Source organism: Parvibium lacunae (assembly GCF_003335215.1).
GTDB classification, from domain to species: domain Bacteria; phylum Pseudomonadota; class Gammaproteobacteria; order Burkholderiales; family Burkholderiaceae_D; genus Parvibium; species Parvibium lacunae.
In genome coordinates this window covers 461,373-519,043 of record NZ_QPGB01000001.1, presented here as the reverse complement: position 1 = coordinate 519,043, position 57,671 = coordinate 461,373, and the positions used below count along the sequence as shown (strand labels likewise).

General features: G+C 50.5%; 50 protein-coding genes (2 of these 50 cut by a window edge). 15 read left to right on the top strand and 35 right to left on the bottom strand.

Going from position 1 to position 57,671, the window contains the following annotated elements; genetic code table 11:
* Both DU000_RS02395 and DU000_RS02390 read right to left on the bottom strand, forming a co-directional pair.
* Positions 1–728: the 5' portion of a tyrosine-type recombinase/integrase gene (locus tag DU000_RS02395; protein WP_114401738.1), read on the bottom strand. Its footprint begins 517 nt before the window's first position; the window shows 728 of its 1,245 coding nt (coding positions 1–728); its start codon is at positions 726–728; its stop codon lies off the left edge, out of view.
* Between the two features lie 177 nt (positions 729–905).
* Positions 906–1,682 (bottom strand): enoyl-CoA hydratase, encoded by a 777-nt coding sequence (locus tag DU000_RS02390; protein WP_114401737.1) that lies wholly within the window; start codon positions 1,680–1,682, stop codon positions 906–908.
* Between the two features lie 139 nt (positions 1,683–1,821).
* On the opposite strand from DU000_RS02390, the gene DU000_RS02385 reads away from it, so the two are divergent.
* Positions 1,822–2,649, top strand: a complete 828-nt coding sequence (locus tag DU000_RS02385; RefSeq protein WP_114401736.1) for a GNAT family N-acetyltransferase — start codon at positions 1,822–1,824, stop codon at positions 2,647–2,649.
* 13 nt (positions 2,650–2,662) lie between these two features.
* On the opposite strand, the gene ppx is transcribed toward DU000_RS02385, so the two are convergent.
* Positions 2,663–4,177, bottom strand: a complete 1,515-nt coding sequence (gene ppx, locus DU000_RS02380) for an exopolyphosphatase (protein ID WP_114401735.1) — start codon at positions 4,175–4,177, stop codon at positions 2,663–2,665.
* Between the two features lie 143 nt (positions 4,178–4,320).
* On the opposite strand from ppx, the gene ppk1 reads away from it, so the two are divergent.
* Positions 4,321–6,420: a polyphosphate kinase 1 gene (gene ppk1 / locus DU000_RS02375; RefSeq protein WP_114401734.1), complete on the top strand. Its 2,100-nt coding sequence runs from the start codon at positions 4,321–4,323 to the stop codon at positions 6,418–6,420.
* Between the two features lie 3 nt (positions 6,421–6,423).
* On the opposite strand, the gene DU000_RS02370 is transcribed toward ppk1, so the two are convergent.
* The 3 genes from DU000_RS02370 to ppsA form a co-directional block, all read right to left on the bottom strand.
* Positions 6,424–8,676, bottom strand: a complete 2,253-nt coding sequence (locus DU000_RS02370) for a RelA/SpoT family protein (RefSeq protein ID WP_114401733.1) — start codon at positions 8,674–8,676, stop codon at positions 6,424–6,426.
* A gap of 71 nt (positions 8,677–8,747) precedes the next feature.
* A complete protein-coding gene (locus tag DU000_RS02365; protein WP_114401732.1) occupies positions 8,748–9,002 on the bottom strand; it encodes a hypothetical protein in 255 nt (84 codons plus the stop codon).
* Between the two features lie 146 nt (positions 9,003–9,148).
* Positions 9,149–11,542 (bottom strand): phosphoenolpyruvate synthase, encoded by a 2,394-nt coding sequence (gene ppsA, locus DU000_RS02360; protein WP_114401731.1) that lies wholly within the window; start codon positions 11,540–11,542, stop codon positions 9,149–9,151.
* Between the two features lie 282 nt (positions 11,543–11,824).
* Between ppsA and ppsR the strand changes: the two genes are divergently transcribed.
* The gene (gene ppsR / locus DU000_RS02355; protein WP_114401730.1) at positions 11,825–12,670 is read left to right on the top strand and encodes a posphoenolpyruvate synthetase regulatory kinase/phosphorylase PpsR; all 846 of its coding nucleotides are present in this window, start codon (positions 11,825–11,827) and stop codon (positions 12,668–12,670) included.
* On the opposite strand, the gene DU000_RS02350 is transcribed toward ppsR, so the two are convergent.
* The 16 genes from DU000_RS02350 to rpsB all read right to left on the bottom strand — a co-directional run bounded on the left by DU000_RS02350 (position 12,660) and on the right by rpsB (position 28,184).
* Positions 12,660–13,409: a TrmH family RNA methyltransferase gene (locus DU000_RS02350; protein WP_114401729.1), complete on the bottom strand. Its 750-nt coding sequence runs from the start codon at positions 13,407–13,409 to the stop codon at positions 12,660–12,662. The two genes, ppsR and DU000_RS02350, sit on opposite strands and share 11 nt — an antisense overlap.
* 56 nt (positions 13,410–13,465) lie before the next feature.
* On the bottom strand, positions 13,466–14,146 hold the full coding sequence (gene rnhB / locus DU000_RS02345) for a ribonuclease HII (RefSeq protein ID WP_114401728.1): 681 nt from the start codon (positions 14,144–14,146) through the stop codon (positions 13,466–13,468).
* Between the two features lie 12 nt (positions 14,147–14,158).
* Complete coding sequence (gene lpxB / locus DU000_RS02340) at positions 14,159–15,331, bottom strand: lipid-A-disaccharide synthase (protein WP_114402077.1); 1,173 nt, start codon at positions 15,329–15,331, stop codon at positions 14,159–14,161.
* A 53-nt stretch (positions 15,332–15,384) separates the two neighbouring features.
* Positions 15,385–16,179: an acyl-ACP--UDP-N-acetylglucosamine O-acyltransferase gene (gene lpxA / locus DU000_RS02335; RefSeq protein ID WP_114401727.1), complete on the bottom strand. Its 795-nt coding sequence runs from the start codon at positions 16,177–16,179 to the stop codon at positions 15,385–15,387.
* Positions 16,180–16,632, bottom strand: coding sequence for a 3-hydroxyacyl-ACP dehydratase FabZ (gene fabZ / locus DU000_RS02330; RefSeq protein ID WP_205074000.1), 453 nt, complete (start codon positions 16,630–16,632; stop codon positions 16,180–16,182). It abuts the gene before it with no gap.
* A 20-nt stretch (positions 16,633–16,652) separates the two neighbouring features.
* Complete coding sequence (gene lpxD / locus DU000_RS02325) at positions 16,653–17,747, bottom strand: UDP-3-O-(3-hydroxymyristoyl)glucosamine N-acyltransferase (RefSeq protein ID WP_240001763.1); 1,095 nt, start codon at positions 17,745–17,747, stop codon at positions 16,653–16,655.
* A gap of 5 nt (positions 17,748–17,752) precedes the next feature.
* On the bottom strand, positions 17,753–18,262 hold the full coding sequence (locus DU000_RS02320; RefSeq protein WP_192878414.1) for an OmpH/Skp family outer membrane protein: 510 nt from the start codon (positions 18,260–18,262) through the stop codon (positions 17,753–17,755).
* Positions 18,263–18,320: 58 nt separating this feature from the next.
* Positions 18,321–20,621, bottom strand: coding sequence for an outer membrane protein assembly factor BamA (gene bamA, locus DU000_RS02315; RefSeq protein ID WP_114402074.1), 2,301 nt, complete (start codon positions 20,619–20,621; stop codon positions 18,321–18,323).
* 4 nt (positions 20,622–20,625) lie between these two features.
* Positions 20,626–21,990, bottom strand: a complete 1,365-nt coding sequence (gene rseP / locus DU000_RS02310; protein WP_114401725.1) for an RIP metalloprotease RseP — start codon at positions 21,988–21,990, stop codon at positions 20,626–20,628.
* 30 nt (positions 21,991–22,020) lie between these two features.
* Positions 22,021–23,184 carry a 1-deoxy-D-xylulose-5-phosphate reductoisomerase gene (ispC, locus tag DU000_RS02305; RefSeq protein WP_114402073.1) on the bottom strand — a complete coding sequence of 388 codons (1,164 nt, stop codon included), beginning with the start codon at positions 23,182–23,184 and terminating at the stop codon, positions 22,021–22,023.
* A 29-nt stretch (positions 23,185–23,213) separates the two neighbouring features.
* Positions 23,214–24,056, bottom strand: a complete 843-nt coding sequence (locus DU000_RS02300; RefSeq protein WP_158529605.1) for a phosphatidate cytidylyltransferase — start codon at positions 24,054–24,056, stop codon at positions 23,214–23,216.
* Positions 24,057–24,118: 62 nt separating this feature from the next.
* Positions 24,119–24,808 (bottom strand): polyprenyl diphosphate synthase, encoded by a 690-nt coding sequence (uppS, locus tag DU000_RS02295; protein WP_240001762.1) that lies wholly within the window; start codon positions 24,806–24,808, stop codon positions 24,119–24,121.
* 139 nt (positions 24,809–24,947) lie between these two features.
* Positions 24,948–25,508 carry a ribosome recycling factor gene (frr, locus tag DU000_RS02290; protein ID WP_114401722.1) on the bottom strand — a complete coding sequence of 187 codons (561 nt, stop codon included), beginning with the start codon at positions 25,506–25,508 and terminating at the stop codon, positions 24,948–24,950.
* A gap of 14 nt (positions 25,509–25,522) precedes the next feature.
* Positions 25,523–26,245, bottom strand: coding sequence for a UMP kinase (pyrH, locus tag DU000_RS02285; RefSeq protein WP_240001761.1), 723 nt, complete (start codon positions 26,243–26,245; stop codon positions 25,523–25,525).
* Between the two features lie 217 nt (positions 26,246–26,462).
* Positions 26,463–27,344 carry a translation elongation factor Ts gene (tsf, locus tag DU000_RS02280; RefSeq protein WP_114401721.1) on the bottom strand — a complete coding sequence of 294 codons (882 nt, stop codon included), beginning with the start codon at positions 27,342–27,344 and terminating at the stop codon, positions 26,463–26,465.
* Positions 27,345–27,440: 96 nt separating this feature from the next.
* On the bottom strand, positions 27,441–28,184 hold the full coding sequence (gene rpsB, locus DU000_RS02275; RefSeq protein ID WP_114401720.1) for a 30S ribosomal protein S2: 744 nt from the start codon (positions 28,182–28,184) through the stop codon (positions 27,441–27,443).
* A gap of 247 nt (positions 28,185–28,431) precedes the next feature.
* Here rpsB and map point away from each other — a divergent pair, with 247 nt between their 5' ends.
* Positions 28,432–29,247 (top strand): type I methionyl aminopeptidase, encoded by an 816-nt coding sequence (gene map, locus DU000_RS02270; RefSeq protein WP_114401719.1) that lies wholly within the window; start codon positions 28,432–28,434, stop codon positions 29,245–29,247.
* Positions 29,248–29,251: 4 nt separating this feature from the next.
* Entirely contained in the window at positions 29,252–31,831 is a 2,580-nt protein-coding gene (locus DU000_RS02265; protein ID WP_114401718.1) for a [protein-PII] uridylyltransferase, read from the top strand.
* Positions 31,832–31,858: 27 nt separating this feature from the next.
* On the opposite strand, the gene DU000_RS02260 is transcribed toward DU000_RS02265, so the two are convergent.
* The 5 genes from DU000_RS02260 to smc are packed head-to-tail and all read right to left on the bottom strand — an operon-like array spanning position 31,859 to position 40,742.
* On the bottom strand, positions 31,859–32,611 hold the full coding sequence (locus tag DU000_RS02260) for an S-methyl-5'-thioinosine phosphorylase (protein ID WP_114401717.1): 753 nt from the start codon (positions 32,609–32,611) through the stop codon (positions 31,859–31,861).
* Between the two features lie 14 nt (positions 32,612–32,625).
* Positions 32,626–33,516, bottom strand: coding sequence for a UTP--glucose-1-phosphate uridylyltransferase GalU (galU, locus tag DU000_RS02255; RefSeq protein ID WP_114401716.1), 891 nt, complete (start codon positions 33,514–33,516; stop codon positions 32,626–32,628).
* A 21-nt stretch (positions 33,517–33,537) separates the two neighbouring features.
* Positions 33,538–35,688 (bottom strand): NAD-dependent DNA ligase LigA, encoded by a 2,151-nt coding sequence (gene ligA / locus DU000_RS02250; RefSeq protein ID WP_114401715.1) that lies wholly within the window; start codon positions 35,686–35,688, stop codon positions 33,538–33,540.
* Positions 35,689–35,703: 15 nt separating this feature from the next.
* Positions 35,704–37,167, bottom strand: coding sequence for a cell division protein ZipA C-terminal FtsZ-binding domain-containing protein (locus DU000_RS02245; RefSeq protein ID WP_114401714.1), 1,464 nt, complete (start codon positions 37,165–37,167; stop codon positions 35,704–35,706).
* An 11-nt stretch (positions 37,168–37,178) separates the two neighbouring features.
* The gene (smc, locus tag DU000_RS02240) at positions 37,179–40,742 is read right to left on the bottom strand and encodes a chromosome segregation protein SMC (RefSeq protein ID WP_114401713.1); all 3,564 of its coding nucleotides are present in this window, start codon (positions 40,740–40,742) and stop codon (positions 37,179–37,181) included.
* An 83-nt stretch (positions 40,743–40,825) separates the two neighbouring features.
* On the opposite strand from smc, the gene queF reads away from it, so the two are divergent.
* Positions 40,826–41,281, top strand: a complete 456-nt coding sequence (gene queF / locus DU000_RS02235) for a preQ(1) synthase (protein ID WP_114401712.1) — start codon at positions 40,826–40,828, stop codon at positions 41,279–41,281.
* Positions 41,282–41,365: 84 nt separating this feature from the next.
* On the opposite strand, the gene DU000_RS02230 is transcribed toward queF, so the two are convergent.
* Together DU000_RS02230 and DU000_RS02225 are read right to left on the bottom strand one after the other, a co-directional pair.
* Entirely contained in the window at positions 41,366–42,370 is a 1,005-nt protein-coding gene (locus DU000_RS02230; RefSeq protein ID WP_114401711.1) for a pseudouridine synthase, read from the bottom strand.
* 62 nt (positions 42,371–42,432) lie between these two features.
* Positions 42,433–43,332 carry a DMT family transporter gene (locus DU000_RS02225; protein ID WP_114401710.1) on the bottom strand — a complete coding sequence of 300 codons (900 nt, stop codon included), beginning with the start codon at positions 43,330–43,332 and terminating at the stop codon, positions 42,433–42,435.
* A gap of 173 nt (positions 43,333–43,505) precedes the next feature.
* Between DU000_RS02225 and dapC the strand changes: the two genes are divergently transcribed.
* From dapC to DU000_RS02180, 9 genes are all read left to right on the top strand, one after another.
* Complete coding sequence (dapC, locus tag DU000_RS02220; protein ID WP_114402071.1) at positions 43,506–44,717, top strand: succinyldiaminopimelate transaminase; 1,212 nt, start codon at positions 43,506–43,508, stop codon at positions 44,715–44,717.
* Between the two features lie 85 nt (positions 44,718–44,802).
* A complete protein-coding gene (gene dapD, locus DU000_RS02215) occupies positions 44,803–45,630 on the top strand; it encodes a 2,3,4,5-tetrahydropyridine-2,6-dicarboxylate N-succinyltransferase (RefSeq protein ID WP_114401709.1) in 828 nt (275 codons plus the stop codon).
* A 58-nt stretch (positions 45,631–45,688) separates the two neighbouring features.
* Positions 45,689–46,906 carry a PilT/PilU family type 4a pilus ATPase gene (locus tag DU000_RS02210; RefSeq protein ID WP_114401708.1) on the top strand — a complete coding sequence of 406 codons (1,218 nt, stop codon included), beginning with the start codon at positions 45,689–45,691 and terminating at the stop codon, positions 46,904–46,906.
* Between the two features lie 11 nt (positions 46,907–46,917).
* The gene (locus DU000_RS02205) at positions 46,918–47,271 is read left to right on the top strand and encodes an arsenate reductase (protein WP_114401707.1); all 354 of its coding nucleotides are present in this window, start codon (positions 46,918–46,920) and stop codon (positions 47,269–47,271) included.
* A gap of 103 nt (positions 47,272–47,374) precedes the next feature.
* Entirely contained in the window at positions 47,375–48,523 is a 1,149-nt protein-coding gene (gene dapE / locus DU000_RS02200) for a succinyl-diaminopimelate desuccinylase (RefSeq protein ID WP_114401706.1), read from the top strand.
* A complete protein-coding gene (gene prmB / locus DU000_RS02195) occupies positions 48,520–49,440 on the top strand; it encodes a 50S ribosomal protein L3 N(5)-glutamine methyltransferase (protein ID WP_114401705.1) in 921 nt (306 codons plus the stop codon). Before dapE ends, prmB begins: the two co-directional genes overlap by 4 nt.
* A gap of 54 nt (positions 49,441–49,494) precedes the next feature.
* A complete protein-coding gene (locus DU000_RS02190) occupies positions 49,495–51,450 on the top strand; it encodes an ABC-F family ATP-binding cassette domain-containing protein (RefSeq protein WP_114401704.1) in 1,956 nt (651 codons plus the stop codon).
* A gap of 51 nt (positions 51,451–51,501) precedes the next feature.
* Positions 51,502–52,848 carry a carbohydrate porin gene (locus tag DU000_RS02185; RefSeq protein WP_114401703.1) on the top strand — a complete coding sequence of 449 codons (1,347 nt, stop codon included), beginning with the start codon at positions 51,502–51,504 and terminating at the stop codon, positions 52,846–52,848.
* Positions 52,835–53,296, top strand: a complete 462-nt coding sequence (locus tag DU000_RS02180) for a DUF3293 domain-containing protein (protein WP_114401702.1) — start codon at positions 52,835–52,837, stop codon at positions 53,294–53,296. The genes DU000_RS02185 and DU000_RS02180 overlap by 14 nt, the downstream gene beginning before the upstream one ends.
* On the opposite strand, the gene nagZ is transcribed toward DU000_RS02180, so the two are convergent.
* The 6 genes from nagZ to rnc all read right to left on the bottom strand — a co-directional run.
* Positions 53,293–54,351 (bottom strand): beta-N-acetylhexosaminidase, encoded by a 1,059-nt coding sequence (gene nagZ, locus DU000_RS02175; protein ID WP_240001760.1) that lies wholly within the window; start codon positions 54,349–54,351, stop codon positions 53,293–53,295. The two genes, DU000_RS02180 and nagZ, sit on opposite strands and share 4 nt — an antisense overlap.
* Before the next feature lie 17 nt (positions 54,352–54,368).
* Positions 54,369–54,749: a holo-ACP synthase gene (acpS, locus tag DU000_RS02170; protein ID WP_114401701.1), complete on the bottom strand. Its 381-nt coding sequence runs from the start codon at positions 54,747–54,749 to the stop codon at positions 54,369–54,371.
* 18 nt (positions 54,750–54,767) lie between these two features.
* Positions 54,768–55,532: a pyridoxine 5'-phosphate synthase gene (gene pdxJ / locus DU000_RS02165; protein ID WP_114402069.1), complete on the bottom strand. Its 765-nt coding sequence runs from the start codon at positions 55,530–55,532 to the stop codon at positions 54,768–54,770.
* Between the two features lie 156 nt (positions 55,533–55,688).
* Entirely contained in the window at positions 55,689–56,567 is an 879-nt protein-coding gene (gene recO, locus DU000_RS02160) for a DNA repair protein RecO (protein ID WP_114401700.1), read from the bottom strand.
* Positions 56,568–56,605: 38 nt separating this feature from the next.
* The gene (gene era, locus DU000_RS02155; protein WP_114401699.1) at positions 56,606–57,541 is read right to left on the bottom strand and encodes a GTPase Era; all 936 of its coding nucleotides are present in this window, start codon (positions 57,539–57,541) and stop codon (positions 56,606–56,608) included.
* A 29-nt stretch (positions 57,542–57,570) separates the two neighbouring features.
* Positions 57,571–57,671, bottom strand: the end of a protein-coding gene (gene rnc, locus DU000_RS02150) for a ribonuclease III (protein WP_114401698.1). Its footprint extends 667 nt past the window's final position; 101 of the gene's 768 nt are visible here — the last part of the coding sequence; the start codon falls outside the window, past its right edge — the gene reads right to left on this strand; the stop codon is at positions 57,571–57,573.

Below are 57,671 nucleotides of genomic sequence, written 5' to 3'. Positions count from 1 at the left end.
ACCGATACCCCTACTTTGTGCCGTAGATCGGCCATGAATTTGCCTATTTCTGTATAGGCCATGGCTGGGTGGTGCTTTATTTTTGCCACTTTGCTAGGGTGAGGGAGTAGCTTATCTAAACGCCCCTGCCATTTTGCGGGGTTCTCTCCGGCTATGTATCTGGCAGCAATAGTCCAATCTATCACTTGCTCAATGCGACCACGCAAACGTGAAGCGGTTTCGGTTTTAGTGCCCCAAATGGGTTCTAAAATCTTAAGAATATGCGGTGATTCAATATCCTTTACCTGCATTTTGCCGATTATGGGATAGGCATAAGTTTTGAGTGTGGCTGACCATTGCGCGGTATGTTTGGCGTTTTTCCATCCTAGGGATTTTGTATCAATAAAGAGCGTCGCCGCTTTTTCAAAAGTTATCTCTTTGTTTCTGGCTGCGATGAGTGCGCTCTTGTTGGCATTTCTTGCGGCAATCGGGTCTATGCCTTTTTCTAGGTCTGCGCGGACTTGCCTTGCTTTATCACGGGCTTGGGCCAAGGTCACATCAGGAAAGCCCCCCAGCCCCATATCACGGCGCTTATTGCCGACGATGACGCGCAATACCCATGAGCGAGCGCCTGAGGGAGAGACTTTTAGGTACAGGCCAGCAACACCCCCTACAGAGTACCGCCCTGCTTTTGTGTATTTCTCTTTATTGAGGCCAAGCGCCCCGACTTCATTAGCTTTTTTGGGCATAGCATCCTTGTCCCTCATAGATTCCCACATAATAAATGAGATTTTATGAGATGACAAGAAAGCCAATGAAAATAAAAATCCTTTTATTTACAATGACTTGAAATATATATTGATTACTTATGAGACAGCCTGAAAGGCTAGAATAGCGGACACCGCTTCCGCCAAATCCCCTATTCGTCATTCATGCTTGAATTGTGCGGGGCGTTTCTCGAGAAACGCTGACATTCCCTCTTTTTGGTCGTGCGTCGCAAAACAAGCCTGAAATAGTCGGCGCTCGTACAACAAGCCCTCTTGCAGTGGCAACTCATAGGCGCGTTGAATAGACTCTTTAATCATCATCAATGTTTGCAAAGGGTAAGCAGCCATCTGCTGCGCTATTTTTAGCGTTTCTGGTAACAATTCAGCTGCCGGAAATAAGCGTGCAACCAATCCTGCTTGCTCGGCTTCTTGTGCCGTTAGCATGCGTCCTGTAAAACATAAATCCATGGCCTTCGCTTTACCAACCGCCCTCGGGAGACGCTGCGTTCCCCCTGCACCGGGCAATACGCCTAACTTAACTTCAGGCTGCCCGAATTTTGCATTATCGGCCGCGTAGATTACGTCACACATCATGGCTAATTCGCAGCCGCCTCCGAGTGCAAACCCTGCAACAGCAGCAAGCACAGGTTTTCTAATTCGCTTTAAGGTTTCCCAGTTGCGAGTAATAAAATCTGTTTGGTAGGCCTGCATAAAGCTTAAATCACGCATTGCAGCAATATCTGCCCCCGCCGCAAAAGCTTTGTCGCTTCCCGTTAATACGATCACACGAATCTCGGCTTGCTGCTCAAAAGCGGTGAGTGCGTGGCCTAATTCATCCATCAATGTATCATTGAGCGCATTAAGGACAGCCGGTCGATTCAACCGAATCAGCCCAACGGCACCCTGCTCTTCCGTTAATAAAGTGGTATAGGTCATAGCTAGTCCTTTCTGTTTATGACATTACTTTGACGACAAATCGAACTTTGTTGTCATCGTTGTGTCATATTTCTGTCAATAAGCAGTAATCTGTCCTCGTTAAGGTTGCGATCAGTCACTCAATCGTCAAGGAGAAAGTATGTCGGCATTAGTGAACTCTGCCTCTACTTTAATTGAAAATTTGCAGGAAACCGTCAAATCAGGCTTGCCTATTGCTCAAGGCAATCCAATCGGCGCCGCAGAATTTGATGCGAGTCGCTTTGCAGTTGGTTTTACCAATAATCTGGACGAAATTCGTGAAGCGCAACGCCTACGCTATCAGGTATTTACCGAAGATATGGGCGCCCAGTTGAAAACCAGACTGCCTGGCATTGATGAAGATATATTTGATGCCTGGTGTGACCACCTGATTGTTCGTGATCGAGAAACTGATGAAGTGGTTGGCACATATCGTGTTTTAACACCCGAGCGTGCAAAGCAGCTAGGTTGTTATTATGCAGAGAGTGAGTTTTTTATCAATCGGCTGGATCGACTGCGCCCCAATATGGTCGAGCTGGGGCGCTCCTGCGTTCATGCTGACTACCGCCAAGGTGGCGTGATTATGCTGCTATGGTCCGCATTGGCCCAATACATGCAACACCGGGGCTATCACTACCTAATCGGTTGCGTGAGTGTCAGCATGCGCGATGGGGGCCACCAAGCAGCGAGCCTTTATCGTCAGCTCGCCAACAAGTACATGGCTGCAGCCGAATACCATGTTTTCCCAAAACACCCCGTGCCATTGGCAAAACTTGATTGTGGGATTGAGATTGATCCTCCCCCCTTGGTAAAAGGCTACTTACGGATTGGCGCTCAAATCTGTGGAGACCCCGCTTGGGATCCTGACTTTAATACCGCAGACTTTTTGATGTTATTCAACATGGCGCAAATGAATCGGCGCTATGCCAAACACTTTGGTCTTGCCTAAGGACTGATCGCAGTCAAATACCTTTAATTTGCAGCTGAACCCCCAGTTTTAGCCACTCGCTGGCTTCTTGAGCCAAACTGAAATCCGTCAGCGGGTGGCGCTGGAGATACTGTTTATCGATACGCAGTAGATATCCTGGGCCGGCTTTGGCTGCCCTTTCTTCAAGACTAACCTCTGGTAAGCTATCGAGGCTACGTCGGCGGCAAAATAAAAATCCCAATCTCAATAATAAAACCAGGTGCCAATCTGCCCGGCTGATTTCACCGCGTGTTAATTTCGCCAGTTTACCGACATGCCCCAACACCAACGTTGCCAAATGTTGCTGTTCGCGCTTCGCAAAACCGGGCATGTCGGCATTCGCTAAGACATAGGCAGAATGCTTGTGGTAGCTGGCGTGAGCAATACTCAATCCGACTTCGTGTAAAAGCGCAGCCCAATGCAGTAAATGGCGTTGATAGAGGGTAAGCATCGGCAAGCCCGCTGCCAAACGATCGACCATACCCGCAACAGCGAGTGCATGACGCTCATCCACGGCGTAGCGCCTCATGAATTGTTTGACGGTCAACTCACGCATATCGTGAGGTTGGTCACGTCCCAGCAAATCGTAAAGAACACCTAAGCGTAACGCGCCCTCTGCATAGTCCATATTCTGCAGATCCAACTCAGCAAAAATGCCTAACATGATCGCTAAGCCACCGGGCATCACCGGCATTCGGTCAGCCTTTAAGCCCTCCAAACGGACCAACTGCAACTGTCCCGCCCGTACTAGGTGATCACGCAATTTTTCCAGACCACGGCGGGTAATCCCAGTCGTATTGGGTGGATTAAACTGATTGAGTTCCAAGATCTCAGCCAATGCTTTGGCCGTTCCTGAAGAGCCAATCACCTCCTGCCAACCTGCGGCCATGTAGTTATCAGCCAGCGTTTCAACCTCTTTTCTTGCTGCTAGCTCGGCCTGCTTAAATGCTTCTTTCGTTAATGCCCCCTCCGGGAAAAAACGCATGGTGTAACTCACACAGCCCATTAGCAAGCTTTCCGTCAACCGGGGCTCGTAATTACTCCCAATGATAAATTCAGTGGACCCGCCACCAATATCAATCACCAGTCGCTGGGCCTGCGCGATGGGAAGCAGTGGCAAACTATGGGCAACCCCCAAATAGATTAATCGTGCCTCTTCGCGCCCAGCGATCACCTCAATAGGAAAACCCAATGCCGCTTCAGCCGTTGGCAAAAAGTCAGCCATATTTTTTGCGACACGAAAGGTATTCGTAGCAACCGCTCGAACTTGCTCGGGCTGAAAAGCACGTAACCGTTCCCCAAAGCGCTGTAATGCGTGGACGGCCCGCAATTGCGCAGCAGGATTCAGTTTTTTGTCTGCGTCTAGACCAGAAGCCAGTCGCACGGGTTCTTTCAAACTATCGACGGGATAAATTTGGATACCATTTGCCGTCTCTTCCAAGCGGCCAATAAACAGGCGAAAACTATTTGATCCTAGATCAACGGCAGCAAGCAAGTTACGATTAGGCATAGTGTTAAGGTTAGTATCAATTCCAATATTTTCTCATGCAAGCTTGCATTTTGAGAGAATTGTCCGTTATTCCAAAATAAGAATTCCGTATACTGTCATTTGCTTGTCACAATCGAAACACATAATCATCGCTTGCTTATGTTATGAATGCATTACACGTGCCTGACCATCCCCTGCTCAATCGTGAACTCGGTATTCTTGAGTTTAATCGTCGTGTCCTAGCGCAAGCCCATGACCGGACCTTACCGTTACTTGAGCGGCTACGCTACTTGTGTATTGTGAGTAGCAACCTGGATGAGTTTTTCGAAATTCGGGTTTCAGGCATCCTTGAGCAAATGCGGCAAGCCCCCCATATGCGTGGCACTGATGGCTTATTACCGCGAGAAGCCTACCAAGAAATCTCGCAGGTAGCCCATGAATTAGTGACTGAACAGTATCAGTTATTCAATCAAGTCTTAATGCCTGCCCTAGAACGGGAAGGTGTCTTTTTTCATTTAGTGCAAACCTGGGAAGAGCGCCATGCCCAATGGGCTAAAGATTACTTTCAGCGTGAAGTTTTACCCGTTCTCACGCCAATTGGTCTTGATCCGGCTCACCCTTTTCCCCGCGTACTTAATAAAAGCCTGAACTTTGCGGTAGAAATGACTGGGCGGGACGCGTTTGGGCGTGATTCAGGGATTGCGATTGTTCAAGCGCCACGCGCTTTACCGCGGCTCATTAAGGTGCCACCAGAAATATCAGGATATCCACACGGTTTCATGATGCTCACCTCAATCATGCAAGGTTTTGTAGGAGAGCTCTTCCCCGGCATGGAGGTACAGGGTTGCTACCAATTTCGGCTAACGCGTAACAGTGATTTATATGTTGACGAAGAAGAAATCACGAATTTGCGAGATGCCTTAAAGGGTGAACTCTCTCAGCGGCATTATGGAGATTCCGTGCGCTTAGAAATTCATGAAAGTACGCCGGAACCAATGGCGCGATTACTACAGCATGAATTTGGGTTGCAGCGTGAGGATTGCTACCGGGTGAATGGTCCAGTTAATCTCGTGCGCTTGATGCAGGTGGTGGATTGGGTTGATCGACCCGATTTGAAGTTTCCAAGTTTTACGCCTGGCTTACCAAGCAACTGGAACGTGCGTGACAGTGCTGATGTGTTTCACCTTATTGCTAAACAAGATATCTTGCTCCACCAGCCCTATCAATCCTTTGATCCTGTACTGCAATTCTTAAAAGCCGCTGCCACTGATCCAGACGTTGTCGCCATCAAGCAAACAATTTATCGTACAGGAAATCAATCTGAATTAATGGAAGCCCTGCTTGCTGCGGCGCGAGGTGGGAAAGAAGTGACTGTTGTCGTTGAGCTCATGGCGCGGTTTGATGAAGAAACGAATATCAATTGGGCAGCTCGATTAGAAGAAGTGGGTGCGCATGTTGTCTATGGGATTGTCGGCCATAAAACTCATGCGAAGCTGTTAATGGTGGTGCGCCGTGAAAAAGAAAATAGTCGCGATAAAAATAGCAAATACCATTTACGTCGTTATGCCCATCTGGGCACAGGAAACTACCACCCGCGCACCGCTAGGCTCTACACCGATTTCGGCTTATTCACGGCTAATGATGAATTAACGGCGGATGTTCATGAGGTATTTCAACAGTTAACCGGCTTAGGGCAAGCGAATCGCTTGCACCAGTTATGGCAATCGCCCTTCACCCTTCATCGTAAGATTTTGCAAGCCATCAAACAAGAGAGTCAGTATGCGAAGGCGGGCAAGAAGGCGCTGATTATGGCCAAGATGAATGCCCTCCTTGAACCGGAAGTGATTCAGGCGCTATACGAAGCGAGCCAAGCAGGGGTCAAGATAGAGCTGATTGTACGTGGTGTGTGTGCTTTACGACCTGGGGTACCGGGACTCTCAGAGAACATCAGTGTGCGGTCGATTGTCGGACGATTTTTAGAGCACCACCGAATTTTTTATTTTCATCACGACAATGAACAATTAGTGTATCTATCCAGTGCAGATTGGATGGATCGAAATTTCTTTCGTCGAGTTGAAGTTGCCTTTCCAATCCTGGATAAAAAACTGAAACAACGCGTGATTGAAGAAGGCCTACGTGCGCATCTCAAAGACACGGCACTGGCATGGATTATGAATCATGATGGCAGCTACAGTCGTCGCAAAGCGCGTGGGAATGCCCGCTACAGTGGCCAGGAAAGCTTACTGAGTCAACTAAGTTTGTAGCTGCTACTTTCTGCGCACTTCAAAGACTCCCACAACCTCTCGAATTAAACTCATTGCGCGCTGAAGACGAGCGGTGTCGAGCACTTCAGTCGTAAAAAGCATTCTTGCGACCTGCTTTTGACTTTGGGTATTAACGCCGATTACATTGAGTTTTTCACGTGCAAACACTTCCGAAATATCTCTCAACAAGCCTTGGCGGTCACTGGCTAGGACTAAAACATCAACTGGATAGACCAACTCTTTGTTATGCCCCCAAGTGGTTTCAATAACTCGCTCTGGATTACGGGTGCATAAACGTAAAAAGGTTTCACAATCACGGCGATGAATTGAAATCCCCCGACCACGCGTCACAAAACCGGCTATCTCGTCAGGGGGGGCGGGACGGCAACATTTAGCCAATTGCGTGAGGACTGCATCGACCCCCACAACCAGGATTGCCCCTTGCGCACCCCCATTGACTCTGGGGGTTGGGCGTCGTGTCGGCATCTCCTCTGAGGGTTCTGGCGCTGCCGTATCACCTAAAACAGCAAGCTCAATAGCGCGGGCTTTAACCTCCTCACGCGCCAGGGCAACACAGACATCTTCAACCTGCTGATAGCCCAGGCGCTGCGCCAAGTCTTCCAGCTTGAAACTTGTCTTGCCTAGGCGGGCTAGCTCTTTTTCTAGCAACTGACGACCACGTTGAATATTTTCTTCTAGCTCAATGGCGTTAAACCACTGGCGCACTTTTTGTCGTGCTCGCGGGCTAACCGTAAATCCCAATTGGGGATTCAACCAATCGCGCGACGGACCCGCATTCGCGCTGCCTTGCTTAGCTGCAATAATTTCAACGGTTTGACCATTTTTAAGAGGCGTATTTAATGGCACCATTTGACCATCTACACGCGCGCCACGGCAGCGATGCCCAAGATCGGTATGCAAATGGTAGGCAAAGTCGATGGGCGTGCTGCGGTTTGGGAGCTCAATGATGCGCGCTTGGGGTGTCAAGACATAAATGCGGTCATCCAACGCGGCATCTTTGAGTTTCTCTGCCCACTCTTGCGCATCAACAACGGTACCCGCAACTTCATTTTTCCAAGCCAATAATTGACGCAAAAAGGCAATCTTGTCATCGTAGACATCGTTCGCCATGCTACCACCCGCATAGCCGGCAGCCCCTGCTTCTTTATATCGCCAGTGTGCCGCAACGCCAAACTCGGCAAATTTATGCATCTCTTGCGTGCGAATTTGAACCTCAAAGGCTTGTCCATTTTCATGGAAAACCACAGTATGAAGAGATCGATAACCATTCGCCTTCGGACGAGAAATGTAGTCGTCAAACTCTTTCGGGAGGGGTTGCCACAGATGATGGACGACACCCAGTGCGGTATAACAATCCTTTACATCTTGCACAATCACCCGTAATGCACGCACATCATAGACATTGGCAAAATCGAGTTGTTTGCCGCGCATCTTGTTGTAAATGCTGTAGATATGCTTAGGCCGCCCACTGATTTCTGCGCTAACGCCGGCTTGCAATAACTCTTGGCGTAGACGGGCCATCACTTGGGTGATGAAGGCTTCACGCTCTGTTCGTTTTTCCTCTAATTGCTTGGCAATGCTCTTATAGGTTTCTGGCTCCAGAAAGCGAAAAGCCAGATCTTCTAGTTCCCATTTGATCTGCCATACGCCTAATCGGTTTGCCAATGGGGCGTATAAATCCATGGTTTCACGCGCGTAATCAGCAATGTGCTGGGCTTTGACAGCCGCGAAATAACGCATGGTTTGCAAACGTGAGGCTAGTCTGACTAACACGACACGAATATCTGCAGCCATTGATAAGAGCATTTTGCGTAATGTTTCCGCTTGCCCTTCGAGACCGCGTTGGGGGTTAACTGTTTCCTGCACGATCCGAGTTACTTCGCCTAACCGGAGCAACTTCTGAACAGCCAGCACCATACTGGCAATACCTTGGCCAAATAACTCCGTCAGAGTCGCCTCAGGTTGAGGTAAATGATCGGCGGCAGCAAATAGCAAACCTGCAATGCGGGTATCTGCATCAGCGCGCAAGCCTGACAATATAAGCGCAATCCCGCAGGCATGCACCAGGGTTTGCTCACCTGTTGCGCCCTGATCAGCTTGGTAAAGCGTTTGGACAAACTGATACGCATGGCGCAAGCGCTCTACCTCTGCGGGGGCCAGATCGGCACTCGCCTGAAGCAAAAAATGCTCAATGTTATTGTGTTCAGCTAGGTAGGCATGGGAGACAGAAACCATACGAAATTTTAGCGCTAAAGGGGAGACTGTTTGAAAAAATGCGCTGAATTCGTGTTTCTACAGGGAAGCTGTTACAGATTACCTACCGTATCATTTGCCTCTGTCTGGTGACTGGTTTGTATGTCATTGGCATGCAGCATTGCAAGAATAATCAGACATACCGTGCCACCGAGCGCAGCGAAAAAGCATTGTCCTAGAAGTCCCGCGCCCGTCGCAGCCGCAATTCCCCCTACCAGCGCAGCCACGATAGGCACAATGAAGCGACCGGTAAGCGTGAGCATTTCAATCAATCCGAATAAAGCCATTGCAAAGAACCAGTACTTCATTACCTCTCCTAAAGAAAAAATAGGAAACAGGGATATTGCTCTTACTGTATAAGAACATTATGGCACAGAAACAAATCAGGTTTAGCTGGTTTACCCTGCCAGATCTGACAGGGTAAAAGCAAGCTAATCTAAACCAGTGACCCCGCTTACTGAGCGAGACCGTTCCAAGTATCGACAACCGTGTCAGGATTCAGTGAGATTGAACTGATCCCTTGCTGCATCAACCACTTGGCGAAGTCAGGGTGATCTGACGGCCCTTGGCCACAAATCCCAACGTACTTACCTTGTGCCCGACACGCTTGAATAGCCTGCTGAATTAGGGCTAATACCGCAGGATCACGTTCATCAAAGTCTGCCGCTAAGAGTGCCATGCCGGAATCTCTATCTAGGCCGAGAGTGAGCTGTGTGAGATCGTTAGAGCCAATCGACATCCCATCAAAATGCTGTAAGAACTGTTCAGCCAACACAGCATTTGATGGGATTTCGCACATCATGATCAGTTTTAGACCGTTTTTGCCGCGTTCTAGACCATGCTGTTTTAGTAGCCCGACTACTTTTTCTGCCTGGGCTAGCGTGCGGACAAAGGGAATCATGATCTCGACATTGGTTAAACCCATGTCTTCCCGAACCTTGCGCAACGCTTCACACTCCATTTGAAAGGCTTCAGCAAAATCACTGGAGATATAGCGTGCCGCACCACGGAAACCCAACATCGGATTCTCTTCCTCAGGTTCGTAACGAGACCCACCAATTAATTTGCGGTATTCATTCGATTTGAAATCCGACATCCGAACTATCACAGGTTTTGGATAGAACGCAGCGGCAATGGTGGCAATACCTTCAATTAATTTATCGACATAAAAAGCGCGTGGGCTGGCATGACCGCGGGCAACACTCTCTACCGCTTTTTTGAGGTCACTGTCTATGTTTGGATATTGCAAAATCGCTTTAGGATGTACGCCGATATTGTTGTTGATAATAAATTCAAGCCGCGCCAGGCCCACGCCTGCATTCGGCAGCGCCTGAAAATCAAAAGCCAGTTGCGGGTTACCGACATTCATCATGACTTTAACTGGAATGTCGGGCATTGCCCCGCGCTTGATTTCACTGACTTCGGTCTCTAGCAGGCCTTCATAGATATGGCCTGTATCGCCTTCGGCACAACTGACCGTGACGAGAGTACCTTCTTTCAGCACCTCCGTCGCATCGCCACACCCTACTACAGCAGGAACGCCAAGTTCACGGGCAATAATTGCCGCATGGCAGGTCCGCCCTCCGCGATTGGTCACAATCGCCGACGCACGCTTCATCACGGGCTCCCAGTTTGGATCTGTCATGTCAGCCACCAAGACATCCCCCGGTTGAACACGTTCCATTTCTGATGGGTCATGAATCACCCGAACGGGACCTGTACCAATTTTCTGGCCAATGGCACGGCCAGAAGCCAGAATTGTCGATGCTCCTTTGAGTTGAAAACGCTGCTGCACATCGCTCGGTTTTTGCTGGGACTTCACGGTCTCAGGGCGTGCCTGCAAAATATAAATCTGTCCATCACAGCCATCTTTACCCCATTCAATATCCATCGGGCGACCATAGTGTTTCTCGATAATCATGGCATATTGCGCCAGCTGTGCCACATCCTGATCGGTAATGGAATAGCGGTTACGCTGATCAACCTCAACCTCAACCGTTTTCACCGAGCGGCCAGAAATGCGTTCTGGATCAAACTCCATTTTGATGAGTTTTGATCCGATTTGACGGCGAATAATTGCCTGTTTACCTGCCGCCAAGGTCGGTTTAAAGACATAAAACTCATCGGGATTCACCGCCCCCTGAACGACGGTTTCACCCAGCCCGTAGCTGGATGTAATAAACACGACATCCGGGAAACCTGATTCAGTATCAATCGTAAACATTACCCCCGCCGCGCCAAGATCGGATCGCACCATACGCTGAATCCCCGCTGAAAGCGCCACCTCAGCGTGTGCAAAGCCCTTGTGAACGCGGTAAGAGATAGCACGATCGTTATATAGGGAGGCAAAAACATGCTTCACTTTATCGAGCACATCGTCGATACCGACGACGTTCAGATAACTTTCCTGCTGACCGGCAAAGGAAGCATCGGGCAAATCCTCTGCCGTTGCCGAAGAGCGAACCGCTACTGAGATTGGATTTGTACTATCAACGAGCATGGATGAATAAGCACTGCGAATTTCAGCTTCTAAGGCGGGCTGAAATGGAGCATCAATAATCCATTGCCGGATTTCGGCACCGACTTGTGCAAGCAGTCTCACGTCGTCTGGGTTTAGTCCATCCAGGCGTTGATTGATACGATTAGTGAGATCGTTATGGGCTAAAAAATCGCGGAAAGCGGCGGCCGTGGTGGCAAAACCGGTCGGAACCCGAACACCGGCGCTAGCCAGTTGAGAGATCATTTCTCCCAAAGATGAGTTTTTCCCGCCGACACTTTCAACATCATGCATACGCAGGTCTTCAAAGGGAACCACCAACCGCTGTGGGGTATTTGCTAAATTAGACATAGTTAAGGCTCACTAAAGTAAAAAATCTGATCTAGAAAAGCTGGGGATCGTTTTCTACCGACCGAGCTGATAACTGGCTAAATCTGCCTGCTTTTCTGGATGAGACTTCGCATTTTGCAACAAATCCAATATTGTACTGGAGTTCAATAGATTGGAGGCGTTACACTCATTAGGATCATACTAGGGCTTGCCCTTATTTGCTTTCGGTTTCGGTCTGAGAGGCAAACCCTATTAAAGATTGTCATTAACTCAAGTCAAACCAAACTTGATTGCTAACCCATTATGCCCAATTCGACCCGCAATATACTACCAACCAAACCAACCAGAACGGTTTTTATCATCTCGGATGGCACGGGCATCACGGCTGAAACCTTTGCCCATAGTGTGCTCGCTCAATTTGATGGAATTGCGTTACGGCAAATGCGCCTGCCATTCGTTGACTGCGTGGACAAAGCCCATGACAGTGTGCGTATGATTAATGAGGCGGGGCAACGAGATGGCTTCCGACCTATCGTTTTCAGCACTTTGGTTGACCCCGCGGTCAACCAAGTAGTACGGCAAGCGAATGCGATGTATCTGGATTTATTTCAAACCTTCGTTGAACCGCTGGAACTAGAATTTGGCGTCAAGTCGACCCATACGATAGGCCGTTTTCACAATATATCTGACAGCGAGCAATATAAAAATCGGATCGAGTCAATCAATTTCACCCTGGCCCACGATGACGGTCAAACTGACCGCGGCCTAGAAGAAGCCGATATCATTTTAGTAGGCGTATCACGTTGCGGCAAAACACCGACGAGTCTTTATTTAGCCATGCAATTCGCCCTCAAAACAGCCAATTATCCTTTGATTCCTGATGATTTTGAGCGCGGCAAACTCCCAGATGCACTCTACCTGCATAAACAAAAAATTTTTGGTCTCTCCATTACCCCCGAGCGTTTGAGTGAAATTCGCAATGAACGGCGGGCGGGCAGCAAATATGCATCACTCGAAAACTGTCGTTATGAAATTAATGAGGCAGAGGCCATGATGCGGCGAGAGGGCATTCGGTGGCTGTCATCAACCAGCAAATCAATTGAAGAAATCGCGACCACTATTCTGCAGGAACTCAAGATTAATTGCTAGAGCAGCCGGATGCGCCAGGCGTTAACATCCGTTGGCGCACGGTTTCAAACAAGCAAATACTGGCAGCAGCACCAACATTTAAGGACTCTAGGCCCCCGGGCTGAGGGATGCAAACGGGCTGGGCAAGCGACAGAATATCTGCACGAACCCCCTGCCCTTCATGCCCAAAGACCCACGCATGCGGGCGACACAAGTTAAGTTCGTAAAGCGATTGCGTTGCATGAGAACTCGTTGCAATAATAGGAATCTGAAGGCGTGGCGCTAACGTCTTCCAATCTGTTTCCCACAACGTTAAGTAGCAATGAGCCCCCATGCCAGCGCGCAACACTTTTTGCGACCACAAGGAAGCCGTCGCTTCTAGTGCAAAAACCTGTTTCACCCCTGCTGCTGCCGCAGAGCGCAAAATGGTGCCGACATTACCCGGATCTTGCAAACCATCCAGCACCAAGCAATCGCTTTTAATCTGATCCGGCAAAGTAGCCTGCGCGATTGGGACCTCAAACCAGACCGGTATTCCATTTTCGACCTGGGTTAGCTGTTGACACAAGGATTGACTCAAGAGGCTAACAGGAATACCGGCCAAGCCTTGCAACAGGGCCATGATTTCCGCTTGTGCTTGCGCAAGCTCCCCCACAATCACTTGCCTGGGCTGCTTACCGGCTTCTAGGTAGGTCTTGCACAAATGAATCCCCTCTAGCAGGGTGATGCCCTGCTGAGCGGAGGCCCGGGACTTTTCCATTAATCCTAACCAGCGCTTGAATTGTGGGTTTGCTCGTGATTGGATTAATGTCATGATCAAAAAGGTAAATTCTGCTGGGCTTGTGCGACGGTTGCGGCAACGCGGCTGCCGCCGCTAAAAATCACCGGCTCCGCGTGTTTGAATGATACGGCCTTCTCACTCAATTCAGCAGGCTTTAATAACGAGGCAACCGGGGCAAATGATCGACGATGCGCAGAACAGGGTCCGTATTCTTGCAAACGCGCTAGGTGCAGTGCAGTTGGATACCCCTTGTGTTGATCAAAGGCATAGACTGGAAAGTCTCGATGCAACGCTAGAAGGGCCTGATCACGCGTTGTTTTAGCCAGAATTGATGCAGCAGAAATTGCCGGTTCGTAGACATCTCCTTGGACAATCGTGGTGACGGGGACCGCCAATGATGGAGCCCGATTACCATCAACCAAGACTTGAGTAGGGATCACCTGCAAGGCATTAACCGCCCGCTGCATGGCTAAGAGCGTGGCTTGTAAAATATTGATTGTATCGATTTCTTCAACCGTCGCCGAAGCAATCGACCACGCCAAAGCGCGTGTCTGAATAATCGCAGCTAATTTGAGTCGTTTATTCTCACTTAGTTTTTTGGAATCCGCGAGTCCCTCAATCGGCGCAGAGGGATCCAGAATCACAGCAGCCGCATAGACTGGACCTGCAAGCGGCCCTCGGCCAGCCTCATCAACACCACAAATAAACTGAGCCATGATCTGCTGCCGTTATTTCAAAAATTCTTGCATGACAGCCGTCACCTTGCTAGGCATATCTTGCCGTAAAAGCTCATGCAGGGCCGTGAACCGTTCCATTAAGTCGATACGGTTACGCTGATCATCTAATTGTTGTAAACATGCTTGAGCTAATGCGGTTGGCGTTGCCGCATCTTGTAATAGTTCGGGCACCACTGTTTGATTAAGTAAAATATTGGGTAACCCGACCCAGGGTAGGTAGGCTAATCGCTGCATCAATGAAGCAGCCACACGACCAACAACATAGGCAATCACCATGGGCTTTTTGAATAACGCCGCTTCTAATGTGGCCGTACCACTCGCAACCAATACCGCATCCGCTGCGGCCAGGATTGAATGAGACTGCCCCTGCACAACGGTAACCGGCAGATTCGGGGCAAGACGCTGCAATTGTTGTTGAAACTGGCTCACTAACCAGGCGTGCGGCAGCGGTACGATCATCTTGAGACTCGGGCGCTGTTGGTGAAGCAGCAGCATGGTTGCGATAAATCGAGGACCAATCTTCTCCACTTCATGGGTACGACTACCGGGCAAAACGGCCAGTAACTGTGTTTGAGAGTCTAAACCGAGCGCACTACGTGGTGTCAGTGTATCAATCACCAAGGGAATAGCATCAGCCAACGGGTAGCCCACATAGGTCGCTGGGATACCTGCTTTGTCATAAATGGCCGGCTCGAATGGGAAGACACATAACATGTGATCCACAGCGTGCGCAATTTTTTTAATTCGGGAACCGCGCCAGGCCCAAATAGAGGGGCTGATGAAATGAATCGTGGGAATCCCTTTTTTGCGTAATTTTGCTTCAAGGGCAAAATTGAAGTCAGGGGCATCAATCCCGACAAACAGATCTGCGCGCTCGGCGATGATACGCTCATAGAGCGCCGCTCGAATGCGTAATAACGCTGGCAAACGCTGAAAAACTTGCCAGTTAAACCCGCTGACAGCCAAACGCTCAGAAGACCACCAAGCCTCGCAACCAGCGGCAATCATCTTGGGACCTGCAATGCCAGCAACATCCAATTTCAGGCCATTCAGAGCCGAGGGGGCCGCCAGTTGTTTAAGTAACATCGCCCCGAGCATATCGCCTGAAGCCTCACCGGCAACGACGCGCAGTCGCCGCTGTTGCACAGGCGCGCTGTTCGGCATCGTTACCTTATTGGCCAGCGCAGCATAAGCATCAGACATGATGTCACCGACGGTTAACGCGCGATGCCACGTGTTGAGGTTGCGAGAAAATCAAGAAGTAGCGACAAAGAAGGCGCGCATTGTTCATCTGTCATCGCTTGCTCACGTATGCGTGTCTGAGCTACATCGAGGGTAAGGTCTTCACGATACAGTGTTTTATAGGCACGTATCAAACCACGAATGGCTTCTTTACTAAATCCGCGACGTTTTAGCCCCTCTGCATTGATACCATGCGGCGCAGCGGGTTGGCCTGCATATAAGACAAAAGGCGGTAAATCTTGCGTTAGGGTAGTATGAATCCCAGTCATCGCGTGGGCACCGATGCGAACAAATTGATGCACCCCGGTAAAACCGCCTAAAATCACCCAATCACCGACATGGACATGCCCAGCCAACTGTGTACAGTTAGCCATGATGGCTCGATCTCCGACCTGGCAATCATGGGCGATATGGACATAGGCCATGATCCAGTTATCTGATCCAATCCGGGTTATCCCTTCATCTTGAATGGTGCCGGTATTAATCGTGCAACACTCGCGAATGGTATTGCGGTCTCCCAACTCTAAGCGCGTCGGTTCGCCGGCATATTTCTTATCTTGTGGCGCCCCACCCAGCGCGGCACCAGAGAAAATATGATTCTCCGCACCAATTGTTGTGTGTCCCTCTACCGTGACGTGAGCTTCCAGCCGAGTACGAGGGCCAATTTTTACATTCGGGCCAACGACTGTATAAGGGCCAACTGCTACGCTACTATCCAACGCCGCCTTTGAGTCAATAATCGCTGTGGGGTGGATAAGGGGAGTTGTCATTTAACCCCCTTCATCCAAACGTCGCACCGTACACATCAATTCTGCTTCTGCGACAACTTGGTCATCAACCAATGCTTTGGCCGCAAATTTACCAATGCCCCGTGATTGTCTGATCACCTCACAGGCTAAAACCAGTTGATCACCCGGCACCACCGGGCGTTTGAAGCGAGCGCCGTCAATCCCGACAAAATAATAGACAGTATTGGTATCAGGCTTTTCTGATGAGGAAAATGCCATGATCGCCGTTGCTTGAGCGAGGGCTTCAAGAATTAATACCCCTGGCATCACAGGATGATGGGGGAAATGGCCAGGAAAAAACGGCTCATTAATGGTGACGTTCTTAAGCGCTCGTATTGATTTACCCGGCTCGCAACTGAGGACGCGATCCACTAAAACGAATGGATAGCGATGCGGCAGATAAGCCAAGATTTGTTTTATGTCCATTTGATTCATAGGGAATACTCTAAAAGTAGTTACTCTGTTTCTTTGGGTTGCTGTTTTTCTAGCATGCGAAGGCGATCACGCATGCGTCGCAATTGACGAATAACGGGCGCATTGCGCTCCCATTCGCTCATTTTATCGAATGGGAAAATGCCAGCATAGATCCCGCCCGCTTCATGAATGCTATGTGTCACCGTCGTATTTCCGGTAATAACGCAATCATCAGCGATTTGAATGTGCCCCACTATATTGCATGCACCCGCTATTTGACAATGACGACCAATTTTTGTACTCCCCGCAATACCGGTATTGGCAGCAATCACGGTATGCGCACCTATCCGAACATTGTGAGCAATCATCACCAGGTTGTCGATCTTAACGCCTTCTTCAATCACGGTATCTTGTAATGCGCCACGATCAATCGTCGTGTTCGCACCAACCTCAACATCATCACCCAGAGTTACTCGGCCCGTTTGGGGAATTTTGATCCAGGTCTTATTGTGGGGCGCAAACCCAAATCCATCGGCACCAATGACGGCACCACTGTGAATAATATTGCGGGCACCAACCTGACAGTCCTGATAAATAGTGACGCGAGGGTAAAGTCGGGTCTTCGTCCCGATCGATACGTTATCACCAATCACAGAACCAGCACCAACCCAAACATGCTCCGCAAGGTGTACTCCCGCACCGATCACGACATGTGACTCAAGAATCGCCGTCGGTGCGATAGTAGCCGTCGCGTCAACCTGTGCAGTCGGATGCCGATACCCCCAACGAGGCTCGCCCTGCTTTAAGTGCTGCAGCCATGAACTTAACCGAGCAAAGTAAACATAGGGATCATCACAGATAATATAGGCAGCAAATTGACCCGCCCCTTGCTCCAGGCAGAAATCATAATCAGCTTGACGGCACAACAAAACGCTGGCTTGCGATGATTGCAAGTTAGCCCGCCACTTTGCGCTGACGATGAATGTCGCTTGAAGATATTGCGCCTCAGAAAGAGGCGCGACAGCAGCAACTTGAACGCTTGACTCACCAATTAACCGGCCACCGAGCTCTGCAACGATTTGCTGGGCCGTAAGCCTAGGCGATGCATCTGTTGAACGAATACCTGAATCAACCACAACACTTATTTTGTACTGGGTGTTGCATTTAATATTTTGAGGACGCGGTCTGTAATGTCGATTTTAGGATTGCGATAAACCGCTTCTTGAAAAATGATGTCGAATTTTTCTTTCTCAGCAAACTCAGCAATCACTTTGTTCGCACGTTGAATAAGTGCGTTGTATTCTTCTTGGCGGCGCTGATTGAGATCCTCTTGAAATTCGCGACCACGGCGCTGTAGATCTCGATCCATCTCAGCCAACTCACGCTGCTTCGCGTTTCGATCACGCTCGGTCATAGTTAGAGAATCTTTGTCAAATTTCTCAGAGAGCGTTTTCAAACGATTTCCCATGTCCTGCAGCTCTTTTTGTCGCTTAGAAAACTCACGATCAATTTTTTCAGTTGCTGCTTTAGCCGGGGTCGATTCGCGCAGAATTTTTTCAGTATCAACAAAACCAATTTTGCCACTTTCTTGCGCAACAGTGGTGGTAGAGATAACTGCAAGCAGTAGGATTGGTGATAGGAATTTAATCATTTTTTAAGCCTTTTTAATGCGACACTCAATTCTCTCATAATTTACATGATTACTCTGACTAAAATCCGGTACCAACTTGGAACTGGAATTTCTGCAGACGATCACCCTCTTTCTTATTGAGCGGAAAACCCAAACTTAGCTTCAACGGGCCTATCGGAGACAGCCAATTTAGACCCAAACCGGATGAATAGCGCAATTGATTGAAGGACAGGGCCCACTCATCAGCGAAAACGTTACCGCCATCCAAGAAAGTAAAGAGACGAATCCCTTTGTCATTGCCAGTACCTGGCATGGGAAACAAAAATTCCAAATTCGATACGAAACGACTTTGCCCGCCCAAAATAAATCCATCTGCATCGCGCGGACCTAAGGACGAGGTTGTGTAACCACGCACACTACCAATACCACCGGCATAGTAATTTCTGAGAACAGGATAGGGTTTGCTGCCGTAGGCAACGCCTGTGTTGTATTCTGTATTGAATGCGAGTGTATAGTCTTTGGTAATTTTGTAATACTTCTGTGCGCCCAATGCAGGTCGATAAAAAGTGAGATCGCCACCAGGCAACGCCACATCAATGACGGCGCGATACACGCCACCCGTAGTTGGGTTTAGCGCACTGTCTCGCGAATCGCGAATCCAGCCGGAAGTTGTCACGTAAGCATCACTGAAGTTGCCATAATCATTTCGATAGCGTAGTAATCGCTGGGGGGCATTATTACCCAATATAAGCTGGGTGCTTTCGTAGCCTAATCCAATAATGAACCGGTCGTGCTCGGTAAAAGGAATTCCAAATCTAACCGCTGCCCCTCGATTCGCTGTCCGATAATCCCCTAACCCAAGAAATGCTGCATTGAATTCTCGATGATAAAGGTCATAAGTGCGGGCAACCCCATCTTCCGTAAAGTAAGGATCTGTTAGCGAGAGAGAATAAACACGATTTAATCGACTGGAATTAACTGAAAGACCAAGTGACTGACCGGTACCCAAAAAGTTAGATTGGTTGATGGCTCCTGAAACGATCAATTTCTCAGCTGATGAAAAGCCGAGACCGAAAGTCAGTGCGCCCGTGGGTTTTTCCGTCACTGCCAAATTGACATCGACCTGATCCGATGCCCCGGCGACAGGCTCTGTGCCAATTTGAACATCTTTGAAATAACCTAGACGGTCCACCCGATTTCGAGACGCTTTAATTCTGTCTGCGTCGTACCATGAGTTTTCAAACTGCCTCAGCTCACGACGAATCACTTCATCTTTGGTACGGGTATTGCCAGAAATATTAACTTTACGCACATAAGCGCGACGGCCAGGATCAATATAAACAGTAAAGGCGACTTGACTCTTCTCACGATCAATCTCAGGGGCGGCATTGACATTCGCAAAAGCATACCCAAGTTGACCGTAACGATCGGTCATGGCTTTTATTGATTGATTGAGTTTTTCACGATTAAATACGTCTCCCTTCCTCAGCGTGAGCAAGCTGGCGAGTTGTTTTTCTTCTCCTAGCATTTCGCCCGCCAATTTCACTTCAGAAACAGTATATTTATTTCCCTCTACGACATTCACTGTGATATAGATTTCTTTCTTGTCGGGTGTAATGGAAACCTGTGTTGAATCAATTCTGAACTCCAAATAACCTCGATTCAAATAAAAGGAGCGAACAGCTTCCAGATCTCCCGTTAATTTTTCTTTAGAGTATTGATCATTCTTGGTATACCAACTTAACCATGTTGGGGTCGAGAGATTGAGTAAATCGAGTAGCTCAGCTTCTTTGAAGGATTGATTACCTACAAATTTAATACTTTTAATTTTTGCCACTTCTCCCTCAGTCACGGCAAAATTAACAGCGACGCGATTCCGTTCAAGCGGTGTAACCGTTGTCACCGTTTGTACTGCATATTTACCCCGACTGAGATACTGACGCTTTAACTCCTGCTCAGCACGATCAAGTGCAGCTCGGTCAAAAATGCGGGACTCGCCAACACCCACAGCCCGCAATGCTTTACGTAATTGTTCCTTGTCAAACTCTTTGATGCCGACAAAGTCAACCTGTGCAACGGTTGGTCGCTCCTCAACACTCACCACCAACACGTTACCTTGTAACTCCAAGCGAATATCTTTGAAAAAGCCACTCTCATAGAGCGCCTTGATGGCTGCTGCACTTTTATCTGCTGTGAGTGTGTCACCGACTTTAAGCGGCAAATACGTAAAAATGGTTCCAGGCTCAATCCGCTGAATGCCCTCAATGCGAATATCGCGGATGACAACCTCTTGTGCAATCGTAGGACACAGGCATGCCACGTATAAGCCTAAAAATACAAGGACAAAACGAACTGCGGAAGAGGAAAGAATTTTTTGCATCAGCTCAGAAAAAGTAACGAACAATATCATTGGTAAAGGCCAAACTCATTAAACCGAGCAACAACACAAGGCCAAGTTTCTGGGTCAACTCCAACCATTTCTCGTTTGGTGGATGACCTGTGAAAAACTCGACGCAATAATACAGCAAGTGCCCACCGTCTAATAGCGGAATAGGCAGTAAATTGAAAATAGCGAGACTAATACTCACCATCGCCAAGTAACTCAAATAAGCAATCCAACTGATCCGTGCCGACTGACCGGCTGCATCAGCCATCGTCAATGGCCCACTCAAATTTTTCAGTGAGGCATGCCCGGTCAGCATCTTACCGAGTAGTTTCAGGGTTAGTGCACTCATATCCACTGTTTTTTGCCAGGCTCGAATCAAACCCAACCAGCCAGGGTAGGCAACCCATGTTGTTGGAAAATCATAGGCAATGCCAATACCCAAACGCCCTTGCTGAGTCTTTTCATCGAGGCGCGGAACTGCGGTAAGCTCGCGCTTGACCCACTCTTTTCCCTCCATCCGCTCAAGCGTGAGTGTGACGGCCCGATTTGCCAAAGGCGCGATCAGTTGTGGCAAAGGCTGTTCTGCATCAGGGACCCTGTCAGCAACCTTTAAGATACGATCCCCCACTGCCAATCCCGCGGAACTGGCTGCACTATCCGCCTGCACCTGCGTCACCCTCGCCGCCGGCAAGGCCAGCACAAACCCTAATTTCTTCAGTGTATCTGGCTCGACTTGCAAAGGTACTGATGAGGATTCGGGTTGCCAACGCCCACTGAATAACATTGTTGATTGAGCAGGCGAATCAGATTGACGCTGCCAGCGCAACTCAATCTCCTCTTGGCTAATCCAGGCCGCCAACAGCGATTCACTAAAGCTGCCCCAACTCACGACTGCTTGACCGTTGATTTCACTGATTTGATCACCCCGTTGCAAACCTAGCTGAGCTGCGATCGTTTGAGGTGGCGGCGCGGCTACAATCGCTGTTGGCTCTTCGGTTCCCTGCCAGAATGCCAGCCACAATAACAGAATAGCCAGTAAAAAATTAGCCAATGGACCAGCAGCTACAATTGCCGCACGCTTTCCCAAAGACTGCCGATTAAAGGCATAGGGCAAGTCTGGTGTCGCAATCGATTGAGAAGGATCTCGTTCATCGAGCATTTTGACATAGCCCCCCAAAGGGATAAGACTAATTACCCATTCTGTTGCATCTGGGCTGGCTTGATAACGCCATAGTACCCGACCAAAGCCAAACGAGAAACGCAATACCTTGACGCCGCAATAACGGGCAATCCAATAATGACCCAACTCATGAAAGGTAATCAAGATTGCCAGTGCGAGTAGAAAAGCGATCAACGTAGACATATCTGCGATTCCCAATGCCTCTTCTGTATTTCAAGATAATAACTGCGTGGCCAACTCTCGCGATTCACGATCGATTTCCAGCAAATGCGCAACGCTCTCCAACGCAACCGTAGGCAACCGGTTCAGCACAGCCGCGACAGTCTTGGCAATGCCAGTAAAAGTTGAATGCCCCGATAAAAAGGCTGCGACAGCAACTTCATTGGCGGCATTCAATATAGCCGGGGCACTGCCTCCGGCTGCCAAAGCAGCATAGGCCAGGCGTAAGCAAGGAAAGGTAACTTGATCAGCAGGTTCAAACGTCAACGCTGCCAGACGTGTAAAATCCAGCGATGTCACCCCGGAGTCAATGCGCTGGGGCCATGCAAGACCGTTCGCAATCGGGGTGCGCATATCGGGCTGGCCCAATTGTGCAAGTACTGAACCATCGGCATACTCAACCATAGAATGAATCACCGACTGTGGATGAACCACCACTTCAATTCGAGCAGGTTCCATCCCAAACAGCCAGTGTGCTTCAATGACTTCCAAGCCTTTATTCATGAGCGTTGCGGAGTCCACCGAAATTTTGCGCCCCATCACCCAATTAGGATGAGCACATGCCTGTTCGGGGGTAACGGTGCGAAGCGCTGCCGTATCCCAACCTCGAAAGGGTCCTCCAGACGCAGTTAACAATAATCGTCGTACGCCATTTGCAGCAGTCGCGCCTTCTGAAGGCAAACACTGGAAAATCGCGTTATGCTCGCTATCGATCGGTAACAAACAGGCTTTGCCTTCTCTGACCGCCGTCATGAATAATGGCCCCGCCATCACCAGCGCTTCTTTATTCGCAAGGAGGATACGTTTCCCCGCGCGCGCCGCCGCAAGGGTTGGGGGCAAACCCGCCGCACCAACAATGGCAGCCATCACAATGTCAACCTCCGCGGCACTCGCAACGGCAACCAATGAGTCTGGACCCGACAAAACCTGCGTCAGGCAATGCTGCTCTTTAAGTTTTAGGCGGAGTTGTGTCGCATCCTCTTCTGTGCCGACAACCGCATAGTCAGGCTTAAACTCAAGGCAGATCGGTAATAGAGCTTGCCAACGCTGAAACGCGGTCACTGCATAAACTCGAAAGCGTTCAGGATGGCGGCGAATTACCTCTAGCGTGCTGCCGCCAATCGAACCCGTCGCACCCAGAATAGTGAGCGACTGCATGGTGCTCTCGGCCATATCTCACCTTGGTATTAAAGTTGATTTAAAAAATAAGTTATTAACATCGCTAGCGGCAAGGTTGGCAATAGCGCATCAATTCGATCAAGTACCCCACCGTGCCCCGGCAATAATTGACTGCTATCTTTTACATTGACGGCACGCTTCAATGCGGATTCAAATAAATCGCCTACGACAGAAAAGAAGAGTAGTGTCAGCCAGGGTAAACAGGCAAAGTAGCCTAACTTCTGCCAGCTTAGGCGAAAGAAATTGTCCCAGGGAACATACTGGATGAAAATAGCAGCAGTCAGTAGCACCCCGACAGCCCCTCCCAATACACCTTCGATGGTTTTACCAGGGCTAATCGTTGGAGCAAGCTTATGCCGCCCTATTGCGCGTCCAACAAAGTAGGCAAAACTATCTGCAGCGATCACCAGAAAAATGATGGAGAGCAAATAACCAATCCCAATTGCACGCGCAGCAATGACCGCCCACCATGCGGCAAGTAATAAAAAAAGGACAACCCAGAGTGATAATCGATGGACCTGCTGATAACGCATTAGCGGAATCGCAGCGACAATCCAAAAAAGACTCACGGCACAGTAAAGGAAGAGATCAAAATAGGCGGGGGTGATATTGGAGAAAAGACCATACAAGGTCAGCCCACCAATAACAGCCATGACAACCACGCCTCTGGGCCATGTCATAACACGAGATAGCTGAAAAGGCATTGGTTTAATTAAACGTTGCCATTCCCAACTTGCCGCAAGTAAGAAAATTAGGGTAACACTAGCCCACCACCAGGCACTCCCTAAAAATAAAATGGGGAGTAGTACGGCAGCGAGTGCGGCGGCGGTGAATAAACGGCGGATTAACATCGTTTCTCCGATGACAGGATCAGCGTATCCCATATAGTTAATTCAGAAAACACCGTCATAGACTATGTCGATGCGGTTTGAATCTGCTCACTCGTCCGGCCAAAGCGACGCTCTCTCGATTGATATGAATTAATTGCACGCTCAAGCGCCTTACGATTAAATTCAGGCCAATAGGTTTGGGTAAAGTACAACTCGGTGTACGCCATTTGCCAAAGTAGAAAATTACTGATCCGTTCCTCCCCTCCAGTGCGGATGAAGAGATCAGGGGGGGGCGCATAAGCCATAGAAAGATATTGCTCTAAAGCAGTCTCCGTCAGCGCTGAGCAATCGGAATCTGGGTTTGCTTTTACCCAAGCTTGTGCTGCCTGCAAAATATCCCAGCGGCCACCGTAGTTTGCGCAGATAGTTAAGGTCAGCTGTTCGTTAGCGGCCGTTTTTTCCTCGACTGAACGGATTAACGCTTGCAACCGCGCATCAAACGCCTGTATGTCGCCTACCACCTTAAGCCGAATGCCGTGCTGATGCATCTTATCGGCTTCACTTTCTAGGACAGTGATGAATAATTTCATCAGTAATGACACTTCTTCAGCAGGACGCCGCCAGTTCTCTGAGCTAAAGGCAAACAGTGTCAGATAGGGAATGCCTAAATCATTACAAGCACGGACAATCTCACGAACCGCATCGACCCCTTTTTTATGCCCCGCAACACGGGGAAGCAGGCGCGCCTTCGCCCAACGCCCATTACCATCCATAATGATAGCGATGTGCCGAGGCAGATGGTTAGGCGTGGATAAGTCAGGCGACAGTGCGAGAGGCCCTGTTTTATTGACTCGACGACGCAGGAAAAAGCCCATATTTGAGAGGCGCAATAATCAATAAAGACAGTGCAAACTACACTGTCATAATTTCAGCTTCTTTTTGCTGCGCTAATTTATCAACCTCGGCAATATGCTTATCGGTTAACTTCTGTACATCATCTTGCGCACGGCGCTCGTCATCCTCAGAAATTAGTTTTTCCTTGACTAATTTCTTGAGCTGCTCGTTCGCCTCACGGCGAATGTTTCGCACCGCTACTTTCGCATTTTCACCTTCGCTTTTTACCACTTTACATAGTTCACGGCGACGCTCTTCCGTGAGTGCAGGCATTGGCACACGAATCAAGTCCCCTTGCGTTGCCGGGTTTAGGCCTAGGTCTGATTCGCGGATTGCCTTTTCAACTACTGCAACCATTTTCTTTTCCCAGGGCTGCACGCCAATGGTTCGAGCATCAACCAATGTTAAGTTAGCAACCTGACTGATGGGAACAGGGGAGCCGTAATAATCGACTTGAATGTGGTCTAGCAGGCCAATGTGCGCACGACCGGTCCGAACTTTTTGATAATCATGCTTTAAGGCATCAATCGCCTTTTGCATTTTTTGTTCCGCTGTTTTTTTAATTTCCGCTACTGACATGATTCAGAATCCTTTCACACATGAACCAGTGTACCCTCATTGGCACCTTCAATAATCTGCTTGAGAGCCCCTGGCTTAACAATCGAAAATACCTTGATTGGTAATTTTTGGTCGCGACATAAGGCAAAGGCAGTTGCATCCATAACTTGTAAATTTTTACTGATCGCCTCATCAAAACTAATCGTCGCATAGCGAACTGCATTGGGATCTTTTTTGGGATCAGCGGTATACACCCCATCCACTTTAGTGGCTTTCAGTACTATTTCTGCACCAATTTCAGAACCACGCAGTGCCGCAGCAGTATCAGTCGTAAAGAAGGGGTTACCGGTGCCAGCCGCAAAAATAACAACCTTGCCCTCTTCCAAGTAACGCATCGCTTTGGGTCGAATATAGGGCTCTACGACTTGTTCGATATTCAGAGCGGACATGGTACGCGCAGTCACACCAACCTGCCGAAAAGCATCTTGTAGAGCCAGCGCGTTCATAATCGTTGCCAACATCCCCATGTAATCGGCAGTCGCACGGTCCATACCTGCAGCGCCAGGCGCAACGCCACGAAAAATGTTCCCCCCGCCAATTACAATTGCTAATTCGACGCCCATACGCACGACATCTGCAATTTCTGTGATCATGCGCTCTATGGTGATTCGATTGATACCATAGGCATCATCGCCCATTAACGCTTCGCCAGAAAGCTTTAGCAGCACACGCTTGTATGCCAAGTTAGACACGGTCATTGATTGTTCTCCTTATTTTCTAAATGACGATGATAGAACTACCCATCACGACTTCAACTCGGTATCTGAAGCAGATAGCCCACTAGCACGATCGCAAACGCTAGCGCGACCGAGGGTATCTTTACTCCCTATAAAAAAGCCTGACGTAAGTTTACGTCAGGCTTATTTTACGCTATCTACCTAGTATTACAGGCAATCAATGGATATTTACTGCCAATTAGCGTGCCGCTGCTGCAGCCGCAACCTCTTCAGCAAAATTCTCCACTTTTTTCTCAATGCCCTCACCGACGACATACAGCGTAAAGGCAGAAACAGTCGCGCCTTTAGACTTGAGCACCTGCTCAACCGTCTGCTTGTCATCTTTAACAAAGGCCTGGCCTAACAGGGTGACTTCCTTGAGATATTTAGTCACAGCACCCTCAACCATTTTGGCCACGATATCAGCCGGTTTGCCCGACTCAGCCGCTTTAGCCGCCGCAACAGCGCGTTCTTTTTCGATCAACTCGGCTGCCACTTGCTCTTTGGACAAAGCCACCGGCTTGAATGCCGCAATGTGCATCGCCAAATCTTTAGCAAACTCGACATCACCACCAGCGATATCCACCAGCACACCCACTTTGGCACCACCGTGAACATATTGTGTGACCTGACCTTGTGCGGCAATACGCACGAAGCGGCGGATAGCCATATTTTCACCAATTTTACCGATCAGCGCCGTACGGACTGTTTCGACTGGCTCACCATTCAGGTTCAATGCCGACAGAGCGGCCACATCAGTCGGGTTTTGTTCAGCCACGAGTTGTGCCAAATTACGCGCAAAACCAATGAAGTCTTCGTTTTTAGCCACGAAGTCAGTTTCACAGTTCACCTCAACCATCGCAGCCAACTTGCCATCCGCGCTGATAAAAGTACCGACGATGCCTTCGGCGGTCACACGGGTGGCGGCTTTGCTCGCTTTGCTGCCGAGTTTTACACGCAGAATTTCTTCTGCTTTCGCCATATCGCCGCCAGCTTCGGTCAGCGCTTTTTTACATTCCATCATGGGCGCGTCAGTTTTTTCGCGCAGGTCTTTTACCATGCTTGCGGTAATTTCCGCCATTGCAAACTCCTTGATTATCTACGTTTAATGCACTAGGGGCAGATGCGGTTCGACTGAGTGACCACAAGCACCGCCCTCTAGACAAAATTAAAGCGCTTAGGCTGAAACCTCAACGAACTCTTCTTCCCCTGCCTTGATGGCCTCAACCACTTGCTCGACCGCATTAACTTTGCCCTCGAGAATCGCATCGGCAATACCACGCGCATAAAGACGGATCGCACGGCTTGAGTCATCATTACCAGGAACAACGTAAGTAACGCCTTCTGGCGAATGGTTGGTATCAACCACGCCGATCACTGGAATACCCAGCTTGTTAGCCTCTGTGATCGCCCCCTTGTGGTAGCCAACATCAACAACAAAGATGGCATCGGGCACGCCACCCATTTCTTGAATACCCCCAATAGACTTCTCGAGCTTCTCGAGCTCACGGGAAAATTGTAGCGCTTCTTTTTTAGACAAACGCTCCAACCCACCCTCTTCGACCAACGTCTGCATTTCTTTCAGACGCTTGATCGATTGTTTAACAGTTTTGAAATTGGTCAGCATGCCACCCAACCAGCGCTGGTCAACGTAAGGCATACCTGCACGCTGCGCTTCTTCAGCCATAATCTCACGGGCTTGACGCTTGGTGCCGACAAACAGAATCGTCCCCCGGTTAGCCGCCAATTGTTTGGCGTATTTCGCTGCATCCAAGAAGTTGGCAAGCGTTTTTTCGAGGTTAACAATGTGAATTTTATTGCGATGACCGAAAATGAAAGGGGCCATCTTGGGATTCCAGAAACGCGTTTGGTGGCCAAAATGCACACCGGCTTCCAGCATTTGACGCATGGTCACAGACATGAAACACTCCTTGGGTTAAGTCTGTTGCTTGTTTCACAACGCCTCTTTTTTAGCGTTTATATTGCGCACAAACCGAGCACAACACCCAGATGAAATAAGCAAGGGATTAAAAATAAGTCGACCCTGATACTGCGTAGGACCCAACTTTTACCGTTTAGCCTTGGTACTGGCTAGCGAACAACCCCGCAGCAAGAACCAAGACAGCCTATAATTATAACGTTTTTCTTTCTACTTAGACAAGTCCACTATGGCCATCACAATAAAAAGCCCGACCGATATTGAAAAAATGCGTGTAGCAGGACGCCTTGCCTCGGAAGTACTTGATTTTATTACGCCCTTCGTCAAACCCGGTGTGACCACTGATGAACTAGATCAGCGGTGTCATGATTACATGGTTAATGTCCAACAAAGCATACCCGCGCCACTTAACTATTGCCCCCCTGGCTATCAACCTTATCCTAAATCGATTTGTACCTCGGTAAATCACCAAGTTTGCCATGGCATTCCCGGTGAAAAAGTACTTAAAAGTGGGGATATTGTAAATCTAGATATCACAGTCATTAAAGATGGCTACCACGGCGATACCAGCAGGATGTTCATTGTGGGGGAAGGCTCGATTGCCGCTAAACGGTTATGCGAAATAACTTATGAGTGCATGTGGCTGGGCATTGATCAAGTCAAGCCTGGCGCTAGACTAGGCGACATCGGACACGTGATTCAGCGACATGCAGAAGCACAAGGCTACAGCATCGTGCGCGAGTTTTGTGGCCACGGCATCGGCAAAAAGTTTCATGAAGATCCACAAGTTTTACACTATGGCCGCCCCGGAACACTCGAAGAACTCAAAGCAGGCATGATTTTCACGATTGAACCGATGGTCAATGCAGGCAAACGTGACATCAAAGAGCTGGGTGACGGCTGGACAATTGTTACCCGCGACCGCAGCTTGTCAGCGCAGTGGGAACATACCGTTTTAGTCACCGAAACAGGCTACGAGGTGTTGACTGTATCGGCTGGCTCCCCTATGCCGCCAATACATCTCCTCCAATCACCGCAACATTAACTGCATGACCACACCCGCCAGTCAAGAACAGCGTGATGCCCTGCGCGCGCAACGCCAAGCGCTGTTCAATGAGTATCAGGCTCAAGCCAAACCAAATTCAGTGGCTTTGCTGCATCGCCACACATTACTCATTGATCGGCATCTGTGCTTGGCCTGGGAACAACATGGTCTGCCGAATACATATAGCCTGATTGCTATTGGCGGGTATGGGCGTGGGGAAATGTACCCCTATTCTGATGTTGATTTATTGATTCTTTTGCCAGAGGGGGAAGAAAACCTACCCCATCCCGCACTCAGCAACTTGGTCAGTCGCTTTTGGGACATAGGCTTAGAAATTGGCCACAGCGTTCGGAGTATCAGCGAGTGCTTAATTGAAGCGAGTAAAGATATTTCTGTACAAACTGCCCTTCTTGAATCCCGTTTACTCGCGGGCGATCGAAAACAACATGTAAAACTAAAAAAAGTCTTGCGCCAGCAACTTAACCCGCAACAGTTTTTTCGAGCAAAAGAACTGGAACAGCGCCAGCGTTATGCCAAATACCAAGACACGCCCTACAGCTTAGAACCGAACTGTAAAGAAAGCCCCGGCGGATTACGTGACTTACAGGTGATTCTATGGGTAGCCAAGGCAGCTCAGCTCGGTAAAAATTGGGCTGAGCTGGCACGCAAAGGATTACTAACGCGAGCCGAACTCAAAGAATTGCGCCGCACAGAAAAGCAATTGCGAGAGATCCGTATCGCCTTGCACTTGCAATCTAGTCGCCACGAAGATCGTCTGGTGTTTGATATACAAACAGCCATCGCACAGCACTTTGGCCTGAAGCCAAGCGGTAGCAAGCGCGTCAGTGAAGTATTGATGCAACGCTATTACAAAGCAGCCAAAATCGTGATGCAGCTGAACACGCTGCTGTTGCAGAATATAGAAGCGCAGCTATTCCCGATTGAGCATGCCAATCTCTCACCCCTCGATACCGATTTTGCAGAACGCCAAGGATTGCTCGAGATTCGTCAGCCAGATCTTTTTGAACATCGCCCTGCCGCTCTCCTAGAAGCGTTCCGATTGATGCAGATCCACGGCTTACGAGGCATGACGACCACAACCCTGCGCGGTATCTGGCATGCCAAACATCGGATTGATCGAGCCTTTAGAGACGATCGCTATCACCGTCAGCTATTTTTAGCGCTATTACAAGCAGAAAAAGGAATCGTTCACGAACTGCGCCGCATGAATCAGCTGGGCGTTTTGGGCCGCTATCTGCCCCCGTTTCGACGTATCGTGGGTCAAATGCAGCATGATTTATTTCATGTTTACACGGTTGATCAGCATATTCTCTTTGTAGTTCGTAACGTGCGACGTTTTACGATGCCCGAGCATGCTCATGAGTTTCCGTTTTGCAGCCAACTCATGGCCCACTTCGATAAACCCTGGCTTTTGTATATTGCGGCCCTGTTTCATGATATTGCAAAGGGCCGAGGTGGCGACCATTCAGCGCTCGGTAAAGGAGATGCACGACGTTTCTGCCGCGCACATGGATTAGACAAAGCTGACACCGATCTGGTCGTGTTTCTGGTAGAGCACCACTTAACCATGTCGACGGTAGCGCAAAAACAGGACATCAGTGACCCCGACATCATTGCCCGCTTCGCCCACTGCGTAAAAACCGAACGCGCCCTGACCGCCCTGTATTTATTAACTGTCGCAGATATTCGGGGGACCAGCCCCAAGGTGTGGAACGCCTGGAAAGCAAAATTATTAGAAGACCTCTTTCGCCTTACCCAGCGACATTTAGGCGGCAGCCCCAGTAACATTCAATCGGCATTTTCAGAGCGCCAAGCCGAAGCTGAGCGGATATTGCGCCTGAACGGTCTGAGTGCAGATGCGCATCATGCTTTTTGGCAGCAACTGGATGTCAGCTATTTTTTACGCCATGAACCCGCTGATATTGCCTGGCAGACGCGGTTTTTATATAGCCGCTTTGACACGCTAGAACCGATTATTCGGGCACGCCTTGCACCCATTGGCGAAGGGCTTCAGATTACCGTTTATCTACCAGACCAACCAGATTTATTCGCGCGCATTTGTGGTTACTTTGAAAGTCGTAGTTTCAGTATTCTGGATGCGAAAATTTACACAACAAAACAAGGTTATGCCTTTGATACGTTTTTAATTATTAACCGTACACTAGCCGTCGAATACCGAGACATTATTGCTCTGGTAGAAAGCGAATTACAACAGCGACTACGCGAGCAAACGCCCTTACACCAACCCATTAAAGGCAGACTCTCTCGCCTTTCGAGGCATTTTCCCGTTCCCGCCAATATTGTTTTACAACCGGATTCCAAAGGGCAATACCACCTGATGGACCTCACCGCGACGGATCGTCCGGGGTTACTGTATGCCATTGCTTACACCTTGGTTCAGCATCGCGTTAGATTACGTAGCGCTAAGATATTGACCTTAGGGGAGCGTGTAGAAGACAGCTTTTTGCTCGAAGGAGACCTTTTCAGCCATCCAAAACAGCAAATCAAATTCGAGCAAGAACTACTTGCCGTATTGGAAGAGGCCGGGCCAGGAAAGCGCTAAACGTTGGCAATAACGGGTGTTAAGTGACTAATCGACACTCACGGGTTGCGCCACAAAAGCAACAAGAATTTTACGAACGCGATGCATTGCCTGTTCAAGCGTTTGTTGAATACCCTCTTTTGAAACAGTCTCACGCGAATCACCCTTGCCTGCTGCCCAATTCGCCACAATCGCCAAGGTCGCATATTTCAACCCCAACTCTCGCGCTAGCGCGGCTTCTGGCATGCCAGTCATGCCAACGATATCGGCACCATCGCGCTCCAAACGGCGAATTTCAGCGGCTGTTTCAAGTCGGGGACCTTGCGTACAGGCATACGTAGCACCCAACACACAGGCTTCGCTGACTCCATCCACCGCCGCAAACAAATGGGCGCGCAATTCCTCGCTGTAGGGTTGGGTAAAATCAATATGGTTGACCGGCTGCTCTGGGCCTTCAAAGAAGGTGTGTTTGCGCCCAAAAGTATAATCAATAATTTGATCGGGGATCACCAGGGTGCCAGGTTGCATATCTTGACGAATACCCCCAACGGAAGCAATCGAAATAATGCCATCGACATCTAATGCATGCAGTGCCCATAAATTAGCGCGGTAATTAATTTCATGCGGCGCGATGGTGTGACCATAGCCATGGCGCGCAAAAAAGACCACATCAACGCCATTAATCTGACCAAAAGTCAGGGCGCCAGAAGGTTCGCCATAAGGGGTCCGCATCACTTGGCGTTTGCTGACCTCAAGATTGGTTAACTTTGCTAGACCACTACCACCAATAATTGCAAACATAGATCACTCGCTGATTAATGAGAAGACGCGGCTCGTTGTGTTAGAAATTGTTGAAACTCTGCAGCCACTTCTGGGTGTTTCAAAGCGAGATCAACCGTTGCTTTCAAAAATCCAATTTTTGAACCACAATCGTATCGTACCCCGTCAAACTTGAACGCAAAGGCAGGTTGTTCGGCCAACAAAGCGGCAATCCCATCCGTCAGTTGAATCTCGCCGCCAGAGCCGGGCGGAATATTTTTTAAGTGATGAAAAACCCTAGGTGAAAGGACATAGCGGCCAACCACGGCCAAATTAGAAGGGGCCTCCTCTGGCTTTGGTTTTTCTACCATACCGATGATGCGCTCCGAATTGGCATTCCAAGGCTGGGTGCTGACAATCCCATAGCTTTTCGTTTCCTCGCGAGGTACCGTTTGCACCGCCAACACACTCGCTTGCTCTAAATCATACACATCCACCATCTGCTGCATAACAGAGGGCTTGCCTGCGGCAACATCCATCAAATCGTCCGCCAGGAGCACTGCAAAGGGCTCATCATTCACCACCGGCTCTGCACACAAAACAGCATGCCCCAAGCCCAATGGCTCGTTCTGGCGAATATAAATGCAGTTAACATTTTTGGGAACAACACTGCGTACAATTTCAAGCAGCGCTGTTTTTCCCTTTGCTTCAAGCTCATTTTCTAGCTCATAGGCCTTATCAAAATGGTCTTCAATCGCACGTTTGTGGCGACCTGTAATAAAAATCATCTCGGTAATACCCGCGGCTACCGCTTCCTCTACCGCATATTGAATGAGCGGCTTATCAACCACGGACATCATTTCTTTCGCTGATGCTTTGGTTGCAGGCAAAAATCGAGTCCCCATACCGGCAACCGGAAAAACAGCTTTACGAACTTTTTTGAGCATGCTGACACTCCCTTCATTCAATTAATTTGTCGATTTAGTGATTGATGCGGGCAATAATGCCAAGAAAGCTGGCTCATCTAGCACAGAGACACCGAGCTGTAAGGCTTTATCCAATTTCGATCCTGCCTCGGCTCCAGCTAGCAAATAGTGCGTCTTCGCTGAAACACTACCGATTACGCGCCCCCCCGCCGCTTCAATCATCGCTTTAGCTTGTTCTCGACTATACGTGGGCAGCGTGCCAGTGAGTACAAAAGATTTACCAGCGAGTGGCAATTCGCCAACAGCCTGCAGCGCATCTGTCGCATCAGGAGGTGGCCAATGTATGCCCGCTGCGCGTAAGCGCATGATTACCTCGCGATTATGGGGCTCAGAAAAAAAATGTTGAACTGCATGAGCCACGACCGGACCAACATCATTCACCGCCAGCAGCCCTGCTTCATCAGCATCCATCAGCGCCTCGAGTGAGCCAAAATAACGTGCCAAATCTTTGGCGGTTGTTTCACCGACATGGCGGATACTCAACGCAAACAGGAAACGCCCGAATGTCGTCTGTTTTGAGTGCTGGATACTATCCAATATGTTCTGTGCTGATTTTTCTGCCATCCGGCTTAGCCCTGCCAGCGTAGGTAAGTCGAGAGAATATAAGTCGGCAGGATCATTTACCAATTGACAATCCACCAACTGCTCCACCAGCTTTTCTCCCAACCCTTCAATATCCATCGCTCGTCGTTGTGCAAAATGCAAGAGCGCCTGTTTGCGCTGCGCCGCGCAAATCAGGCCCCCAGTGCAGCGCGATACCGCCTCGTCGGGCTCACGATAAACCTCAGACTGACAAATCGGGCAGGCGGTCGGCATCACAAACACGGCCGTGTTTGAGGGCCGACGCTCAAGTAATACCCGTACTACTTCCGGGATAACATCACCAGCACGACGCACAACCACGGTATCACCAACGCGCACATCCTTACGCTTAATCTCATCCTCATTGTGTAAGGTGGCATTGGTGACCGTTACCCCACCAACAAAAACCGGCGCAAGTCGCGCTACAGGGGTCAATGCCCCAGTGCGACCAACTTGCACCTCAATATCCAGCACCGTGGTGAGCGCCTCTTCCGCCGGGAATTTATGGGCAATCGCAAAACGCGGGGCACGGGCAACATAACCGAGCTTTTCTTGTAAAGCACGGGAATTCACTTTATAGACAACACCATCGATGTCATAAGGCAACTGTGCCCGCTGCGTCGCAATGCGTTGATAAAAAGCGAGTAACTCACTGGCTCGACTGACGACGGACCGTTCCTGGCAAACAGGCAAGCCAAGCGTCATCAGCCAATCCAATAAGTAGCTGTGGCTGGTAGGGAGAGGTTGTCCTGGATTGTGATACTGTCCGACACCGTAAGCGAAAAAGCGCAGGCTACGGCTGGCAGTAATACGTGAATCAAGCTGGCGTAAAGAACCGGCGGCAGCGTTGCGAGGGTTAACAAACTCTTTTTCACCCAAGGCTTGTTGACGCTTGTTCAGGGCGACAAAGTCGTCGCGGTACATCAACACTTCTCCGCGCACTTCAAGAACCTCGGGTGGGCTGTCTGTCATTAAGGTCAGTGGAATAGCACGAATTGTTCGAATATTTTCTGTGACCGCTTCGCCAGTTTCACCGTCACCCCGTGTGCTGGCCAGGGTTAGCTGCCCCTTTTCATAGCGCAAATTAATCGCCAAACCATCGAATTTGAGTTCTGCGGCATATTCAATGTGATCTGGGGATTCGCCTTGTTTTAAGAGTGCCTCTTGAATACGTTTTTCAAACGCATAAACATCTTCATCACTAAAAGCATTGTTTAATGACAGCATGGGCACCGCGTGACTGACTGAGCCAAAAACTTTCAGTGGCACCCCACCCACGCGTTGGGTCGGGGAATCCGGGCTGATGAGATCGGGATTAGCTGCTTCCAGTAACTGCAAGCGTTGAAACATACGGTCGTATTCAGCATCAGGGATGCTTGGCGCATCTAACACGTAGTAACGATAGTTATGTTCGCCTAGCTCACGGCGCAACTGTGCCACTTCGACCGCGGCGGTTAGAGGCTGCTCGACAGACTCGTTGGGCAAAGTTAGTTTTTCGTCTGCCGTAACGGATGTTGGTTCATCCGCAGCAGGAAATAGAGGCAACGTCATTGCGACTTGAAAGAATTAAGTGAAGAGCCGGGTCGCTAAAGGAGAGCCCGCAGGAATCGCAGCTTTCTCCATTTCCTCATACAAGAGTCCTAATTGCTGAGAAATATTATTCAAAGCCAATTCAGAGAGGGGACGCTGGTTATCATCCACCAACACCCCTTCTACTTTCGCTGCAAGCGCTTTAGCTTTTTCTGTCATCCGTGAAAAGGGCCGGCTGTGTGCTGGCACGCGCGGCAGATCCAGTTGGAAAGAAAACTGAGGTGCAACAACATTGACGGCAATAACAAACAAAACACGGCCATGCTCATCAAGCCAAGCATACTTGCCGTCGGGGCGGGGCGTACACCCCTCTCCTTCCAATAGGCTTTGCAGAGTTGCTAAATTGAAATTATTGTTGGGGATCATGATGTTCAATCCCATCTGAATATCCACGCGAGCACAAATTTGATCCATTGCCTGGGCAAGGCTCAACGTTTCTTGCATATCCGGATGGTGGGGTAGAAAATCAAGCTCATCCCCGAGCCGATCAACAACCTGAATAAAATCTGAAAACTCGATTGCATTCAGTGGACCATTACGATTAGCGAGCAATACCCCAATTCGTAAGGCAGTGTAGACATCTCCCGGACGCGGTCGGGTCCAGCACGCGGTCCCATCAGGCTGCGCTTGCAGCCCTTCCATCACAATCGGTTTAGACCCCGCATGCCGATAGCGTTGAGCAAGAACAATCAAATGGTCACCCGAAATCGAACGTGCGGGCGTTGCTTGAATAATACAGTCAATAATTGGATCCAGCACACCCGAACCAGTAGCAACACGACGCTCAGCCGATGCTTTCGACGCAACGTGATCCTGCGTAAAAGCTTTATCAGCCTGGTCGATAGCGGATAACCGTGGCTCGCTCCGTAGCTCCCCCGCTGTGCGAGCGACCTTCGACACATGACTATGATGCGCGTGTGCAATCGCGGCTTCTAGGGCATCGAGATCGGGATTTGACATATCCTCAATGGGAACCGTATCAGCATAGGCACGTTGCAAGGTATTGGGACCAAGCACTTGGGTTGCTGTGACTGTAGGCAATACGTCAGAAAGTGAGGCGCTAGCAGGGCTATTTTCACGCAGATCCGGCTCACTAATGGTTTTGAGCGGCCCGATAGGTTCTGATAAAGCACCAGCAATCGCAAGCTCTTCCGCAATTTGGCTTGGCAGTGTATTGTCGGTTCGTCGATAGGCGGGGGCCTCAGCCATTTGCTCGTAATCAACGGGCGTTGTGCTGCCAAAGGTGTTGGGATGCAAGTCAAACTGCTTGCGGCCACCGGCGACATCATCCAACAAAGCATCATGGTGGGCGGCACCCGCACCACCAAATGCTGTTTGTAATTGTTTACGCAGCTTGCGCTCTTGCCACCAGTTATAGCCCCATACCCCAGCGATAACTAACAGCCCAACCCCCAGTAATACCAATTGCAGTTCCATCATGACCGTTCCGTTCAGGCTGCTTCTGCGACTTTACCAATTGGGTCAACAAATTTAATCGCCGCCTCCATATCGACGGCGACGATACGCGACACCCCTTGTTCTTGCATGGTAACACCGATCAACTGCTCCGCCATTTCCATCGCAATCTTGTTGTGCGAGATGAAAATAAACTGGGTTTGCGTTGACATCCGCTTAACCATTTTGGCATAGCGCTCCGTGTTCGCATCATCTAATGGTGCATCTACTTCATCCAGTAAGCAAAATGGGGCTGGATTCAACTGAAATAAGGCAAAGACCAGCGCCGTGGCGGTTAGTGCTTTTTCACCCCCAGAGAGTAAATGAATCGTACTATTTTTCTTACCTGGGGGTTGGGCCATCACTTGCACGCCGGAATCCAGAATTTCTTCCCCGGTTAGAATTAATTTAGCCTCACCACCCCCAAAGAGCGTCGGGAACAGCTCACCAAAATGTTTATTGACAGTATTGAACGTATCTTGCAATAAATCACGACTCTCACGATCGATTTTACGAATAGCATCTTCTAAGGTCGTGATGGCTTCATTCAAATCCGCCATTTGTGCATCGAGAAAATCTTTCCGTTCACGGGCAGTCTGTAATTCTTCCAGCGCCGCTAAATTCACAGCACCTAATGCATTAATCTGCGCGTTGATTCGGGTAATTTCTGCTTGCAACCAGGCGGGTTTGGTATCGGGCGCAATCTGCTCGGCCAACTGCGCCAAGAATAACGCCAGGGTCATCGCCTCTCCCTCAGGCATGACCTGAGTGAGCTGTGTATCGTATTGCTCTCGATTCAACCGTGCCGCTTGTTCTTTTAATTGCAATTCAGTAATTTTGTCGCGTAATGGCTGCTGCCCCATTTCCGCTTGCATCCGCTTTTCTTCATACTCGCGCAATTGCCCGATGATCGCATCCAGCGCCGTCCGCGCACGCGCCAGGGCTTCTTCTTGAGTCACTCGCAAAGCCAGCGCATCTTGCAAGCCAGCGCGGGCCGCTTCATCATCCAAAATCAGTAATTCCTCTTTACCGGCAGCCACACTTTCTGAAACACGCGCAAGTTGCATCTCGGCGCTGTCAGCATTGCGCTGCAATTCTGCAACCCGCTGGTGTGCCGTTTGCAGCGCAAACTGTGCCGCCTGAACCGCACGTTCAGCCTCCCGCGCTGCATCACGCACCCGTGCCACTTCGCGCTCAAGAGCCTCGTACTGTAACTGTGCCTCTTCGTAGGCGGTTTGTTGTTCTGCGAGCGCCAGGTCTAGTGTTTCAAATTGGCTTTCTGACTCTTGCAAGACAATTCTTAACTCTTCCTCTTGCACAGCCAATTCATCCAGTTCAGCCATCAGCTGATTATTACGTTGACGGTAATTATCCGCTGCCTGCATGAGTTTAAGCAGCCCCATTTGGCCCTGATGCTGACGCTGCGTGATCTCTTCCAGACGCTGACGTGTTTGCGCTAACTGCTGATTGGCCGCCGTCAATTGCGCTTCAGCACGGGTCAGTGCGGATTGTGCCTCCTCAGCCAGCATCCGCTCCGCACGCAATTGGCGCTCCAAATTTTCCATTTCCTGCTGGCGGGCCAACAGGCCAGCTTGCTCCGAATCCGGCGCATAAAAGCGCACACTATGACGCCCAACTAAATGGCCATTCGGCAACACAAACCAAGCACCATTCGGCAAGGTGTGGCGCTGTTGCAAAGCCTGTGCAGCGTCCTCGGCGGTAAAAATATTTGCCAGCCAATCATCCAGCAAGGTCCGCAAAGCAGGGTCCGTGACTTGCAACAGGTGGGACAGTGGCGTTAAGCCAGATATTGCTGCTGGCGAGGGCTGACTGGCAGGTGGTGCATAGAAGGTTAACTTCGCTGGTGGGGCATCATTAAAAAACGCTTTTACCCATTCTAGCTGACTCAGCGGTAATGCCCCCATTCTTTCCTGCAGAGCCGCTTCCAACGCACTTTCCCAGCCGGTCTGAATATGTAACTTCTGCCACAAGCGTTCAAGCTGGGTTAACTCATGCTTGGTTAGCCATGGCACAAGCTTTCCTTCGGTTTGTACACTTTCCTGAAGCTGCTGCAGTGCTGATAGACGGGCTTCAATTTGGGTCATTTTTTGCTGCCCCGCTTGCACCTGCTCAAAGGCCAGCTGTCTGGCTTGTGCAGCCAGGGGCTGCGCGCTTTCAGCGGCAGTAAATTCGGCCAGTAGGTCTTCGCGCTGAGCGGTCAGTTCGGCTTGCGTCGCCTGCAGCGCTTCCAGGGCAACCTCGTCAGGACGCTCCAAAGCATTCGATTCAGCTTGTAGACGCTCGCGGCGCAAAGCAAGGTTCTGTAACTGCCGGTTGGTGTTGCTTTGGGTTTGTGCCGCTAAGGCAATCGCTTGCTCAGCTTGTAAAGAAGCGGCACGGGTTTCATTCACCTGTTGCAAAGCATTGCGCAAAGCTTGCTCTGCTTGCGGCACCGCAGCTTGGCGTTCGTGGAGGGCCTCTTCGCTTAGGGCCAATTTTTCCTGGGCAATTGCAATCTCTTCAGCAGCCAGAGCTTGCCCCTGTTCAGCCTCTTGCTGCAGGGTTTGCCAATGGGCCAACTGATCTTGTAGCGTGGCAAGCTGTTGTTGGATACGTTGGCGCGAATCGACAACAAAACGAATTTCGGCTTCTAACTTGCTCACTTCCGCATTTGCAGCAAAGACCGCCCCTTGAGCGGCATGCAGCGTTTCATTCGCCTCATATTGACTGGCCCGAATATGCTCAAGCTCAGCTTCAACGTGCCGGAGCGCGGCGACTTGCCCTTCCAGATCAGTTTGAGCACGCTCAATCGCCAGGTGCAGCCGTTCTTGCTCCGATTGCGCCTCTTGCCGCCGCAAATACCAAAGCATCTGCTGTTTGGTTTCGCCATCAGCTTGCAGCTGCCGAAACCGTTGTGCGACCTCAGCCTGACCTTCGAGCTTTTCAATTTGCGCATTTAATTCACGCAGAATGTCATCCACGCGGGTCAAGTTTTCACGAGTATCTGCAAGCCGGTTTTCTGTTTCGCGGCGTCGTTCTTTATATTTCGAGACGCCAGCCGCTTCTTCGAGGAATACCCGCAGCTCTTCAGGCCGTGCCTCAATAATCCGAGAAATCATGCCTTGACCAATAATCGCATAGGCACGAGGCCCCAACCCGGTTCCTAAAAAGATATCCTGAATATCACGCCGACGTACTTGTTGATTATTGATGTAGTAACTGGACGTTCCATCGCGGGTTAATACCCGCTTTACCGCGATCTCGGCATATTGAGACCACTGCCCCCCGGCACGCCCATCTTGATTGTCGAACACCAGCTCGACACTTGCACGGTTACCGGGTTTACGCGATGTCGAGCCGTTAAAAATCACATCTTGCATCGATTCGCCACGCAATTCAGAGGCTTTGGACTCGCCCAAAACCCAGCGCACGGCATCGATGATGTTGGATTTACCGCAACCATTCGGGCCAACAACCCCCACCAGTTGACCAGGGATTTGGAAGTGGGTCGGGTCAACAAAAGATTTAAAGCCCGCTAATTTGATATGCGACAGTTTCACGGCAGCAGTATGAAGGCACAATTTAGTAAGGCCGCTATAATACCATCCGCGATTTAGCCTCTATTTTGATTTCGACATTGATCATGACCGATACGACTGCCACATTTACCCCGCCCACCCCGAAACATCGTCCTAGTAAGCAGCTTGACACCTTCCCCAACCCGAATCCTGAGCGGGATTATCACATTCACATGGAAATTCCCGAGTTTACGTGCCTCTGCCCATTAACTGGGCAGCCCGATTTCGCCACGCTGATTCTGGACTACATTCCTGATCAAAAAAACGTCGAATTGAAGAGTCTCAAGTTTTACATGTGGAGTTACCGCAATGAGGGAGCCTTTCATGAAGCGGTGACCAATCAGATCTTGACTGATTTAGTGGCGGCAACCGCCCCTCGGTTTATGCGCCTAACCGCAAAGTGGTATGTGCGAGGCGGTATTTTTACTAACGTCGTCGCCGAGCATCGGCAAGCAGGCTGGGCCCCCTTACCCCATATTGAGTTCAGCCAGTTTGCACCGCAATCCAATACACGGGGGTAATCTCCCGCTAGCAGTAGCGAGTTGGGCCGCACTCACGGTATTGTTGACACCCTTGCGTCGGCCTTTTCCAAGCTGCAAGCGTTGCTAACCGAAAGACTCCTCTGGGCGCAGATAACGCCATGCACCCAGTGGCAAGTCGGCCAACGTGATCTTACCGATACGGACACGCTTTAAGCCAATCACGCGCAGTCCAACCAGCTCGCACATACGGCGGATTTGTCGTTTACGCCCTTCCTGCAAGACGAACCGAAGCTGATTTTCATTTTGCCAACTCACCTGCGCCGGCTTGAGACGAATGCCGTCCAAGCTTAGACCATGATTCAATTGTGCCAAGCCTACTGCAGAGAGCCGGCCACTGACCCGCACCAGGTATTCTTTATCAATGGTTGAATCCGCATCAATCAACTGCCGCGCAATTCGACCATCTTGCGTCAATACCAATAAGCCGGTTGAATCTATATCGAGCCGGCCTGCTGGTGCCAGCCCCCGCGCATGCTGCGGTTTGAAGTGGCGCTGAGCCTCCGTGCCAGGGTGATAGAGCCGTTCAGGCACAATCAGCACGCTAGCTGGCTCATAACCATCCTCTGCCTGACCAGAGACATACCCAATCGGTTTATGCAACAAAATCGTGACCCGCTCGCCTTGTGTCCGTTGGGCTGCGGGCAGGAGACCAATCTCGACCGCCTCTGGCACTTTTGTTCCCAACGTCTTTACCACCAGGCCATTGACAGTGACCCAGCCATTCTCGATATATTCATCGGCCTCCCGGCGCGAGCATAAACCGCGTTGCGCCATTAACTTGGACAAACGCTGCAAAGAGACGCCTGGCGCTTGGTCTATCGCAACCGTGGGCGGTGACTGCGTGACGAGATCACCTGCTGCGTCTGCCGCAGCCACAGTTACGGCTGCACGCCCGGCGATGGCGGGCCGTTCTGGCACGGCGGTTTGGCGTGGCGCAGCGATAGCATCGCGGCGACGTTGGTGCGGTAATGCTCTGCCACGGACTTGGTGGCCGGTTTGTGCAGGCTTTGTGCGCGCAGGTTGGCCCTGTAAGCGTAATGTTTTACGTGGTTTTTCTGGCGCTGACATGATTAATTCCTAAGCTTATTCCATCTAGTGTGAATTATTGGTTATGGCACGCCATAGCCAACTTATTCTCTGGCTGCCAAGACACTGGCACAGGCGATTAAACACGCCCCCGCAAATTCTTGCCAACCAAAATGCTCTGCTGCCAATAGCCAACCACTGGCCCCGGCCACAATTAACTCAAACAAGTAAATCACCGCGACTTTATTGGCAGGCAAACGCTCAATTCCAAATTGCACGACCCAATTGGCCAACACCAGCACCCCGCCCAGCAGGAGCAAGCAAACCAGCACCAAGGCTGTAACTGAATGCGGTATCGCAATCGATAAGGCTGGCTTGGCGCCCCCCTCAACGGCGGCGCCCACTAAACCCACCAGCGCACAGCCTAGCAAGACCCAGCAGGTTTTTAGCTCTCGGGTTGGCTGCCTGATTTTACGTAGCAAAACATTAGATAAGGCGAACATAATCCCTGCCCCTAGCCCAACCCATTCTGCTAGAGTTTGAGGAAAAGGCCAGCCTTGATCTGGTTGCCACAGCATCACCAGTGCGCCGAATAAGCCCAACAGAATCACCCATACACCTCGCGGCGTGATTGGCTCGCGCAGCAAAAAATGTGCGAAGAAGGCGGTCCATACTGGACATAAATAAAACAGCAGCACGACCCGTAAGACTGCGCCATGAATCGTTGCCCAAACAAAGCTGACATTAGTTAAGCCGACCGCCAATCCCAGCCCCAGCAACGGCCAGGAAAAAAAACGTTCTGCGCGGTAAGCGGGCAAACGCCAACACAGGCAAGTGTAAAGCGAAGCCGCGAGCATCAGGCCAATACTGTATGTCAGGGCCGATGCAAGCGTGCCGCTGATACCCTGCTGAGCTAAAAATCGATAGGGAAACCAAATCAGGCCCCAAATCGTTGCACCGGTCAGTAAGCTCGCAATCGCGCTAAGATATTCACGTCTCTGCATAAAAATCAACCAAAAAACGCCGGTACCGTGTGTATGAGATGGTTTTTGATTATCCCATTACACACGTCACCGACAGGCACCTCGATCCGCTTAAATTTAACCGAGACATGCCTGGCAAGCGCTGTACGCCGCATTTTATAATCCTGTTTTGTCAATTTTGGACTGGAAGCGCCTTGAATCCCGACCTCGCTGCCCTGCACCCTTACCCCTTTGAAAAACTGCGTCAGCTCTTTGCCGGGGTCACGCCAAATCCAAACTATGCTCCCATCAACCTTTCGATTGGTGAACCCAAACACCCAACCCCGGCGCTGATCAAGGCCGCATTGACTGATCACTTAAATGGCTTAGCCAGCTATCCCACGACCCTGGGCAGCGACGCGTTACGCAGTGCGATTGCCGCATGGCTCAGACGTCGCTATGGATTGGTCGACATCAATCCTGCAACCCAAATTTTGCCGGTGAATGGGTCTCGTGAAGCGCTATTTTCTTTCGCACAATGTGTTCTAGATCGACAGCAACCCGCCCCCCTGGTTCTTTGCCCCAATCCGTTTTATCAGATTTATGAGGGTGCCGCCTTGCTGGGCGGCGCTCAACCTTACTACCTGCAGACCACGGCAGCGCAGGGCTGGCGTGTTGATTACGCGAGCATTCCAGAGGAGATATGGCAACGCACCCAGCTCGTTTTCGTCTGTTCACCGGGCAATCCGACAGGGGCCGTGATGCCACTTGATGATTGGGCGTTACTCTTTAATAAAGCCGACCAGTACGGTTTTGTGATTGCCGCCGATGAGTGCTACTCAGAAATTTACTTCCGCGCCGATGCCCCATTGGGTGGATTACAAGCCGCTCAGCAACTGGGGCGCCATGACTATCGTCAGCTTTTAATGTTTACCAGTCTTTCCAAGCGCTCGAACGTACCAGGCTTGCGCTCTGGTTTTGTGGCGGGGGATGCCAATCTCATCAAACCTTACCTGCTCTACCGAACGTATCATGGTTGCGCCATGAGCCCGACGGTACAGGCAGCCAGTATTGCAGCATGGAACGATGAAACACATGTGATCGACAATCGCGAGCAATATCGCAAAAAATTTAGCGCTGTTACGCCACGTTTGGCTGAGGTGCTCAATGTGCAACTCCCCGATGCCGCATTTTATTTGTGGGCCGGTTTACCCGCGCAATTTGGTTTGGATGACACACAATTCGCACGCCAGTTGTTAGAACAATATAATGTTACTGTTTTACCAGGCAGTTACCTTGCCCGCGACGTCAACGGCACCAATCCTGGTCAGAACTACATTCGTATCGCCCTGGTCGCTGAAGCGACAGAATGTGAAACAGCCGCCGAGCGCATCGTTGATTTTATCAAGACACTCAAGACAAGCTGAAAACAGTCAATCGAGGACGACTGACACAACCTTAGGCAACATTAGCTGCCTGAATGAATAAACGATTTTTAACCAAGAGTACGCTATGACAACTGAACTACAGCAAATTATTGAACAAGCCTGGGAAGATCGGGCTACCCTATCCCCCAATACTGCCCCAGCCAAAATTGGTGAAGCAGTCGCCCATGTTATCAATGAACTGGACAGCGGCAAATTACGGGTCGCCGAAAAAATCAATGGTGACTGGACGGTTCATCAGTGGGTCAAAAAAGCCGTTTTGTTGTCCTTCCGCTTGGAAGACAATGTGCCCCAATCTGCCGGCGGTTACGCACAGTTTTACGATAAGGTGCCGACCAAATTTGCGAACTACACCCAAGAAGACTTTGCGCGCGGCGGTTTCCGTGTGGTTCCGCCTGCGGTTGCCCGTCGAGGCTCCTTTATTGGCAAGAATGTTGTACTCATGCCCTCTTACGTCAATATCGGCGCGTACGTGGATGAAGGCACGATGGTGGACACCTGGGCAACCGTCGGCTCGTGCGCGCAGATTGGTAAGAACGTACATTTGAGCGGCGGTGTTGGGATTGGTGGCGTACTCGAACCACTGCAAGCCAACCCCACCATCATTGGTGATAATTGCTTTATCGGCGCACGCTCAGAAGTCGTCGAGGGTGTGATTGTGGAAGATAACTGCGTCATTTCGATGGGCGTTTACATTGGTCAGTCCACCAAAATCTATGACCGCACAACCGGTGAAGTCATGTATGGTCGTGTGCCTGAAGGTTCGGTGGTGGTTTCGGGTAACTTACCCAGCGCGGATGGCAAATACAGCTTGTATTGTGCGGTAATTGTCAAACGGGTAGATGCACAAACCCGCTCTAAAACCGGTATCAATGAACTGTTGCGTGGTGATTGAGCACGCGCATCAGACCAACAAACTCTCGCTGGGAGTTTTTACGCATTAGGGGGGTGTCATGGGTGCAGCAGAAAAACTGTTTCAGTTAATGGCGGAGAAAAAAGCCTCGGATTTATTTGCCTCGGTTGGTTCACCGATCACCATCAAAATCGGGGGCATTCATGTACCCGTCAACCAGCAACTCATGACCCCTGATGGCATGTGGAGTTTTCTCGAAGAAATCACCACACCAGAGCAAATTCAGCAATTCAGACAGAGCAATGAATTGAACTATGGCTACCCAGTGCCAGGCATTGGGAGCTTCCGCGTCAGCGTCTTTCAACAACGCGGCACCCCTGGTCTGGTGATTCGTTTTATTCCCTTCCAGATTCCAGAATTTGAGAGCTTGGGTTTACCCAAAACGCTTCGCGATATCATCAATGAACAGCGTGGGTTGCTCCTGTTCGTGGGCGCAACAGGCTCCGGTAAATCAACAACCATTGCGTCGCTGATAGAAGCTCGTAATCAGAGTAAAACTGGCCATATTCTGACGTTAGAAGACCCTATCGAGTTTACCTTCCGCAGTAAAAAATCCATCATTAATCAGCGCGAAGTGGGCTTTGATGCACTGGACTACAAAGTCGCCCTGAAAAATGCTATGCGCCAAGCACCTGACGTGATTTTTATTGGCGAGATTCGCGATCAAGAAACCATGACGGCGGCGATTTCCTATGCCCAATCTGGCCACCTGTGTATTTCGACCATGCATGCCAACAATAGCTATCATGCCCTGGGAAGGATTCTCAGCATGTACCCGCTCGAAACTCGCGGCGCGCTGCTAAATGATCTCTCAGCCTGTTTGAAAGCGATTGTTTCCCAGCGCCTCTTGCGCTCGAAGAAAGGCGCACGGGTTGCCGCATGTGAAATCTTGCTGAATACCAAACACATTTCAGGGCTGATTGAGCAAGGTGACGTGAATAATATCCGTGACGCGATTGAGAAAAGTCTGGCTCCTGGGTCACAAACCTTTGAACAGTCGCTCTATCGGATGGTCAAAGAGGATCTGGTTCATCAAGATGATGCGCTGGCGGCCTCCGACTCACCCAACAACTTACTATGGCTGCTGCAAAACGCAGACGATAATAAACTTAACCAAAACAAAGTCGCCCCAACCCGGACCAGCCATCAAGATACTGCGTTTGGTCAGTCATCTAGCGCAGGCCCGCAAGATGAGAACGAAGTGGTGCCGAACCAAGCCGGCCAAGCAGTCTACGAAGAATTCACGATGGATGTATAAGCAGATCCCCCATGACATCGATTCAACTATTTGGTATTCCCAACTGCGGCTCGGTTAAAAAAGCCCGCAGCTGGCTCGACGCGCGGCAACTCGACTACACGTTTCATGACTTCAAAAAACAAGGTCTTGATAGCGCAACTTTAGACGCTTGGTTAAAACAGGTAGACTGGACCCGCTTACTCAATAAAAAAGGCACCACTTGGCGTAATCTAGATGTCGCCACGCAAGCCCAAGCCGACACACTGGCTGGGGCTAGAGCCTTGATGCTACAAGCCACCAGCGTCATTAAACGTCCTGTTTTAGTCACGGGTCAAAAAATCCTGGTTGGGTTTGATGACAGTGAGTATGCTGCGATCTTAAAATAACCGTCTCTGATTCGCTCCCCGGCGTCCGCCCAGTATGGTGGATAGCCGCTTGGCCAAACGGCACGGACACCCTGTGCCATGACTGATTTTCTCGAATACGCTTATGTCTGCCACACTTGAATTCACCAAACAACTCATCGCCCGCCAATCCGTTACCCCGGAGGATGGCAACTGCCAAGCCCTAATCAGCGAACGCCTTAAGCCGCTGGGTTTTGTCTGCGAAAACATCGTGAGCGGACCAGACTCTTTCCGTGTGACCAACCTTTGGGCCAAACGTACCGGCTCACAAACCGGCCCCACCGTGGTATTTGCCGGGCACACCGATGTCGTGCCCACGGGCCCACTTGAACAATGGCACTCGGACCCTTTTGTGCCCACAGAACGTGACGGCAAGTTGTATGGCCGTGGCGCAGCGGATATGAAAACTTCGCTCGCCGCCTTTGTCGTTGCCACTGAAGAATTCATCGCCGCCCACCCTAACCACCCCGGCAATATTGCTTTTTTACTGACCTCGGATGAAGAAGGCCCCGCCCATGATGGAACAGTCGTTGTGTGCAACGCCCTCAGCGCGCGCGGCGAAAAACTGGATTACTGTATTGTGGGTGAACCCACTTCGGTCAATACCATTGGCGATATGATTAAAAATGGCCGGCGTGGCTCCCTCTCCGGCAACCTCACCGTGCGTGGGGTGCAGGGCCATATTGCCTACCCGCATTTAGCGAAAAATCCGATTCATTTGCTGGCCCCCGCGCTGGCTGAACTCGCTAGCGAAGTCTGGGATCAAGGCAATAACTATTTTCCGCCCACCACCTGGCAAGTTTCCAATATTCATGCGGGAACCGGCGCGACGAATGTTATTCCGGGTGAGATCAGCCTGCACTTCAATTTCCGTTTTTCCACCGCCAGTACCGTTGAAGGCTTGCAAGCACGCGTGCATGGCATTCTCGATAAATATGGCTTGGACTATCAGCTCGATTGGTCGCTCTCGGGTCTGCCCTTCCTGACCCCCAAGGGCACGCTATGCGATGCGCTGAGCGCCGCGATTCAAGATGAGTGTGGGATTCAAACCGAGCTATCGACCACGGGTGGCACTTCTGATGGCCGCTTTATCGCCAAAATTTGTCCACAAGTCGTCGAGTTTGGCCCACCGAATGCCAGTATTCATAAAATCAATGAACACATCGATCTGGCTTTTATTGAGCCACTCAAAAACATTTACCGCCGTGCGCTAGAAAAGCTCTTGCTATCATGAATCACAACACACCCCTCCCACGCCCGCTCGCCGCTGGCACCGAGCAATTGCGCACCATTCGGGACTTTTTGCGCTACGCCGTTTCGCGTTTTCATGCGGAAAAGCTGGTATTTGGACAAGGCTGCGCCGACGCCGTCGATGAAGCCGCCTATCTCATTTTGCACACGCTGCATTTACCATTAGACCGGCTCGAACCTTTTCTGGATGCGCAACTCATCCAACATGAGCGCGAACAATTACTGCAACGCATTGAGCAACGTGCCCAGTTAAAAATCCCCGTCGCATACATCACCCACGAATCTTGGTTACAAGGCTATAAATTCTATGTCGATGAACGCACTCTCATTCCCCGTTCATTCATTGCCGAACTACTGAAAGAGCAGCTCAGCCCGTGGGTCGATGAACCCGATCAAGTGCGACGCGTGTTAGATTTGTGTACTGGCTCCGGTTGTTTGGCAATCATGGCCGCCGATGCCTTTCCCAATACACACGTCGATGCCGTCGATATTTCAGCGGATGCGCTCACCGTTGCCACTCGCAATGTGGCCGATTATGGGCTACAAGACCGCATCACTCTCTATCAAAGTGATTTGTTCGCGACACTACCCGCACAACGCTACGACCTGATTATCAGCAACCCCCCCTATGTCAACGCCGACTCCATGCAGGCCCTGCCCGCCGAATTCAGGCACGAGCCTGCGCTAGCCTTAGCGGGTGGCGTGGATGGCATGGACTTGGTCCGCCGTATGCTGCAACAGGCCCCCCACTATTTAACTGACGAAGGACAAATTCTGGTCGAAATTGGCCATGAGCGCAGCCACTGCGAAGCGGCATTCCCGCAACATGCTTTTACCTGGGTGAGCACCTCCGCCGGTGATGATATGGTCTTTCTACTGCGCAAAGATCAGCTCGTCTAAACCCCTGTCGCAAACCACAACCTTAACGCATAAAAATAAAGAATCAGCGCGAACATGCTCCGTCTCACTCAACTCACGCTACGGCGTGGCACCAAAGTATTGCTGCAAGAAACCAATGCCACCCTGAATCCTGGCGAACGCGTCGGGATAGTGGGCGCGAATGGGGCGGGGAAGTCCACACTCTTTGCTTTATTGCGCGATGAAATACACGCCGATGGTGGCGATGCAACCTTGCCCCCGCACTGGCGCGTTAGCCATGTACTGCAAGAAACGCCCGGCGTAGAGCAGCCGGCGCTTGACTATGTCTTGGATGGCGATGTTGAGTTGCGCCGCTTGCAAGCCGCGCTGAGCGATGCCGAAGCCGCGGATGATGGCCACGCCATGGGTGAACTACACAGCCAACTCGCCGATGCCGGAGCCTATGATGCCCATGCGCGTGCCGCTACCCTGCTCTTGGGCTTGGGTTTTCGCGTCGAGCAACTTAGCGCCCCCGTGGCGAGCTTTTCTGGCGGTTGGCGCATGCGCCTGAACTTAGCGCGGGCGCTACTCTGCCCCAGTGATTTGCTCTTGCTCGATGAACCGACCAACCATTTAGATATTGAGGCCATTTTGTGGCTAGGCGACTGGCTCAAGCGCTACCCTGGCACGGTCCTCGTCATTTCGCATGACCGCGAATTTTTGGATACCGTGATTGAGCGCGTCTGGCATTTGGATCAACAACGCATCACCGAATATCGTGGCAACTATACGGACTTTGTGGCTGCACGTGCCGAACGCCAAACCCAACAACAAGCCGCCTACTCACGCCAGCAAGAACACATTGCCAAACTCAATCGGTTCATTGATCGATTCAAGGCTAAAGCCTCCAAAGCCAAGCAGGCCCAGAGCCGGGTCAAAGCACTAGAAAAATTAGAGCGCGTCGCACCCATTCAGGAAGACAGTGCCGCGAGTTTTAGTTTTGCTGATGTGGCCAATAGTCCCAGTCCGATGCTGGTGATGGAAGACGTGGCTTGCGGTTATACAGTCGATGATCATGTACACACTATCTTGCAGCCGCTTTCCATCAGCCTCGTTCCCGAACAACGGATTGGCTTGCTAGGGATTAACGGGGCAGGTAAATCGACGTTTATTCAAACGCTGACTGGCGATATTGCCCCCCTCAGCGGCCAGATGCGACGCGGCAAAGGCTTGCAGATTGGCTATTTTGCACAGCATCAAGTCGATACCCTCCGCGCCAATGAAACGCCACTGCAACATCTGGTACGACTCGCCCCGACCGCGCGCGAGCAAGATTTACGGAGCTTCTTAGGCCGTTTTCGCTTCAGTAATGACAGCGTCTTTCAGGCGATTGAAACCATGTCGGGTGGTGAACGGGCACGTTTGGCCCTCGCCCTGATTGCCTGGCAAAAACCGAACTTGCTGGTACTGGACGAACCCACCAACCACTTGGACCTCGACATGCGTCAAGCTCTCGCGACCGCACTGGCCGAGTTTGCAGGCACCGTGGTGCTGGTATCCCATGATCGCGCGCTACTCGAAAGCACAGTAGATGAATACTGGGTGATTCAAGATGGCAAACTACAAGCCTTTGAAGGGGATCTGGACGACTACCGCCGTTGGCGACAAGAACAACTCAAGCAAGCAGAAGCCAAATTGCAAGCAACCCCAGGCGATGCCACTGCGACTGACGCAGTGGTGACTATCGAAGACACTGGGGAAAGAAGCAATCGCAGGGCCGAACGTCAGGCCACTGCGGCGCAGCGCCAAGCACTCGCCGTGCAACGTAAACCACTCGAAAAGGCAATGGCGCAACTGGACAAAAAGATTGCTCAACAACAAACCCTACTACATGAATTAGAAGCCAACATGGCTGCCCCCGAACATCTGGCCGATGGCAAAAAAATGGCGGAGTGGGCCAAGCAGCATGGCCTACTGCGTGCTGAACTTGACGCGCTAGAAGTGCAGTGGCTCGAAGTGGCGGAACAACTTGAGGCAATTAACCTAGGCTAATGCCACACAGATTTCACTGAACTGTCATGGTTTTGCAGTAAAGTAGCGGCCATGCTTTTTTTGTCCCGCCTTTTTCCCACGCTCGCGTTGATGGTGAGTCTACTTGTGCTTGGTCTGTGCCCAGCTAGCTCAGCCATGGCGGATGACAAACCCCTCAATGTAGATCTGCCCGATTATCTATCACTGCATGGTCAAGCAACCTGGGTACGCCAACGGAAAGCGGGTTTTAATGCCGCCTACAGCGGCCCAAAAAGTTTAGACAGCGGCAAAGAGTGGGCCTACAGCACTACCCTGACATTGTTTGCAGGGCTGCGGCTCCCCAACGACTGGGAAATCTATTGGAATCCAGAAGCGTCCGAAGGCCGCACCATGAGCAACTTGCAGGGATTAGGGGGATTTACCAATGGTGAATCACAGCGCACTGCAGGAAACTCATTGACTTGGTATCGAGCGCGCTTGTTTACCCGTAAAACTTGGCATTTAAATCAAGAGTATGAGCAAGTCGCGAGCGAGGCGAATCAGGTAAAAACGCAATATGCGACAGAAAGAATTGTCTTCACAATGGGAAACCTGAGTGTGCTAGACATCTTTGACGCCATGGATTACAGCCGAGATCCCCGCACACAATACAGCAACTGGAGCAGTCTCACGTACGGTGCATTTGATTATGCAGCCGATGCTCGCGGCTACACCTGGGGCGCGGCCCTTGAATATATCCGTCCTGACTGGTCTCTGCGAATCGGCCGCTTTGCGATGCCGAAAGAGTCGAACGGACTGCCACTCAACTTGCAACTACATCGTCAATACGGTGACGTTATCGAATTTGAGAAACCTTATCATTTAGCCGGACAACCTGGAACATGGCGCATTCTCGGTTTTCACAACCGGGTATTCGCCGGTGCGTTTGATAATGCGCTCACCGCGCAACCAATCAATCCAGATATCAGTCAAGTACGCCAACGCCAAAGCAAACGGGGACTTGGTGTCGGGGTGCAACAGCAAATCATTCCCGACTGGGGGGTCTATTTCCGCTTAGCCCAGAGCGATGGCAAAACAGAAACCTACGCATTTACTGAAATCGACCGCTCTCTCGCACTCGGATCGGTCTGGCAAGGTCGCTTCTGGCGACGCCATGCCGATGCATTTGGCCTGGCAGTCTATCAAAATGGACTCAGTAGCAGTCACCGACAGTATTTAGCAGCTGGGGGACAAGGATTTTTCCTGGGTGATGGCAAACTCAATTATCGGCCCGAACAAATAAGTGAAGCATATTACCGCTGGCAAGCGCATCCCACTTTTTCCCTCACACTTAACTGGCAGCATATTCAGAATCCTGGCTATAACGCTGACCGTGGCCCTGTCAACGTCTGGTCATTTCGCACTCATGTTGAATTCTGAACAACATAATGCCTATCAACTTACCGACTACTGGGTTTGGCTGGATCGACCACTCTTAAACTCAACGCCTCGCTTCACTGGCTCAGTGCTCTGTTTCCAAATTGGTCAGGCTGATGTGGCTTGGCAGCGCTTTGCCAGAGAACACACTATTCAACAGGCGGCTATCATTACTGCAGATAACCCCATGAGTAAGCGCTGCAGTCCAGAGGAAAACAAGCAAGCGCAGCAGCAACTAACCCATTACCTTGAGCAGCAGCAAGCCTGGGCGTATGCGAGTCAGCATGTGGCGCAGCGAGGAGATTGGCCTGACGAAATTGGCTGGATGATTCTCGGCATTAGCCTCGAAGAGGCCACAGCACTCGCAAAAAGATTAGGCCAAGCGGCGATTGTTTGGCTGAACCGTGAAACCATTACATTGCACTGGTGTATCGAATCATCAAAGAATTAGGCAAGCGTTGTAGACAGCTTTTTGACGATTGATAGTGCCGCCTTGTAATCCGCCGCACTCACATTCAGTTCACTCGGTTGCAAACCCAGGATCCGGCTCACTGACGTTGCAGGGGTGTCCCAAATTAAATGTTCTAGTAAGGAATCAGCCTGATCTGGCGCGTTGCAAACCAGCACCATATCGCAACCGGCTTGCAGTGCCGCATTCGCACGCGCCACCACATCGCCCGCGACCGACGCGCCTTCCATGCTGAGATCATCACTAAAGATCACGCCATTGAAATTCAGTTGCTTACGCAGAATTTTTTGCAGCCAGACTTTAGAAAAACCAGCCGGATGTTTATCCACTTCAGGGTAAATGACATGGGCGGGCATGATTGATGCCAATGCGGGGGATGCCAAATAATCGTAGGGCAGCATATCGTCCACCAAAATTTTTTCGAGTGGACGGTTGTCAACGGGAATCGCGACATGCGAATCGGCTTTGACGTGGCCGTGACCAGGGAAATGCTTGCCGCAATTTTTCATCCCCGCCAATAGCAGTCCGTGATTCAGCGCTTGGGCGAGTTGCGCCACCACTTTAGGTTTGCGATGAAAGGCACGGTTACCAATCACCCCACTACGACCAAAATCTAAATCAAGCACGGGGGTGAAGCTAAAGTCCACCCCACAGGCCCGTAACTCAGTGGCTAACACTAAACCACAAGCCGTCGCAGCTTTGCTGGCTGCTAAAGGATCTTGATCGTACAACTCACCCAGTACACGCATCGGGGGCAGATGCGTGAAGCCTTTTTTGAAACGCTGCACGCGCCCGCCCTCATGGTCCACCGCAATCAATAGCGGTGGGGTACGCAAGGCGTGAATTTCTGCGGTGAGCGCTTGAAGTTGTTTCGGCGATTGATAGTTGCGTGAAAATAAAATCACGCCACCGACGCTGGGGTGCTGCAAGCGTTTAACTTCATGCGCAGTCAAACTCGTGCCCGCCACATCGACCATGACCGCACCCGGTAGCGATTTTGTTGCACGAATTTTTTTAGGCGTAGTGTGTGTTTTCATTTTTAGAGTCTCGTTATTTATTTTTCCAGAATGACGGTCGCGACAACATAATGCGTTTCATCGCTTAATGAGACATGATAGCGGCAGTCAGACAGGCTATCTGCCAAGGCGTCGGTAACTTTAACGTAAGGCTGACCACTGCTGTGGTTTAAGGTTTGCATGTTCTGAAATGTCATGGGTGCGCTAATGCCCGTACCCAAGGCTTTACCAAATGCCTCTTTGGCGGCAAACCGGGTTGCCACATAACTAATGCCACGCTGAGCATTCGCCACCGCACGACGCTGAAATTCCTGCAACTCTTCTGGCCCCAAAATACGCACTGCAAACGCATCGTCCTTTTCGAGCAAACGCGCAATTCTCGCAGTCTCAACAATATCGGTACCGATGCCAATAATCACCGCTGAGCCCCTCTGCGTTTACTTGTTTGCCAAAGCGTCCAGGCGCGCTTTGGTCATGATCGCCTTCATCTCACTCACGGCTTGCTGCCAACCGACCAAGACCGCATGCGCCACAACCGCATGTCCAATATTCAGCTCGCTGATGCCGGGAATCGCCGCAATTGCTTGTACGTTGGTGTAATGGAGACCGTGGCCCGCATTCACTTTTAAGCCCTGCTGCAAACCCACTTTTACCCCCGCTTGAATCCGCGCCAGCTCCGCTTCTTGTGCGGGCCCTTGCGCATCGGCATACGCGCCCGTATGCAGCTCAATCACGGGGGCACCCGCTTCTTTCGCGGCACGAATCTGTTCGGCATCGGCATCCACGAACAAGCTCACACGACACCCAGCGGCTTGTAAGCGCTGGCAGGCATGTTGTACGCGGTCGAATTGGCCGCGCACATCCAAACCGCCTTCCGTCGTGAGCTCCTGCCGATTTTCCGGTACAAGACACACATCATGCGCCTGCAAACGAATTGCGATGGCAATCATTTCTTCGGTCACGGCACATTCAAAATTCAAGCGTGTTTGCATTTGTGGCCGCAAACGCTCCAAATCGTGATCTTGAATATGACGGCGGTCTTCACGCAAATGCATCGTGATCGCATCCGCACCATATTGCTCCGCCAGCAATGCTGCTTGGACTGGATCAGGATAGGTTGTCCCACGTACTTGGCGCAGCGTGGCGACGTGATCGACATTGACGCCGAGGTCAATGGTGGGGGTCGTTTGAGTAAACATCATATGCACCTCTATAAATTTATTTTTCGTGGCGAATTGCGTTGTCGCTTGCTCGCTCAACCTTCGCTGTACTTCTCTGTACTATCTCAGCTTTCGCTGCGCGGCTCCTAGCACTTCACCAGAAATTCTAATTTTCTAAAGGTGCACATCAGAGCCTCATCACAATTTCTGTAAATCAATCAAAATTTGACGGGTATTTAAAGGCTGCCCGGCCAGTAAATGGTTAATCAAGGCACGCATCACCAGCTTGGCTTGTTGGGTGCGTAGTTTGTCTTGGGTATCAGCATGATTATGCTCCAAATCTAAAAGCACTTGCCCTGGCACGACCAACGCATCGCCTTGTGATTCAGCCGACTGCAGCGGTATCGCGCCCGCTTCTGGGTCGATTCGATAAGCAGCATGAGGCTGAACAGCGTTACCGTATATGTCTTCCGTGTAATGAATGGCATACCCCAGCTCGGCCAACAAGGCGCGCTCAAATCGACGCAATGCCAGGGTGGCCGCTTGGCTATTATTTAATTGTCCAAGGGTCGCTAGATAGGCATCAAACAGCTCAGGATGGGCATCGTCGCGGGGTAATAGTTTGAGCAGCAATTCATTTAAATAAAACCCCATTAATAAGGCATCCCCCCACAACGGGGTAAAGCCCCCTAGCCATTCGGCTTTTGTGAGTGTCCGCACCTCGCCCCGACCCGACCACGACAAACTAAGCGGCTGAAAGCTAGAGAGGACACCACGCAGGGCTGAACGTGGACGCTTGGCCCCTTTAGCAATAAGGGCCACACGACCATGCTGACGGCTTAGCACATCTAGAATTAAACTCGTTTCGCTGTAGGGATAACTATGGAGCACCACCACGGTTTCGTCTTCGATTCGAGTTTCCGAGCGAGGTGCAAGACGGCGCGTGCCTTGGGTCTTTGTAGATGCTTGAAGTTTGCCGGGTGTCTCAATAACCCCGCTCTCTGCTTCCGGGGTCGGCGGGTTGAGACTTTCTGCGAGTGACAGGAATCGTAAGGGCTGAGCTGAATGGCTTTTCACTGCATATCCTATTCACGCCACATCACAACAGAGATCATTTATTCATAACCCAGTTGACGTAAACTGGCTTCACTATCCGCCCAACCACTGCGGGTTTTGACAAATATTTCGAGATAAACAGAGCCACTAAATAAACGCTCAAGATCTTGTCGGGCCTCCATACCGATGCGTTTGATTCGCTCTCCTTGGCGTCCCAAAATAATCGGCTTGTGAGCGTCTTTGTCAATCAGGATGGCGCAATAGATGCGGCGTAATTGACCCTCAAGTTCATATTTCTCGACCACCACGGTGCAACCATAAGGTAGCTCTTCCCCCAGCAGGCGGAACAGTTTTTCTCGCACAAACTCGGCTGCAATAAATCGTTCATTGCGATCCGTAAGATCATCTTCGGCGAAAAGTAATTCGCCCCAGGGTAAATGCATTGCAATTTCATTTTGCAGGTGATCCAGTTGCAAGCCTTTGTGGGCAGAGACAGGAATGATCGCTGCAAAGGGGTAAAGCTGCTGCATTTCAGCCAAAAGCGGCAGCAATTTTTCTTTGGGTTCGACTAAATCGACCTTGTTTAAGACCAGTAAAACAGGAATCTGTTGCGGTAGCAGTTTAAGGACCTCGCGGTCGGCTGGCGTCACCCTCCCCGCTTCACAGACCAATAACACCACATCGATATCGCTAAGTGTTTGAGTCACCACCCGATTCATGACGCGATTGAGAGTGCCACCGTATTTGGTTTGAAAGCCTGGGGTGTCAACAAAGACAAACTGCGCAGACGCTGTCGTTAATACCCCGTGAATGCGATGTCGCGTCGTCTGTGCCTTGCGAGAAGTAATGCTGACTTTTGCGCCAATCATGGCATTCAGTAATGTCGATTTGCCCACATTGGGCCGCCCAACGATGGCCACATAGCCGACCCGACGCGGGCCATGTGCAGGCATCTCATTAGATACAGTAACGTCGGCAGGCAGTGAATTAGACATGGCGTTATCGACTCGTTAGCACAATCACATTAAGGGGACTGCCGTGCTTTACGCACGGGAATAGAGGCTTTTTTTTGGTGAGCAGACTTGGGCTGCGCCAGCGCACGAGCAGCTGGCGCTAACGGTGACG

What these genes read in the sequence shown, in the direction of transcription:
- tsf (WP_114401721.1), bottom strand. Translation starts at nt 27,344, where the DNA reads ATGGCGGAAATTACCGCAAGCATGGTAAAAGACCTGCGCGAAAAAACT.
- lpxB (WP_114402077.1), bottom strand. Translation starts at nt 15,331, where the DNA reads ATGCCGAACAGCGCGCCTGTGCAACAGCGGCGACTGCGCGTCGTTGCC.
- rnhB (WP_114401728.1), bottom strand. Translation starts at nt 14,146, where the DNA reads ATGGCTCAGTTTATTTGTGGTGTTGATGAGGCTGGCCGAGGGCCGCTT.
- rseP (WP_114401725.1), bottom strand. Translation starts at nt 21,990, where the DNA reads ATGTCTACGTTGATCGCTTTTCTACTCGCACTGGCAATCTTGATTACC.
- bamA (WP_114402074.1), bottom strand. Translation starts at nt 20,621, where the DNA reads ATGCAAAAAATTCTTTCCTCTTCCGCAGTTCGTTTTGTCCTTGTATTT.
- DU000_RS02245 (WP_114401714.1), bottom strand. Translation starts at nt 37,167, where the DNA reads ATGATGGAACTGCAATTGGTATTACTGGGGGTTGGGCTGTTAGTTATC.
- DU000_RS02265 (WP_114401718.1), top strand. Translation starts at nt 29,252, where the DNA reads ATGACCACACCCGCCAGTCAAGAACAGCGTGATGCCCTGCGCGCGCAA.
- lpxA (WP_114401727.1), bottom strand. Translation starts at nt 16,179, where the DNA reads ATGACAACTCCCCTTATCCACCCCACAGCGATTATTGACTCAAAGGCG.
- DU000_RS02180 (WP_114401702.1), top strand. Translation starts at nt 52,835, where the DNA reads ATGTTGAATTCTGAACAACATAATGCCTATCAACTTACCGACTACTGG.
- DU000_RS02390 (WP_114401737.1), bottom strand. Translation starts at nt 1,682, where the DNA reads ATGACCTATACCACTTTATTAACGGAAGAGCAGGGTGCCGTTGGGCTG.
- pdxJ (WP_114402069.1), bottom strand. Translation starts at nt 55,532, where the DNA reads ATGATGTTTACTCAAACGACCCCCACCATTGACCTCGGCGTCAATGTC.
- dapD (WP_114401709.1), top strand. Translation starts at nt 44,803, where the DNA reads ATGACAACTGAACTACAGCAAATTATTGAACAAGCCTGGGAAGATCGG.
- DU000_RS02185 (WP_114401703.1), top strand. Translation starts at nt 51,502, where the DNA reads ATGCTTTTTTTGTCCCGCCTTTTTCCCACGCTCGCGTTGATGGTGAGT.
- DU000_RS02385 (WP_114401736.1), top strand. Translation starts at nt 1,822, where the DNA reads ATGTCGGCATTAGTGAACTCTGCCTCTACTTTAATTGAAAATTTGCAG.
- DU000_RS02300 (WP_158529605.1), bottom strand. Translation starts at nt 24,056, where the DNA reads ATGTTAATCCGCCGTTTATTCACCGCCGCCGCACTCGCTGCCGTACTA.
- uppS (WP_240001762.1), bottom strand. Translation starts at nt 24,808, where the DNA reads ATGGATGGTAATGGGCGTTGGGCGAAGGCGCGCCTGCTTCCCCGTGTT.
- pyrH (WP_240001761.1), bottom strand. Translation starts at nt 26,245, where the DNA reads ATGACCGTGTCTAACTTGGCATACAAGCGTGTGCTGCTAAAGCTTTCT.
- rpsB (WP_114401720.1), bottom strand. Translation starts at nt 28,184, where the DNA reads ATGTCTGTGACCATGCGTCAAATGCTGGAAGCCGGTGTGCATTTTGGC.
- DU000_RS02350 (WP_114401729.1), bottom strand. Translation starts at nt 13,409, where the DNA reads ATGGAAAAGTCCCGGGCCTCCGCTCAGCAGGGCATCACCCTGCTAGAG.
- DU000_RS02320 (WP_192878414.1), bottom strand. Translation starts at nt 18,262, where the DNA reads ATGATTAAATTCCTATCACCAATCCTACTGCTTGCAGTTATCTCTACC.
- galU (WP_114401716.1), bottom strand. Translation starts at nt 33,516, where the DNA reads ATGCTCAAAAAAGTTCGTAAAGCTGTTTTTCCGGTTGCCGGTATGGGG.
- nagZ (WP_240001760.1), bottom strand. Translation starts at nt 54,351, where the DNA reads ATGAAAACACACACTACGCCTAAAAAAATTCGTGCAACAAAATCGCTA.
- queF (WP_114401712.1), top strand. Translation starts at nt 40,826, where the DNA reads ATGACCGATACGACTGCCACATTTACCCCGCCCACCCCGAAACATCGT.
- ligA (WP_114401715.1), bottom strand. Translation starts at nt 35,688, where the DNA reads ATGACGTTGCCTCTATTTCCTGCTGCGGATGAACCAACATCCGTTACG.
- DU000_RS02190 (WP_114401704.1), top strand. Translation starts at nt 49,495, where the DNA reads ATGCTCCGTCTCACTCAACTCACGCTACGGCGTGGCACCAAAGTATTG.
- DU000_RS02225 (WP_114401710.1), bottom strand. Translation starts at nt 43,332, where the DNA reads ATGCAGAGACGTGAATATCTTAGCGCGATTGCGAGCTTACTGACCGGT.
- map (WP_114401719.1), top strand. Translation starts at nt 28,432, where the DNA reads ATGGCCATCACAATAAAAAGCCCGACCGATATTGAAAAAATGCGTGTA.
- fabZ (WP_205074000.1), bottom strand. Translation starts at nt 16,632, where the DNA reads ATGAATCAAATGGACATAAAACAAATCTTGGCTTATCTGCCGCATCGC.
- dapE (WP_114401706.1), top strand. Translation starts at nt 47,375, where the DNA reads ATGTCTGCCACACTTGAATTCACCAAACAACTCATCGCCCGCCAATCC.
- DU000_RS02365 (WP_114401732.1), bottom strand. Translation starts at nt 9,002, where the DNA reads ATGAAGTACTGGTTCTTTGCAATGGCTTTATTCGGATTGATTGAAATG.
- ppsA (WP_114401731.1), bottom strand. Translation starts at nt 11,542, where the DNA reads ATGTCTAATTTAGCAAATACCCCACAGCGGTTGGTGGTTCCCTTTGAA.
- ppsR (WP_114401730.1), top strand. Translation starts at nt 11,825, where the DNA reads ATGCCCAATTCGACCCGCAATATACTACCAACCAAACCAACCAGAACG.
- DU000_RS02230 (WP_114401711.1), bottom strand. Translation starts at nt 42,370, where the DNA reads ATGTCAGCGCCAGAAAAACCACGTAAAACATTACGCTTACAGGGCCAA.
- DU000_RS02260 (WP_114401717.1), bottom strand. Translation starts at nt 32,611, where the DNA reads ATGTTTGCAATTATTGGTGGTAGTGGTCTAGCAAAGTTAACCAATCTT.
- era (WP_114401699.1), bottom strand. Translation starts at nt 57,541, where the DNA reads ATGTCTAATTCACTGCCTGCCGACGTTACTGTATCTAATGAGATGCCT.
- ispC (WP_114402073.1), bottom strand. Translation starts at nt 23,184, where the DNA reads ATGCAGTCGCTCACTATTCTGGGTGCGACGGGTTCGATTGGCGGCAGC.
- DU000_RS02210 (WP_114401708.1), top strand. Translation starts at nt 45,689, where the DNA reads ATGGGTGCAGCAGAAAAACTGTTTCAGTTAATGGCGGAGAAAAAAGCC.
- ppx (WP_114401735.1), bottom strand. Translation starts at nt 4,177, where the DNA reads ATGCCTAATCGTAACTTGCTTGCTGCCGTTGATCTAGGATCAAATAGT.
- frr (WP_114401722.1), bottom strand. Translation starts at nt 25,508, where the DNA reads ATGTCAGTAGCGGAAATTAAAAAAACAGCGGAACAAAAAATGCAAAAG.
- prmB (WP_114401705.1), top strand. Translation starts at nt 48,520, where the DNA reads ATGAATCACAACACACCCCTCCCACGCCCGCTCGCCGCTGGCACCGAG.
- ppk1 (WP_114401734.1), top strand. Translation starts at nt 4,321, where the DNA reads ATGAATGCATTACACGTGCCTGACCATCCCCTGCTCAATCGTGAACTC.
- DU000_RS02205 (WP_114401707.1), top strand. Translation starts at nt 46,918, where the DNA reads ATGACATCGATTCAACTATTTGGTATTCCCAACTGCGGCTCGGTTAAA.
- DU000_RS02370 (WP_114401733.1), bottom strand. Translation starts at nt 8,676, where the DNA reads ATGGTTTCTGTCTCCCATGCCTACCTAGCTGAACACAATAACATTGAG.